Below are 57,671 nucleotides of genomic sequence, written 5' to 3'. Positions count from 1 at the left end.
AGATCCTGGGTGGTGCAGAGCCGTTTTTCTGGTGAGGGATGGATGAGTCGATCGATCAAATCAGCAAAGGAGTTTGAGATGTGCGGTGCAGCCGATCGCCAATGGAGTTGCCCTGTTTTTAGATCTGCCGACAAAGATTCAGGGGGTTTCCCAGTCAGCAGATAAACAAAAGTACGTCCCAACGCAAAAAAATCCGATTGAGGCACAGATCTTCCCTGAAGCTGCTCTGGAGCGGTGTAGCCATCGGAGTAGACGATCGTCACGCCGCGTCTATCAACAACCGTTGCAGTGACTTTTCTAGCAGTCCCGAAATCAATTAATACCAGGTTTCCATTGGGTTGATAAATAATATTAGAAGGCTTGATATCTCGGTGAAAAAGATTGTGTTGATGAATGTAATCTAGCGTTAGGGCTAATTGTTTTAGCCACTGTAAGGCGAAGTCTTGACTCATCGATTGAAATTCATTTTCCTGCATCCATTGCTCTAGATTTTGCCCTTTAATGTATTCCATGATCAGGCAATAAAGCTTTTTTCCATGACTGAGTGAAAGGGTGAAGTAGGAATCAGGATCAGTTTTAGGAATTCCAGGATGGGACAAATTCGTGAGAATGCTGGCTTCTTGAATAAAGAGATCAACTAATTTAGGGGCAGTGACATGGAGAGATTTTAAGACTTTGATTTGACCTCGATCGCAGACTTCAAACACCTCACTAGGATACGCTTTGTCGAGCGGTCGGAGGGGACGAATTAACTGATAGCGACCTTGAATTTGCAATGATGTTCCACAGGCTTGACAGACTTGTAGTCCGTCGGGATTTTGTCGATCAAGACAATCGGGGTTAATACAATAACTCATGATCAAAGCATCACTGGAGAACATTAAAATTCATCATGAAATGAATGCGATTGCCATCCGATATCGCTTTATTCAGCACAGAAAACTCAAAGGAACAGGTTCCTTGCGAAAAGGGAATGTAGTTGATGCGGGTATCTAGATAAACATTATCCGTGAGGCTGCTTTCAAGGGGGCGAATGCCCTGCTCTGTCACGGCTTCACCTACACAGGAGTAAGTTTTGTAGTGAACTACTGCGCTAGCGTTGGGGCTGACAACGCTGAGATAAAAGCCGCCGATTCCTTTTGTTGTTTTGGGGGCACGGTACACATTGCCAGGGCGAACTCCCGGTCTAGGAAAGCTGCAATCTTTGGATGCTACATGGCACGATCCAGGTTTGGGGCGCTCTAGCCAGCACAAGCCGATGATATCTTTTTGACCTGCCATACAGGCTGCTTTTTGAGTGAGTGCAAGGTAACTGGGAATGGCGATCGCGGCTAAAATTCCCATTACCAGCAAAATGGTTAAAAGCTCGGTCAGCGTATAGCCTGAACTGGTTCGATCGAAAGGGATGCGATCGACAATGGGACGTGTTATCTTAAACCAATTTTCATTGCGATGAAGGGTTGGAAGCATGATCACAACGGGGGCGAGTTGGGCGTAGAAAACGCTGCTTCAACGGTTTTCGGAAATGATTTTCGGAACGATGTAGGGCGAGAAGGCTAAAAAATACCTCACTTCTTTCTAATGGATTTCACGTCAACTGATCGAATTTTATGCAACAGGCACCCAAGACGTTTTAACCATTTTCTGGAATGTTTCCAGCCGTTTCTAAGTGATACCGGGTGACGTATTTTTGGATGACAGGTTGAAGGGTGAATAAGACCTCCTCGTCTTCGTCGATTTTGGTGTTTTCAATCAGCGATCGTCCTTTCAACGACTCCAACACTTGAATGACTTCTGACTGAGATAAGCGTGAGTCCAGCCGATCAGTGAGCTGCGAGATAGAAACGGGCTGATCTGCGATCGCCAAACAACCCATCACGGCTTTCTCTTGGGCAGACAGCCGCTGAAATTGCTGGTCTAAAGTGTCTCTTAACTTATCGACGACGATCGTCAGACCCTTGAGAAATGCTGCTACGTTCCCATCAAAGACTTCTTTAATCGTGGTAGAAATTAGCCGCAGCGCTAACGGATCGCCCTGATAAATCGCGATCAGCGTTGCCCATTTTTCCTGTCCAGATAAGTGCTCTGCTTGAAAAATTTGTCGTGCGTCAGGTTCCGCCAACCCCGTCAGGGGCAACATCCGCACGGGTGAGCGATTTCCGGCTAATCTGGCAATTTCTCCCATTTCGCGACTGGTGAGCAGCAGACAGCTTTGGTGACGTTCTGTGCCCACTCGTCGAAACAGTTCGCTGTATTCTTCATAGCCCTCCAGATACTGACCCGTCAACGATTCCCCTTTGAGAATGGCTTCCCCGTTGTCTAACACCAGCAAACAGCGATGCTGACGCAATTGTTCTATGAGTTGAGACAGCGTTTGGTGAATGGGAAATGCTGCTGTGGGAGGCTGATATGTGAGGAATTGCAGCAGATTTTGCAGCAGGTCTGGCAGAGGAGGAGCCTGACGCAACGATCGCCAAATCACCACTTCAAACTGATCTTGAATCTGCTCAATCAACCGCACCACTAACGCTGTTTTGCCAATGCTCCCCCGCCCCAACACGGTCACCAAGCGGCAGCGATCGCCGACGATCCAGTGTTCTAGGGTTGCCAGTTCTGACTCACGCCCAAAAAACAATCTCACATCGGGCGCTTCTTCCCAATCAACCACTGGTAGAGAAGAAGCCGTTGATAAAGGAAGAAATGATGGATCAGCGATCGTCTGCCAATCCCTTACGCCCACGATTTGACACAACTCAATAAACGCATCCCGGTCAATGGGTTCCCCTCGCAAAAAACGCTTCAGCGTCGCTAGAGAAGTGTGTGCCTGGGCATACCAGGCTGTTGACTGACGATTCCAGCCTAACCGCCGTCGTGCCCGATCGATCTGTTCTAACCCATTTCTAGAAGCTCTCAGCGTTTCTGCCATGCTTCCTCACCTTTTGCTTGGGTATCAGACAGATATCACATTTTGGCTCACCTTAGCTCAGTCAAAAATGCCCTGGGTCAGCTTGTGAGCCAACCGCTTGAGCCAGAGACTGAACCGCCAAACCCTTACAGGGCAAATACTTTAGAGATGTGAGCGGGACACGCAGACAGATTCAAACCTTCAGCGAACCCTCACCAATCGCACACAAATTGCCTTGTAAACCATTCAATTCATTGGAGACTTTTATGGCTCGCCACACTCGCATTTCTGCTCTATTTGCGGGATGCATTCTTCTAACAGGTGTTGTAGCCCCAGCGATCGCTCAATCCCAAACTCCCACGGCTCCCCCCCCAGAACAAGTCAGTCCCTCACGACTTTAACAACCAGAGACTCCGACGACTCCCGCTCTAGTTAGGCTCAAGTTTTGAGCCATCTCGCACGTTCACTAATCTTGTAGGAGACAATTATGAACCCTAAAGCTGTATTGGCTTCTGTGCTATTCTCACTGTCAACTCTACTGATAGCAGTAGCACCTGCATTTAGTGCAGAAAAAGTGATTCGTCAGAACAGACATTTTATTCATACGATAGGACCGGTAACCCAAAGTTTATATGGGCGGAGGGCTTTTACCAAGAGAGTGGCAGCATGGATTCGCAGAAATCCGGGAGGTGTTCCTGGTAGTCTTTGTGATGATCTTGTACCAGTTGATCCCACTGGCTTAATTAAAGTAGGTTGCAAAGCCTTTGTCGCACGTAAAGACACCATTTTACGTGCTGCGGACTCAAACCAATGCGTAAAAGTTCGTTTTCCTCACGGGGCTACTCCTCTAGTGTCTGCTGTAACTGTTGATAACTTCCGGTACTGCAAATAATGACCCCACGTGAGTTCTGGTCGAGTCAATCTCTCCGGCTTGAGCAATGGCTTGTTCAGAACTCACGTTACTTAGTTACCAGAGTTGAGCAAGGGGCAGAATTCACTCTACCTCTTGCAGAGTGAGCTAATTTACCAGTTCTGAAACCCACATTCCGCCCTTTAAGTGCCACACTTAAATATTTAGCGCTGAAAGCCATATCTGGCAGTGGATACAAGGTTTTTGGTGCAAATGACCTATTTGAGCGCAATTGAAAATCACCCTGGCTTAGTGAGATAATCATCCAGCCAGAGCTTCTGTGAGCCCCATTGCCTCACTTAAATTATTCAATGTGCCAGTTGAAAGTGCGGAATGTCGGCCAGAACCGTGACATGCGAAAGTTTCCCTTCGTCTTTGTGCGCGTCCCAGCCCGGACAGGCACCTGATGCAACAGCGATTCTCCTTAATGGGTTAGTTTCTACTTGCTGACTGATGATTCGATCGCCCATTCGGTGCTGATCCACGGTTGGCAAGCTTGCAGCCCTAAAGTCGGATCTTTGTGATAATCGTCTCCGGTTTCCCAAACAATTACCGAGCGATCGGAGGCGATTAAATATAGATATTCGGCGGTGGGGTCATAGTTCACACCTACTTTGAGATTAGAGAAATCATCTTCACAAATCTCATAGCCAAATCGAACTACAATCTGTGCCAGCAAGCATTCTGGTGTGTCGCTGGCTTCTCCAGAGAGATCGCGCTCCTGCCAAAACTTATCGAGAAACCGCTCTAAAGTCGGTAGCACCTTATTGGGCGTGCCTCCTCGACTGGCATAAACGATCGCGGGGTTGCCCTCAACAATGATGTGACAAGGTGTAGCCATCTTAAAGGGATGAGGGATGAGTGAGCAAGGATGAACCCATCATTTCATATTTTTTGTGATTTCGACTCTTGTCTGCGATCGTGGTTTCTGAATCTGGGTTTTAGAAACCGATGCTGATCTGAAGGGTTAGAAAATAAGCCACGACATGACATAGGGGCAAAGCCTTCGGCGAACGCTTTCTTGGAATTTCCGAAAGCTGAACTACCGAGGGCTTTGCCCCTACGATCGCCGGATTAAAAACCGACCTGACAAACCTAATTAAAGGTCGTTTTCGCCCAATTCACGGGTCATGTAGTCAAAGGGCTGGTCAATAAACGAGGCTCCTTCAATGCCAGTTGCCGCAACCTGCTCTCTGACAATTTCTTTCATGATTTGAATGCCGCGCACGGTTGGGCCACTGGGAACCCCCAACGAGTTGTAGGTTTCTCGCAGACCTTCTAGCACTCGCTCATCTAGCACGTCGGTGTCTCCAGCGACCAGTGCATAGCTGGCATAGCGCAGATAATAGTCCATATCTCGCAGACACGCGGCATAGCGACGAGTGGTGTAAGCGTTGCCGCCGGGGCGAATCAGTTCGGGGAGTTCATCAAACAACCGTAAGCCTGCTTGCTTGACGATCGCCGCCGCATTGGAGTTGATTACTCCGGCCGCTTGCACACGCGCCATCCCGGTTGCAAAATAGGATTTTAAATCATCAACCGCATTGCGATCAAGATATCGCCCGGTGATGTCGTAGTTTCTAATCAGGCTTGTCACTGCATCGCGCATGAAATTCTTCTCCCAATTAATCCCGATAAACAGATCTGGTGTTTGTGGTTTTCTGATTAGAGCCTCGACCCACAGCAACTAGCCGAGCGCTCCATCAAATTCATCAAAATGATTTAGCGTAAGTCTACCACGCAGGGTTGAGCCGATTGAAATGCTGACAACGCTGATCCCCCTAGACGTTGTGAAACGTTACATTTTTACGTCCCAAGACGCAATCATAGTCGTTAACCTAAATTTAATTCTTGCTAACGACTAAGGATTTTGTAGTCTAAGATACAAAACTCCTGTATCGCTCTCCCTACGATGATTCACAGAACTCAGGGTCTAGCTCTAGAAAGATGCGCGATCGCCGCTTTTTCTTTAAAGACCTCATAAATCTTTCCGATTAAGGTGAAACATCTTAACTGAGCCGTATTCGTTCAACATCTTCTCAAACCCTTCTGAGAAGACTTTATTAGCCCCGATTCAAGGAGTAGTTCATGGCTGAGACTGCACAAGAAATTCTAAAGATGATTGAGGATCAGAATATTGAACTGATCGACCTCAAGTTTGTAGATCTTTATGGAATTTGGCAACACTGTACGTTCCACAAAAGTTTGATTGAGGAAGAATCTTTTCTCAACTCTGGGGGTGTAGCGTTTGACGGGTCTAGCATTCGCGGCTGGAAAGCCATCAACAGTTCTGATATGGCGATGGTGCCTGACCCCACCACTGCTTGGATCGATCCCTTCATGGAAGTGCCAACCCTGAGCATGGTTTGCACGATCGTCGATCCTCGCACCGGGCAAATGTATGAGCGTGACCCCCGATCGATCGCGCAGAAAGCCGTTGACTATTTGATCTCTACAGGAATCGGCGATAAAGTCTTCTGCGGCCCTGAACCCGAATTTTTTATCTTTGACGATGTTCGCTATGGGCAAGAGGGTCACACGGGCTACTATGCCGTTGATTCGAGCGAAGGTTCTTGGAATTCAGGCAGTTCTGAACCGGGCGGCAACCTTGGCTTTAAAATTGGCAAGAAACGGGGCTATTTTCCGGCGGCTCCCTCCGATACGCTGCAAGACATTCGGACAGAAATGCTGCTGACGATGGCGAAGTGTGGCGTGCCGATCGAGAAGCATCACCACGAAGTTGCTGCTGGTGGACAGTGTGAGCTAGGCATCCGCTTTTCTGACCTGGTACACGCGGCTGACTATGTGCAGACCTATAAGTATGTGGTCAAAAACGTTGCTCGTAAATATGGCAAGACGGCAACCTTCATGCCCAAGCCGATCCACGATGACAATGGCTCTGGAATGCACAGCCACATGTCAATCTGGAAAGATGGACAGCCGTTGTTTGCAGGCGACAAATATGCAGGCTTGAGCCAAATGGCGCTGCATTTCATCGGCGGCTTGATCCGCCACGCGCCTTCACTTCTAGCGTTCACTAACCCAACCGTAAACTCCTATAAGCGGTTGGTTCCTGGCTTTGAAGCTCCGGTCAACTTGGCATACTCGGCGGGGAATCGATCGGCATCAATTCGGATTCCGCTATCGGGCAGCAATCCTAAAGCCAAGCGATTAGAGTTCCGGTGCCCTGACGCATCGAGTAACCCTTACCTCACTTTTTCGGCGATGCTCTGTGCGGGGCTAGACGGCATCAAAAACCAGATTGATCCGGGCGAACCTTTGGATGTAGACATCTACGAAATGAGTAAAGAGGAATTGGCAAAAGTGCCCAAAGCACCCGCAAACCTCGGCGAAGCGCTGGCCAATCTGGAGAGAGATCACGAATTTCTCACGGCGGGCGGTGTCTTCCCAGAAGACTTCATCTATAACTGGATCGCGATGAAGATGGAGGGTGAAGTGAAGCCGATTAGCAAGTTGCCAACTCCCTACGAGTTTGAGTTGTATTACGACTGCTAGACCTAGATACTGTTGTCTCAGTGGAACAAATCCCTCAGTGAAGATTTTCATTGGGGGATTTGCTTTGGGAGGACACGATCGGTACTCTCTTTATTGAGCTATGCCCATTTCAAAAACAATTGCGATCGATCTAATACCAATTTCGGAAGCAATGGCGACTGATCGTTCGATCCGACGGGGCACGGCATGCCATGCCCCTACCGTATTCCGTGCTCTCGTGTGGATCTGTCGCGTTCACAAATCAAATTGGTATTACAGAATCAGGTTAGAAATATCGACTTATTTTGCTGTTAACGGGGTAAATTGTCCTCCCAATCCTTCAACGATCGTTTTTGTATTCGCAACGAGCATTTTCTGGTAAGTGTCCCCTTCGCTTCCGGCTTCTCCTAATCCATCTGCATAGAGTTCTCGATCGGAAACTTTCACGTTTGCTTCTTTGGCAACCGCTTCGATCAACTTAGGATTAAGGGTGAGTTCAGCAAAGATCGTTGGAACCTTATCATCTTCGATCGTTTTGACTAATTCCTTGACTCGATTTGCAGTCGGCTTTTCTTCAGTGCTGATGCCTTCTAATGCACCTTCAACCGGAAGCCCATAGGCTTTAGAGTAGTAGCCTAAAGCATCGTGCGTCGTCACCAACTTACGAGACGCTTCAGGAATGGTGGCAATTTGTGACTTAATCCAGCCATCAATTTGCGTCAGTTCTGTCGTCATCGCTTGAGCATTTTTGGCATAAAGGGCTGCATTCGCAGGCGCAACTTTCGCTAAATTACTTTGAACTGCGGCAACCATTTGAATTCCGTTTTGAGCGTTGTGCCAAACGTGCGGATCAGGAACCGTTTGACCGTCTTCATCAAACTGCTGCGGAGTCGGAACCGCAACTTCTGCGATCGCAACCTTTGGCGTAGAATTAGCGGTCGATTGGATCAGCTTCATTAAACTTGGCTCGAAGTCATAACCCGAATAGAGAACCAGATTGGCATCTTCGATCGCTTTGCGATCTTCGGGTGCTGGCTGATAAACGTGGGGATCGGCAGCAGGCTTAATCAAGCAAGTGAGATCAACTGTATTGGCAGCAATTTGTTTGGTCAGATCGCACAACACGGTGCTAGTTGCTACTACTTTAATGCCTGTGTTTGAAGCGCTTGGTGTATTTGTGGCTGCCGTTCCTGTTGCAGAATCGGTGGGACTGGTTTGACTGGTCTGCGTAGAAGAACTACAGGCTGTCAAGATACTGACTGTCAGTGCTATTGTGGCGGCTCCCCAAGTTTGACGCAATGCGTTGTCCATGATTTTTTAACACCTGAAATGAGGAAATTGTCTTATAATGAGAATCATTTTCATTCAGGTTTTTATGTTAGAGGTTCAGCAACTGGCTGTCAACTATCGCGGAGTGTGTGGACTCGATCGCATTAGCTTTCGCATTGAGCCGGGTCAACTCGTTGGAATTGTGGGCCCGAATGGGGCAGGCAAAAGCACGATGCTGAAGGCGATGCTGGGTTTGATTCCGGCGGTGGGTGGGAAGGTAAGCTACTGCACTTGTCCCTTACACCAACAACTCGAACGAGTGGCGTATGTGCCGCAGCGATCGCAGATTGACTGGGATTACCCGATCACGGTTTGGAATGTGGTGATGATGGCACGAACTCGGCAGCTAGGCTGGTTTCGCCGTCCTGGTCGGGCGGCTCAGGAGATCGTCAAAGCGGCATTGGAACGAGTAGAAATGTTGCCCTTAAAGGGTCGTCGCATTGGAGAATTATCGGGTGGACAGCAGCAGCGAGTCTTTCTAGCTCGTGCCTTGGCTCAACAAGCGGATCTGTTTTTATTTGACGAGCCATTTACGGGAGTCGATAAGAAGACTGAGGCAATGATGTTAGAGGTATTTGCAGAACTGCGATCGCACGGCAAGATCTTGCTCGTTAGCAGTCATGATTGGGGACAAATGCTGAATCAACTCGATCGACTTTTGCTGTTAAATCAGCGCCTGATCGCCGATGGCTCACCGCAATTTGTGATGACCCCAGAGCATTTGCATCAAGCTTACGGGGTGCCGATGCAGGCTCCATTTCACGCGGAAGAACCAACATTTTTCTGTTAATTAATATGTTGAACTTACTGATTGAGCCATTGAATTATGAATTTATGCGAAATGCGATCGCCATTGGCATTCTCACCGGAATTCTTTGTCCCGTTGTCGGAAGTTATCTGATTGTTCAACGAATGGCGCTTTTAGGAGATGTCATTGCTCATTGCGTGTTGCCAGGACTCTCGATCTCATTCTTTCTAGGAGTTGATATTCTGATTGGTGCCTTTGCTTCCGGCATCACAGGTGCATTGATCATTGCTTGGATTCGCTCTCAGTCTCGCGTTAAAGTGGATGCAGCAATGGCGTTAACGTTTTCTAGCTTTTTTGCGCTGGGCGTTGTGTTAATTACTGTACTGCGAAATAAGATTGATCTCGATAGCTTTCTCTTTGGCGATATCTTAGGTGTAACAACGACTGATATTTATCGAACGCTAATCATTGCGCTTCTAATTTTGTGTGCGATTAGAATATTTTACAAAGAACTATTGTTCTATACGTTTGATCAAATGGGTGCAAAAGCGCTTGGTTTACCCGTCGATACGATTTACTTCGGTTTTATGGCAGTGATCACCTTGACGATTATTGCGAGTATGCAAGCCGTGGGTGTCATTCTGGTAATTTCGCTGCTGGTCGGTCCTGCTTTGACTGCTTACCTGCTCGTCAAAGAACTGCATCACATGATGTTGCTCGGTGCAGTGATTGGCGCGATCGCCAGCATCATCGGAGTCTACATCAGTTATTACAACAATCTGCCTTCTGGTCCCGCGATCGTGCTTGTTTCCTCAACGCTATTTTTGGTGGCGTTTCTCTTCAGTCCCACTCAAGGCGTTTTGACTCGACCTAACCCAAACGGAAGTATAGAAAGGGTTCTGCGCCACCTGGGTCTAGCAAGACCAACAAAAATGTAGCGAATGCAGGTGGGCAAGTCTCCGAAGGGGCCGAAGTGACTTTATTCAGAACGTTCCTCTTGTCACCCCTAATTGATTTTGCAGGTTTAACGATCGCCAGAGTTGCGAACCGTTAATTTCTCCCTTAAGAAGTTTTTGATAGCATTCGATCGTGTGTTTAATGTGTTCGGGAGCTTCGTTGACAAATTCAATCCGAAAGTGATTCACTCCTAATTTTACCAGCGATTGAAAATATTCTGCCCCCGTTTGCGCTTTGCCGTTAAACACAGTGTTGCGGCACCCAGCATCGGCGGTGAGAATGTGTTCTGTCCCGACCCGATCGCGTAGTTTTACGTCATGCTTTTCGCAGGGTCGCCCGCAGTTGGTATAGTCAGTTCCGTCTGACATAAAGGCGCAAAACACGCAGTGCTCCATATGAAACATTGGCATGTGTTGATGAATGGTCACCTCAAACCAGTCGGGAGAAGCGCTCGTTAATAGGTCTTGCAGTTGCGAGATGTTTAAATCATAAGAAGCGGTGACTCGCTCTAAGACAAACGTTTGCATTAAATAGTCCGCAGTCAAGGCATTAGCGACGTTGAGCGAAAAGTCTCCGATGCAGCGAGTTTGCTCAAAAAACTGCAACTGATCATAGTTTCGCACTAGATAGCCATCTGCCTGAGCATCGCGCACTTGCTGCAAGATCCAATTTTCTCCAGGTTTGATAATTCGAGGCGGCGCAACCCAAACTTCCTTGCCGTGCTGCCTCACAAGTTGCACCGCTTGTTTATAAGTGCGCGGATCTTCAAACTCACAGTAGAGCGTCTGAATGTCTGTTTCTAACGCGGCTCGAAGTTGACCCAAACTGCGAACTAAGACTAGAAGCCTGGGAGATGCCACCGTGCGATCGAGAACAACAGGAAGCAACTCTGAAAGCATCGCGTTTGAGTCAAACTGCCAGCGTTTAGGCTGTGCCCGGAGGGTTTCTAGCTGGGCAACAATTTCTCGACGAATGCGATTTAGTTCACTCACGGGCAGCATTACAGAGCTGTTGAGATGATTGGTCAAGCAATCGAGACAAAAGGGCGTGTTGCCGAGTCGCCCTAACTGTTCTTGCAGACGATCGCTCGTTAAAGGTTTGCTGTGTGCCTCGACCAACAACATCTCAGACTCGACTTGCACGACATGACCGACGCGATCGCGGGCAATCACCCCCAGAGTTTGTCCGATGTCTCCATAAATTTCAAGGTCAATCGGACGCTGAAAATGAGGCGTATCTCCTGCATAAGTTTGTCTAACTTGATGATCGAGTTCCGGGTCGCTGGTTTTCCAGACGCGATCGCCGAGATGAATTCTTTTGAAGTTCAGCGCACCGCGTCCAAATGCGAGAATTGCGTCCTGTCCTTGACGATCGATCGTGTAAATCCGTCCGCCTTCTTCTGAGGCTTCGGGGTGCCCACTGTCGAAAACTACACCGTCTCCCGGCTTAAGGGGTGCTTGCAGTCGTAGCGTAATCTGTTCATTGCAAATTTGGGTGACTTCGCCCAGGTAAACGCCGCGCTTTTTCCCAAATCGAGCGTGAACTAATGCTTGATTATTAATGCCCTCAAACCATCCGGTATAGAGTCCTCGTGAGAACGCCATCTCAAGGTTATAGCGGTCTTCTGATCCTTGATCGGTTGACTCTAGATCTGACATTGCCCGATCTAGTGCTTGTCGATAGACTCGCGTCACACTTGCCACATATTCAGGGGATTTCAATCGCCCCTCAATTTTGAGACAACTGACTCCTGTTTTAACTAACTCTGGCAGCACGTCTAGCCCCGCCAAATCTTGTGGACTCAAGAGATATTTGCGATTATCTTGATTGCCCAAATCAATCACCTGACCATCTGAAATCAATTCATAGGGCATCCGACAGGCTTGAGCGCATTCGCCGCGATTGGCAGACCGTCCGCCTAGTGACTCACTGGTTAAACATTGCCCCGAATAAGCAACACACAGCGCCCCATGCACAAACACTTCTAACGGCAGCGAGACGTTTTTTTCGGCAATCTGCTGCTGAATTTTGTTGATTTCTTTGATCGAACACTCACGAGCCAGCACTACTAGCTGACAGCCGATCGTTTGGGCAAACTCTACTCCGGCGGCGCTGGTGATCGTCATCTGCGTCGAAGCGTGAATCGGGAAATCAGGTGACAAGTGACGAATTAGCCGACAAATGCCAATGTCTTGCACGATCGCCGCATCAACTCCAGCCGAGATGATGGTGCGGAGATACTGTTCGGCTTCCGCTAACTCTGCTGGAAAAATCAAGGTGTTGAGGGTGACATAACCCTTCACGCCGCGACGATGCAAAAACTCCATTAGCTGAGGCAGATCGGCTTCGGTGAAGTTTTGCGCCCGCATTCGAGCGTTAAACCGATCTAAGCCAAAATAAATCGCGTCTGCACCATTTTCGACGGCAGCTTTGGCGCAATCCCAATGTCCCGCAGGAGCAAGCAGTTCGGGACATCGCAGAAGATTAGCGGGAGACGTTTCGTTTTCAGCAGCGTGCATGAGCGTTGAGAAAATGACTGTTTCTATGATAGTTGGGTGAGCGGGTTGGCGACGAAGACACGCTGGGAAACTTGGGGCGCTCTCATCAAGAATGGAAGCCTTCTGCTCATTGATCGGTTCTAGAATGAGAGGCAGAATGCTCAGCCCGACATAGTTCAGCCCGATATAGTAGTTAGACTGCTTAAGTTTCGGTAGAGACAGTAGCCAGAAAGCTATCTTTTCGAGCAATCTATCAAAAAATTAGTTATGTGACCTCTTATGACTGAACCCAGAAGAAGAGCTATTACGGCATTGGATAACGATATAGGTCAAGAACGATACAAACTGTATAAATCTTCATTCTCTTGGATTAAAAAATCCATAGATGATGGCTATTACTTGGAAGCAATTAGTATCGTAGAAAGTCTAATTACTGATCGTTTGGAGAGCTACTTATCTCTTCTATTCGATAAAGATTTTAGCTTCAAGACTCTTGGAGAACTAATTCAGGCAATCAGATCGGATAAGTTGAACAAAACGGATGAACTCTTACGCTGTCTTGTCCTTAACGATCTTGATCATTGGAGAAAGGCTAGGAATAAAGCTGCACATGAGATGGTGAAAATTGAGGACGGCAAGAGAGTTAGTTGGGAGGAAAGAGTAAAAATCAACAAGACGGTAGCAGAAGCAGGTTTAGAGTTGGTTCGGAAAATCGACAACCAGATTCGGAAACTACGTTCATAAACCACGCAGCCCAACAACGCTGCAATGTTAGCTCGTCAGATCCGAAAGCCAAAGCTAAATCTTAGAGGATGTTTGAAAAGTACAAAAAGCTGCTTCGCTTCGGTTCTGTCCCGCCCTAAAATAAATTTCGAGCTGATAGTCAAAACCCGTTAAAACGGGTTGAAAGCCAATCAGAAGCAGAATCTTGGTTCGTTGAAACGGACTTTCCTTTGTTAGCCCGAAATTTATTTCAGGGTGGGTGTTGCGTTCAACGACTACTTTTCAAACATCCTCTCAAATGCGATCGCCCCACTATCGAACCCGTCCGACGACAAATTTGAGATAGCGTCTTCATCCACTTATTCTGCAACCTCCTTTAATCTAGGGCGGTGGAAGCCGACCCAGAAGTTCTTCCTCCGCTCGAATTGACAGGATTATCGGACGATTCATCAAGAGAGCTTCAACCGTTGCTCGTCCTGTAGGAGTCAATCCGACAACACGAACGTTATCCCATTGAAAATGCTCTTTCCAGATTTGTTGACGTGGGTTAAAAAGATGAGCGGGTTCTCCTGTCACCGGATCTTTAGCCATCTGCCGAGCAGATTTGTGCAGTGAACAAGAGACGCAGGCAAGCGCCAAATTATCTGCTGTCGTTTTGCCATCTGCCACAACAGGTACGATGTGGTCAATGTGAAAGGTTGCCTCTTGCCCTGCTTGAGATAACCTGCAATACTCGCAGCGATTACTTGCTTCTTGGACGACAGATCGACGCAAAGCAGTTGGAATCGTAGACATCTATGCCTGTTTTGTCACCCGCTGCGATCGCAGGTGAATCAGCGATAAGAATTCTGCTAACTCGACCAATCCTTCTGCTTCTTGACGTTCTGCTTGAGTCAGTTCTTCACCTGTGTCTTGGCGATCGAGCAAACGTTGAAGCCGTTCTTGGACAGCATTTGGAAGTCGAAAACGAGTCAGTTCAGCGGGGATCTCAATTACTTCAGACATCTCCATGTTGCTCCAAGTAATCAGGTCTATGAAAGGTAGTGTAGCCCATGTTGCACCACTCATCGAACTCGCCCAACCACAAATTTGAGATAGCGTCCTTCTGGAAACTGCGCCGGGACGGGATGGTCGATCGTCCCTTGATTGGCTGAAGCATAAACAAAACTCAATCAGGTAAACTAGAGGTAGCGATAGTCCTACTAAATAATCAGTTCTATGATTGCTGAGACTCCCTCTCGCTACGTTACTCGCAACTCTGAGATTTTGAGCGGAGAGCCAATTATTATCGGCACTCGTACATCAGTCCGCGCCATTGTGGGTTTGTGGCGGTTAGGCGTGATGCCAGAAGAAATTCTCAACCATTTGCCGCATCTCACTCTGGCACAAGTGTTTGATGCCCTGAGTTTCTATCTCGATCATCAAACAGAGATTAATGAGTATATTGAGCGAAACCAAGTGCCTGATGAGTTGGTACATCCATCTGTAAAGGCGGCATTGGGCACATCGTGACAATTTTTGCAGCACTTTACACCGATGAGGATATGTCGGCATTGGTTGCTGTACTGTTGCGATCGCGTGGTCTTGATGTCACAACTGTTCCTGAACAGGCAACCCTCGGCAGAACCGATCGTGAACAGCTTAAATTCGCAACTTCTCTGGGCAGATGTATTTTGACCCATAACCGAGTCGATTTTGAGCGGTTGCATCTCGAATACGTGGAGGACAAACAACACTCTGGGATTATTATTGTGCCTCAGAAAAATGCTTACGAAGTCGCAGGGCGGATTGGCATTCTAGTGAGTGCGCTGACGGCTGATGAGATTATGAATCAATTGCTATATGCCTAAATTTTTTGCACGAGACTGTCTACGATCTACTGTCACCAACAGCGTCTGCGATCGCCCCACTATCGAACCCGTCCAACCACAAACTTGAGATAGCGTCCTTCTGGAAATTGCGCCGGGACGGGATGGTCGATCGCGTGTCCTGCTTCATGAATGATTTGAACGCGTCGCCCTGCTGAGGCACCTGCGGTCGCCAACATATCCTTAAACGCTTCAGGACTCACCTGACTTGTGCAGCTTGCCGACACCAGCAACCCATTGGGAGCGAGACATCGCAGCGCTAAAGCATTGAGTTTGGTGTAGCCGCGCAAAGCAGCATAGCGGTTTTGCTTGCTCTTGGCAAAACTGGGCGGGTCGAGAATAATTAGGTCAAAATTGCGTTTTTCTTGAGCGTAACCATCCAACAACTCAAAGCAGTCTTGAGTGATGAATTGATGTCGGGTAGCATCGAGATGATTGAGGGCAATATTCTGGTCTGCCGACTCTGCCAACCCTTTGCCGATGTCTACACTCGTGACATGGCGGGCGTTGCCGCGCAGCGCATAGAGTGAAAAAGCGCCCGTGTAGGAGAAACAATTCAGCACGTCTCGATCGCGACTCAGCCCTTCGACAAACCGCCGATTTTCGCGATGGTCGAGAAACAATCCGGTCTTTTGTCCGGTGTGCAAATTTACTTGAAACTTTAAGCCATGTTCCTCCACGATTAATGCTTGAGGAGCGGGTTTGCCCCATAACAGTTGAGTTTTGCTATCACCGTCTGCCCGATCGCCGTGCTGAGTTCGTAGGGAGATGCCTTCAAGTGGTTTAATTGCGATCAGCGACTTGACGAGCCAATCTAACAGTTCTTCTGCCCCCGGCATATAGGTTTGCACGACCGCAAAATCTCCATATAAATCGACAGTTAACCCTGGCAGTCCATCTCCCTCGCCAAACAACCAGCGATAGGCGGTGCAGCCTTGATCTCTGAGCGCCGATCGCAACTCCCAGGCGGCTTGAATCTGCTGTCGAAACCAGGGAGGTGTGGGGAGATCACGATCGGAGAAAATGCGGACTGCGATCGCGCCATTAGCATCCCACAATCCATAGCCTGTCCAGCCGCCACAGCGAACTTTTACCCAACTTCCTGACGATAAATGCACCGCTTCAGAAATGTGATTTCGATAGACCCAGGGATGCCCTTTGACCAAGTGGTCTTTGAGAGTGGTGGGTAGATAGATTTCGCGGAGCTTTGCCATTGAGATGGAGATGCGTTGGGCAACTACTGTGACAGATTTTGCCAGTCGCCGCAATCGTATTCGACGATCGTGCTAATTTTTGAAAACTATTGATAAGTTTTAATTTTTTCTTTATGATTCGGGTATGCAATTTTGATAATCTCAGGATCAAGTATTCGAGCCGATGTCAAACACACTATCTGAAACGAAAATGTGTCGAAAAGCTATGCAGCGAGATTATTCAGAGATCCGGCAAGAAGATTGGGTGCAGGATTTGCTTGACAAACTGACTCTAGAAGAGCAATTGGTCGTTTTAGATGCGTTCAAAAGTCTCAAAAGATTCAAGTTCAGAAAACATCTTTAAATCTGGTTCAGTTGATTGTCTTTCCTGAACTTACTTCTGTGTAGTTAAGACTGATTCAACTTTCGTCAGCACTTCTTCAAAATCGATCGGCTTCCGAATCAGTCCATTGACTTTCACCGTCTCAAGCGCCGATGGCTGAAGAGAATCGTGACCCGTCACTAAAACAATCGGGAGCGACGAAAGTTTTTGATTTTGGCGAATCTGTTGCGCCACTTCAAAACCGTTCATCTCTGGCATCATGACATCTAACAAAACGAGATCAGGAGGAGACGCGCTAATCTTAGCGATCGCGGCACGTCCGCTATCGGCGATTTCAACCTGATAGCCTTCACCCTCTAAAAGCACTTGCAGCAAGTAAGAGTTATCGATCACATCATCGACGACCAAAACGCAGGGATTCCTACGCTGAGAAGACCAGTAATTCATCGGAGTTCTCTGCTCTAGAACTAGATTTCCACTTAGATTGTCTTATCTGGAATGGCAAGATCCCCTCTTCCTGGAGAAAGACTTGTGCGTTTTTGCTCCATAAAAATGTCCAGTAGATTTAATTCAAAAAATTATACTTCAAGATGTCAAAATCTACACTAAGATATACATCGCTAACAACTATTTTCGCTATCAAAGAGAGAATGATCGAGCCGTCGTTCAGCGATTAGAATAGTCAACTCATTGATCTGTCTTCAAACTTCGCTATCCTTGATTTAGAAACGCTATCGGCAAAGTCTCTTCATGTTAAACCGCTTAAAGATTGGCACCAAAATTGGCTCAGGCTTTGCCCTCGGTTTAGCAATCTTTTCTGTCGTGGGGTTTATTGCTTATCGGGGCACTCACCAGCTTGTTGAAAGTGCCCGTCAAGAAACGCACACCTATCAGGTGCTAAATGAGCTAGGAGAAATTTTCTCCCTTGCAAAAGACGCTGAAACTGGGCAACGCGGCTATATTCTCACGGGTGAACCTCGCTATCTTGAGCCTTATCAAGCAGCAATCAGTAAGCTAGACCAGAAGATTAGCGGTGTTCGACAGTTAACCGCAGACAACCCCAGCCAGCAGCGCAATGTTGAAGTGCTGGAGCCATTGGTTAGAGGTAGACTTGCGGTGTTGAAAGAAGGAATTGACCTGCGTCGCACCAAAGGGCTTGACGCATCGCTTGTCATAGTTCGTAGCGATCGTGGCAAACGATTGATGGATGAGATTCGTCGCACGATCGGGCAAATGGAAGCCAAAGAGCGAGACTTACTTCGGCAACGCACCGGGGCTGCTGAGACTGCTGCCCGTGACACGATCGCAAGCATCACTTATGGCGTTCCACTCGCGCTAGCTCTGCTCACATTGTTAGGAGTTTTGCTCAATCGGCACATCTCTAAACCGCTCGATGACGTTTCTAAAGTGGCAGAAAAAGTTGGGGATGGTGATTTGGCGGTAAGTCTGCCCGTCACCGATCGTCAAGATGAAGTTGGGGTTTTATCGCGCACGATCAACCACATGATCACTCGTTTGCGCGAAAGCACTCAAAAAAATGAGGAGCAAACCTGGCTCAAAACAAGTTTGGCGGACGTGAGTCAAATGCTGCAAGGGCGGCGCAATCTGGCGACGATCTCAAACGCACTGTTGTCAAATTTAGCCGCGATCGTCGATGCCCAGCAAGCCGCATTCTATGAACTCGATATCCGCAATGGTCAACCTCGATTAATCCATTTGGGGAGTTATGCGGGTGATGAGTCACGATCGCGAGTCAACTCGATCGCGTTGGGCGAAGGGTTAGTCGGACAGTGTGCCCTCGAAAAGCGCGCCATTGTGTTAAACAATGTTCCTAGTGATTATTTTCACATTCATTCAGCGTTAGGCAGTGTCTCTCCACGCAGTTTAATTGTGTTGCCTGTGACGTTTGAAAAACAGGTGGTTGCAGTGATTGAGCTTGCCTCGTTGCAGCGTTTTACCGATGCTCATCTAGCCTTTCTAGAGGAAGTGAGTGAAACGATCGGGGTAGCACTTAACACGATCGCGGCTGATATGCGAACTCAACAACTTCTAGAAGAGACTCAAACACTTGCTGAAGAACTGCAAGCCCAACAAGCAGAACTACAAGACAGCAATCAGCAGTTAGAAGGACAAGCGAGAGTTCTTCAGGCATCAGAAATGCGGTTGCAGCAACAGCAGGAAGAATTGCAGCAGTCAAACGAAGAATTGCAGCAGTTAAACGAAGAGTTAGAAGAAAAAGCAGAGTTACTCGAAGTTCAAAAGCAAGAAGTTGAACACAAAAATCAAGAGATTGAGGAGGCGAGACAAGCGCTAGAAGAGAAAGCCGCACAGTTATCGCTGTCGTCAAGATATAAGTCAGAGTTTTTGGCAAATATGTCTCACGAGTTGCGAACTCCATTAAATAGTTTGCTGATTTTGGCACAATTACTGAAAGAAAACTCTGAGGGCAATCTGAGCGCAAAGCAGGTGGAATATAGCTGCACTATTCACTCTGCTGGAAGAGATCTGCTGGAATTAATCAACGATATTTTAGACCTCGCAAAAATCGAATCGGGCACGTTGTCGATCGACCCTGAGCGGCTCTCATTTGCCAACCTAAAAAGCTTTTTAGAGGGCACGTTTCAGCAGGTTGCCCAAGCTAAAGGACTCAGCTTTACGATCGAACTCGATGCTCACCTGCCTCAGATCATTTCGACCGATGCCAAGCGTCTGCAACAAATCCTCAAAAATCTGCTGTCTAATGCCTTCAAATTTACTGAACGAGGCGGCATTGTCCTTCGCATTCACCTAACAGAGGTGACGTTGCTCAACACGCTAACCGAAAATCCGACGATCGCCTTCTCGGTCACAGATACAGGGATTGGCATTCCGATCGAGCAACAACAGATCATTTTTGAAGCGTTTCAGCAAGCCGATGGCACAACGAGTCGCAAATATGGCGGTACAGGGCTAGGGCTGTCTATCAGCCGCGAATTGGCTTATCTTTTGGGCGGTGTGATCAAGGTGGTGAGTTGTCCCGGAGAGGGCAGCACGTTCTCATTGTATTTGCCCCAAACTTATCAGAAACCAGACACAGATATTAGTAACCCTGAAGAGGTTTTGCCGTCGGTGCGCCCCGTCAGCCCATCGGTGGTGCCTGCGATAGAGCCAGTGGCTGCTACGCTATCTATGAACGAAGTTGCGGACGATCGAGACATCATTCAACCGGGCGATCGCGCCAGCCTGCGGGATGAAAATCGCGTTCTGCTGATTATTGAAGATGATATTAACTTCGCTCGCATCTTGCTCGATTTATCAAGGCAGCAGGGCTTCAAGGTTTTGGTGGCGCTACGCGGCGGGCCGGGGTTAAATCTGGCGCGGCGGTTTGTTCCTGATGCAATTTTGCTCGACATTCATCTGCCCGATATGGATGGCTGGACGGTGCTCGATCGTATTAAACATGATCCCGATATTCGTCACATTCCAATTCATATTATTTCGAGTGACGATCGCTTGCAGCGGGGTTTTCAGCTAGGCGCGATCGATTATTTGCAAAAGCCAATTTCTTCAGAGTCGTTAACAGAAGCGCTATCAGAAATTAAGAGTTTCGTCGATCGTCCGATTAAACGCCTTTTAGTAATCGAAGATGATGCGGTGCAAGCTCAAAGCATTATCGAACTGATTGGGAATGGTGACGTTGAGAGTACGGCAGTTGGCTCAGGGGAAGACGCGCTAGAAGCCCTGCGATCGACGCACTTTGACTGCATTATTTTAGACCTGGGCTTGCCTGATATGAACGGCTTTGAGCTAATGGAACAGATTCGGCAGCAGTCGGGCCGATCGAAACCTCCGATCGTGGTTTACACGGGCAAAGAGTTAACTCGCCAAGAAGAAACTCAACTGAAGCGATTAGCCGAAACAATCATTGTCAAAGACGTGCGATCGCCAGAGCGATTACTCGACGAAACGGCGTTATTTCTGCATCGAGTGCAAGCCAATTTGCCTCAGCCCAAGCGTCAAATTTTAGAAGATTTACGGCAAACAGATTCAGTTTTGACGGGCAAAAAAGTTCTGATTGTCGATGATGATGTGCGGAACATTTTTGCGATTACCAGCCTGTTAGAGCGTTATCAAATGCAAGTCGTGTTTGCTGAAAACGGCAGAGACGGCATCACCACGTTAGAAGAAAATCTCGATGTCAACATTGTGTTGATGGATGTGATGATGCCAGAAATGGATGGTCATGAGGCAACTCGCGCGATTCGATCGCAAAATCGTTTTCGATCTTTACCAATCATTTCGCTGACGGCAAAAGCGATGCAGGGCGATCGCGAAAAGTGCATCGAGGCGGGCGCTTCTGACTACATCACAAAGCCAGTTGACACCGATCAATTGCTTTCGCTGCTGAGAGTTTGGCTATATCGGTAAGTGCCGATGTTGTCTTGAGTGCCTAATAACTTAACGGCAGTTCGACAGAAGTAGTTCGCTTCGAACAGCTTTGCTGAGCCGAAGGCAGTGTGAATTTGGGAGAGCTCCCTGAATTCCCCATTCTGGGGGATTTAGGGGGTAGAAGCCACCGACAACGAAGCGAAAAAACTCGTCGAACTAACATTAACTCAATCTTAGCGACCCGACCCACGGAGGGTCACGCTTGCAATCACAGCGCGATGATCGGGTCACTGCGGCGCAGGGTTAGGTGTTGACTTTGGACTTGCCCGCTGCAAGTGCCTGCACATCGTGAGTGGTAAGGGAATCGCCACCAATTCCCCAGTCGCCGCTCTTAACCTCTTCGATCACTACCCACGTCACTGGGCGCAGGTTCTCGCCTTCGATCGACACCATTGTGTCAGTGAGCTTGCGGATCATCTCCTGTTTTTGCGCTGACGTGAAAACGCCTTCGATCAGTTTCACATTTACTAAGGGCATAGGTTTTCTCCAGTCTGTAAGTTTGAGTTGTTGGGAAGAACAGTATATAAAACGACCGTTCGTTCTTTTACTTACCTCGATTATGACGACCGTTCGTGCTACTGTCAAGATATAAATGTTACTTTATGTTATGTTATGAGCGTTGATTCGTTATCTATGATCAGTTCCGAAAGCGACGAACCCCGCCGATCGAAGGGACAGTCCAGCCGCACCACCATTCTGCTCACTGCGGCGAAGCTGGCAACCACGAAGGGACTGACTGGCTTGTCGCTTGGAGACCTAGCCACTGAAATTGGGATGAGCAAAAGTGGACTCTACGCGCACTTCAAATCCAAAGAAGAATTGGAGTTAGCGACGATCGAAACAGCAGCCGTGATTTTTGATAGTGAAGTGCTTCAGCCTGCAATGAAGGCGCAAGCAGGAACTGAGCGGCTCAAGACATTGGCTAGTTCATTTCTTTCACATCTCGAACGCAGAGTTTTTCCGGGTGGATGTTTTTTTGCCTCAGTCGCTGCGGAGCTTGACACACGTCCTGGTCCAGCGCGTGATCGAGTCGTTGAGATATTGGGCAATTGGCTGGCATTATTGAGGCAGTGCATCCTTGAGGCGCAAGACTTGGGAGAGATAGATCCCAATACGGAAGTTGATCAGGCGGTTTTTGAAATCGAGTCCATGCTTTTGGCTGGGAATTTTCTTTTTGTGATGATGAACGACCCGATTCATCTGACCCAAGCGCGCAGGGGAGTGGAAAATGTATTAGCCCGACTCACGGTGAGGATGGAGCCGAAGCAGAAACGATCGGCGCACGGGATGCCATGATTTTGCGTAAGGGTACTGCTGTGCCATGCTCGTACAGAAAAAGTAGGGGCACGACTGTCGTGTCTCCTCCCACGATCGTTCAATCTGTCGCAATCGTTTTTGAGAGGGTATCGCAAAATCTAGCTTTGATGACTCCTTTTTGAGAAAGGTTGCTCTACGATAAAGTCTTCTACAAACACGGTTGAAGGGAGCTTATCGAATGTCTACTGAGATTATTCAACTATTGTTGATTGGGTTAGCGGCTGGCATTGCTGGCGGCATGTTTGGCATCGGAGGCGGTGCGATTATGGTTCCGGCAATGGTGCTGTTAATGGGAATGGATCAAAAGTTTGCAACCGGAACGTCGATCGCGGCTCAAATTCTCCCGATCGGAGTTCTAGGCGCGATCGTCTATCAGCGCAATGGCAATCTCAACGTTCGAGATGCTGTTTTGATCGCAGCAGGCTTATTAGTCGGCAATCTTTTTGGAGCGCTATTCGCTAATCAACCGCTCATTAGTAGTGAATTGATGAAAAAACTCTACGGCATTTTTCTGTTTGGAATTGGTGCCCGTTATTTATTCTTTCGCTAACGCTTCCATTTGTCTTTGATATTCTTTTTCGGTCACTAACGCTTCAGTGGTTTCGACTCGATCGAGAAACACCATGCCATTGAAATGATCGAATTCGTGCTGAAAAATTCGGGCGATGAAATTGGTCATTTCCATTTTTTGTAGCGTGCCATTGCGATCGGTATATTCAATCTCGACTGCCTGATATCTTGGCACCTTCCCCCGAATCCCCGGAATGCTCAAACACCCTTCCCATCCGATGACTGTTTCGGTTGAGTGCGACAAAATACGTGGATTCAAAATCGCAGTCGGCTGCATCTCTGGCGCAGTTGGGTAACGAGGATTAGGACGAGATGCCACAATCATCAACTGAGACGATCGCGCGACTTGTGGGGCGGCAATACCTACTCCGTTTGCCTGTTTAACCGTCAACAACAAATCGTCAATCAGCGTCTGAATTGTTTGATCTTGAACGTTCAAAATCGGTTGTGCAGTCTGACGCAAAATGGGATGTCCCAATTCAATAATTTCTAGTGGTTCACTCATAACAACCTCTGCTAACCTGGAGCCTTCTCAAAAACATAAACCCAACCGCCACCATCTTTAGTGGGAGCGATCGTGAGATAGCGCGAGTAAGAATTTTTGGTGATTTGATAAACAGTGCCGCCCCCATAACTGCCCGATGCTGTCACCGTAAATCCAATATTAGCTAATTGCGACTGCAACTGTGCATCTAACTGCGCCAATGGAACTGTGGTGCCTGCTCCGATCGCGGTGGCTTTTCCTTGATCAAACTCGATGCCTGATGCTGAAACAAAGATCGGGTCGTTCAGTTCTTGTTCAGGATTATTCGTCACAAAGTTGACCTGATCTGCAAGCTCTGTGAAGAGTTGAGTTAGCTCTAGCTTTTCTGGTGGCTCAGTTTGAATCTTGGTGTCTTTGGGAAGCGAATTAATATCGATCGCATTATCCAGCAGAAAGAAGACCGTTCCCTTACCAGCGCGGGTCATTAGGTGCAGATATTTTGTGACTCCGCCCTTGGTAACTGAAATAGCCTTAACGTCGCCAAGATTAGTCGGAGATCCAATTTCAAACTGTTTTTTAGGGAGTTCACTCCTAAAGAAAGCCTCTACGGTTGTTAACGGATCACCCGTCTGAAAACTCAACGGACTTAGCGCTGCTGGCAGTGACTCAAAAGAACCCGGCTTGGCATTGGCATAGCGAGGAAAATCGGCAAACGGATTGTTAGCTGCTGGGGCTGACTTGGAGGCTGCGGCGGTTTCGGGTGCAGATTCGACGGGTTTTGGCTTGATCAGTGACGGAATCGTGATCGCATTGGGGCGGGCGGCTGGCATCACACGCTTGGGCGACGGCGCGATCGTGGCTTTAGCCAACGGTTGAGCCTTTGACTTTGACTGGCTGGTGGGCGGTAGCTGGGTGACTTTGACCGTCTTTTCTGGCGTGGGTTTTGACGGCTGATTTTCACCCGGAAGAGGCACAAACAGCAATAGCGCATGAAGCCCCACTGAAGCCAATAACATCGGCCGAACAATTGTCTTCACCGGAGTAGGCAAATTGTTCCAGAAAGGAAACTGGGGAATCGACGGAAGTTTTCCGAATTCGCGCTGCATGGCGGTTGTTGAAAATAGGGGGCTGAAATCGTTGAAATCTAAAATTACTTTGGTAAAGCGATCGCTCTGAACAAAACAGTTTTTTATCAGTTTAGACAACAAATCGCGGTAGATTCAAGCTATTGAAAGCCTTAAATAAATTAACCCTATAAAGAATTAGGGATTACACATTTGATAAACGATTTAAGAGCGATAAACTGATATCTAAATCAAGAATCTATCACTCATCCCAAGTTCTTTGAATCGCTCTAAGTCTCTAAACTTCAAAAGTTTTCAGAATTTTATATTAGATAATCGCTCCTCAGAGGGATTGTATCTAAGAATGTCACCTGTAAGCATAAATATTAGCTGTTTTAAGCCGAAATACTGAGATAAACTTAGCTCAAAGTTCATCTTAAACTGAACTTTACCCAAAATTAACTATTATTTATTCATCCGTTTGTTTGTGCTTAACCACTTAAATTGTAGGGTTGTCAGAGATTGTTTGATTGATCACTCAATTTCTAATCAGTCTTTGCTTGAGGAACGCACAATGGCTTTTTCAACAGTTGCTTTTCGTCGAACATTGACAACCTCGGTTGTCACCGCAGCGATCGCCTTTGCACCGATTCTCACAGCGATCGCTCAAGCAGTCACGCTCAACGGGGCAGGAGCGACATTTCCGGCTCCGCTTTATGAACGCTACATCGCTGAGTTTCAGAAAAAAAATCCTGACATCAAAGTCAACTATCAGGCGATCGGCAGTGGTGGCGGCATCAAACAAGTCATCGCCGGAGTGGTCGATTTTGGCGGCAGTGACGCTGCTATGACGGATGACGATATCAAAAAAGTCGGAAAAGGGGTGATTTTGGTGCCCACCGCAGGCGGCGCAGTTGCCGTAGTTTATAACCTGCCAGGTGTTTCTAACCTCAAACTTTCTCGCACGTCTCTACCCGAAATTTTTGCAGGGCGCATTACTCGCTGGAACGATCCTAAAATCGTGAAAGACAATCCAGGTGTCAATCTGCCCAACACAGAAATCAAGAGTGTTGTCCGCGCCGATGGCAGTGGCACCACGTTTATTTTTGTCAACCACTTGAGTGCAGTTAGCCCCTATTTCAAGGGCAGAGTGGGTGTCGGCACGGCTCCTAAATGGACGACTAACCCCATTAAGGGCAAGGGAAATCCTGGCGTTGCGGCTCAGGTGTCTCGCACCGCTAACAGCATTGGCTATGTTGAATATGCTTACGCCAAGCAAAACAATCTGTCGATCGCTCAGGTGCAAAACCAGAAGGGCGAGTTTATGATGCCGTCGGTTCAGTCGGCAAACGAAGCCCTTTCGACCGTTACGTTTCCCGATAACTTCCGCGTGTTTGAAGGCGATCCCAAATCTGGCTACCCGATCACGGGGCTGACTTGGATGATGGTTTACAAGCAATATGATCCGGATAAAGCGGCGGCAATGAAGAAGTGGATAGAGTGGGTATTGACTGATGGTCAAGCGCTCAACAATGGGCTTGACTATACGCGCATTCCGTCTGACACGGCAACCCGCGCTCTACAAGCGGTCAAGAGTGAAGTCAAGCCTTAGTCGTTAAGTCAATCGTTCGTAGGAACGTTCCCTGAGAATGCTTCTACGAACGATTAGTCTATGGTCAACCATGATTGATTGACCCGATCGCGACTCTCTAATGTTTGTGTTCTCAATGTTTTTAGTGTGAGGAGTTGAAATGTCTCAAATTATCTGGAGATCTCTATTAGTAGCCCCAATGGGTGTGACGGCATTGCTCGCTACTTCTGCCTCCGCGCAGACCGATGTTAAACCAGTTTTAGCCCAGGAGCCAGTATCAATCGCAGCGCCGCGCTCAAATAATCCTGCTCAATCAGTTTTAGCCCAAGAGCCAGTATCGATCGAGGCTCCGCAATCCATTGAGACTCTGCGTTCGATCGACACTTTCCCCGAAAACTCTTCTACAGTGATGGGTCAAGTGACATCAGTGTCGCAACTCTCAGATGTCAGACCCACTGATTGGGCATTTCAGGCACTGCAATCGCTGGTAGAACGGTATGGTTGCATTGTCGGTTATCCCGACAAAACCTTTCGCGGCAATCGCGCACTGACTCGCTTTGAGTTTGCGGCGGGCTTAAATGCGTGTCTCGATCGCGTCAACGAATTAATTGCGGCGGCAACGGCTGATTTGGTCAAAAAAGAAGATCTGGTAACTCTGCAAAGGCTGCAAGAAGAATTTGCGGCTGAGTTGGCAACGCTTCGGGGTCAGGTAGACGCACTCGAAGCTCGCACAACCACGCTAGAAAAGCAGCAATTCTCGACGACAACTAAGCTGACTGGAGAGGTGATCTTTGCAGTCAATGGCGCGATCGGCGGCGATCGGGCGCTCAACTCTGACCAGCAGCGTCAAGTCGATAACGAACGAACGGATGCTCAGAGAGAAGCACGACGCAACACGTTTTTGCCAAACGGTCGAGGTGTGCGCGAAAACACAACGTTTAGCGATCGGGTTCGACTCAACCTCGATACGAGTTTCTCAGGGAAAGATCGTTTGAGAACTCGACTGCAAGCCAGAAACATTGTCCAGTTTAACGTCGCAACAACGGGCACCAACATGACCCGTTTAGGATTTGATGGCGATCAAGGCAATGCTGTTGAACTTTCGCGTCTAGAATATCGCTTCCCGCTCGGCGATCTGACGACGGTGTTTATCGGCACGGGCACCAATGATGGGCTTGAATATAACGACAGCATTCCAACGCTAAGTCCTACAGAGTCTAGCGCCAACGGTTCGATTTCACGCTTTGGTCGATTTAACCCCATCTACCGCGCAGGCACAGGCACCGGATTGATCCTAAATCATAAATTTGGTTCCGAATTCACCTTCGGCAGCAAATTTAACCTTTCTTTGGGCTACCTAGTGCCAACAGGAGTCGCGAGCAACCCGATTAACGGCAACGGCTTGTTTAACGGCAACTATGCCGCGCTGGGACAACTGGTGTTTCAACCAAGCCCCGCATTGAGTCTTGGTTTCACTTATGTGAATGCTTTTTACCGTAATGGCTCTGGAGTCTCAGGCGGCACTGGAAGCGCATTTGCTGACAGCCCGTTTAACAACGCTACCACCATCACGCCGACGACCACCAATGCCTTTGGGCTAGAGGGGAGTTTCCGGCTCAGCCCCGGCATGATTCTTTCGGCATGGGGTGGCTACACTCGCGCAGAAGCACGGAAGACAGGGGGCGGCACGCCTGCTGACCCGATCATCAACAGGGGCGATAAAGCCGATATCTGGAACTGGGCAGTGACGCTAGCGTTTCCTGACTTCTTGAAAGAAGGCAACCTGTTAGGTCTTGTCGTCGGTCAGCCTCCTAGAGCAGGGGGCAGTGACTATGGAGTCAGAAACCCGTTGGTTAATCAAGCGCGTCGTCGCGACCTCGATACGTCTCTCCATCTTGAGGGATTTTATCGCTATCGTATCAATGACAACATCTCGATCACACCGGGTTTGATCGTGATCTTTAACCCAGAACACAACAACAGCAACGACACCACGTATATCGGCACCATTCGGACGACTTTTGCGTTCTAAATAATCCGGGGCGCGGCCGGCCGTGCCCCTACCCCGTTCACACATGAAATTGGTATGACTGCATCTCCTGAACCTGCCAAGAAATCCATCAGTCGAGACATGCTTCAAGGGGTCAATCTCACGGGTCAAGAGGGCAATCATTCTCTAGTTGACCAGGGGTTTACCTGGCTTGTTCAGGGAGTCTCTGTGTCAGTCGTGGTCATTCTAGGCTGGATGAGTTGGGTGATTTTTGGGCAAGCCCGACCCGCGATCGAGCAGTTTGGTTTAGGCTTTCTCTGGACTCAAAACTGGGACGTTAATGAACTCGTATTTGGAGCGCTGCCTTACATTTATGGCACGTTGGTGAGTTCTGCGATCGCGCTGTTCATTGCCCTGCCGATTGGGTTGGCGGTGGCGATCGTCACGAGTGAAAGTTTTTTGCCGCCCTGGTTACGATCGCCGATCGCGTTTATTGTCGAACTGATTGCCGCGATTCCGAGTGTGATTGTGGGCTTGTGGGGAATTTTTGTGCTGATTCCATTCCTACAGCCGATTCAACAATGGCTATTTCAGCACTTTAGCTGGATTCCTATTTTTAATTCTGAGCCTGCGGGCCCAAGTATGTTAATTGCAGGCATTATTTTAGCCATTATGATCTTGCCAACGATCGCAGCCATTAGCCGCGATGTGTTAATTGCCATTCCCAAAGAGCTTCGCAGCGCCTCGGCTTCTCTGGGTGCAACGCCATGGGAGACGACGTTTAGAGTGCTGTTGCCGTCTGCTATTTCTGGCATCCTAGGTGCGGCAATGTTGGGGTTAGGCAGAGCGTTGGGTGAAACGATGGCAGTCACAATGGTGATTGGCAACTCCGATCAGATTAGCCTTTCATTATTAGATCCCGGCAATACCATTCCGGCTCTGTTAGCCAATCAGTTTGCTGAAGCGAGTGATGGGCTGCACATTGGCGCATTGATGTACCTAGCATTAATTCTGTTTGCCTTAACCCTCATCGTCAATATGATCGCGATCGTCATGGTCAAGTTTCTGAGCGCGAACGGTCAATCATGAAGCAGACTTCAATCACTCCAGAACTTTGTCGCCCGTTGTCTCCGGCACGAACGGTATTTAATTATGGAATGACGACGATCGCATTCCTACTTTCAGGACTTGCGCTGTTACCACTCCTCGCAATCTTGCTAGAGATTTTGCGTCAGGGCGTTCCAGGCTTAAAGTGGGAAGTGTTGACTAATTTACCTGCTCCAGTGGGCATGGAAGGCGTACCCAATGGGTTTGCTAACGCGATCGTCGGCACGTTAATTATGGTCGGAATTGCCTCTCTGATTAGCATTCCGGTGGGGATATTAACAGCTATTTATCTAGCGGAATTTAGTCAAGGAAAAGCGATCGCTCAATTGATTCGCTTTGTGGTGACTGTGTTAAGTGGTGTGCCCTCGATCGTGGTGGGAGTGTTTGCTTATGCGGTGGTAGTGTTGACGGTTAAAGGATTTTCAGCATTAGCAGGGGGATTTGCCCTGTCGATTATCATGCTGCCGATCGTCATTTTAGCTACCGAAGAAGCTTTAAAGTTAGTGCCCACCTCGTTAAGGCTTGCGTCTTCTGCTTTGGGGGCAAGTCGATTTCAAACTGTGTTCCGAGTTACGATCGCGACTGCGTTACCTGGAATTACTACAGGCGTTTTACTGGCGGTGGCTCGTGCGTCAGGAGAAACGGCTCCGCTGCTATTCACGGCGCTGTTTAGCCAAAATTGGTTTGAGGGTTTGACGAGTCCAACTGCTTCTCTATCCGTGATGATTTATAACTATGCCAGTTCTGCTTATGCCGAGCAAAACAAACTGGCGTGGAGCGCTTCTGTGATTCTCGTTGGCATTGTTTTATTCGTTAATATTGCATCGCGTATTGTTACTTCTAATCGTTTCAAGAATCGTTAGATTATGCAGTTTAGTTTTCATGATTCAGCAATCAACGCTTCATCAACCAGCGATCTAATTCCAGCGCTGCGGGTCAAAGATTTGGCGTTTTATTATGGTAGCCAGAAGGCGATCGAGTCCGTCTCAATGGATATCTATCAAGGGCAAGTCACCGCCATTATCGGGCCGTCTGGCTGTGGAAAATCTACTTTTCTCAAAGCCCTCAATCGGATTAGTGAGCTTGAAGGAGTGGTGCGTGTCGAAGGTCAAGTCGAGTTTTTTGGTCAAGACATTTACAGCCGTCAGGTCAATCTCAATCGATTACGTCGCCAGATTGGGATGGTATTTCAAAAGCCAAATCCTTTTCCGAGCAGCATTTATGACAATGTGGCCTATGGCGTGAGAGTGTTTAGCCGCCCTAATCGAGTCAGCCTAGACGAAACTGTTGAATCTGCCTTGCGTAGTGCGGCACTGTGGAATGAGGTCAAAGACAATCTCAGTAAGTCGGCATTGGGACTATCGGGGGGACAACAGCAGCGTCTGTGCATTGCTCGTGCGCTGGCAGTCAAGCCCAAAATTTTGCTGATGGATGAGCCTTGTTCGGCGCTTGACCCGATCGCCACAATGAAAATTGAAGAACTAATCGATAGTTTGCGGCATGAACTGACGATCGCGATCGTGACTCACAATATGCAGCAAGCGTCTCGCGTCTCTCAATACACGGCTTTTTTTAGCACCGATGAAAGTCGGATTGGTCAACTCGTTGAGTTTGGCGCTACGACTCAGATTTTTATGGCAGCGTCTCAATCTCGCACAAGAGATTATGTGCAAGGTCGGTTTGGTTAAAGCAGTCTCTAGCTAAAGTCTGATCACTTACGATCGCAGTTCTGTCTTAAGGAGCTACTTAACTGATCAGAAGTTTCCTAGTCTAAAGGTGAAATTCACACAGGTATAGGAAAAGTCTTATATGACTACCAATGTTTCACCCGACACCACCCAACCGGGCAAAAATCCGTCAATTTGGATTGGTATTCTCTTAATTGTGATCGGATTGGCTGGAATCTTGGTGCCAAGAGTTTCGACGATCGTCACTGAAACCTGGATTGCGCTGATCCTGCTCTCGGCAGGTTTTGCCAAGGTGGGATATGCCTTTCAAACTCGTCAAGAAGGCGGCTTTATTTGGAAGCTATTGTTAAGCCTCCTCTATATCGGAACGGGGATTATGTTGTTCGTTTCTCCCCTAACTGGCATTTTGACATTGACCATCTTGTTGGGTAGCTTCTTGCTCAGTGAAGGCGTGTTTGAGCTAATTTTGGCGTTCCGGCTCCGTCCGCAACCCAACTGGACTTGGGTATTGGGTAATGGCATTGTTACGCTACTGTTAGGCGGCATGATTTGGTTTCAGTTCCCGTTTGATGCACCCTGGCTGTTAGGTACGTTGGTCGGAGCAAGCATTCTGTTTACGGGCATTTCACGGGTGGGTTTAGCATTGAATCCTCATGTTGATGAAAGCCAACCGACGGTGACTTCGGCTTAGAGGACGTTTGAAAAGTATAGAAAATCTCTTTGCTGCGTTGCTGTCCCGCCCCGGATTGGAGGTTGCTTCGCAAGTGCCTTCGGCAACGGGGCTAACGGTGCGAAGTCCGTTGAACCGGACTGAAACGACCATTTCTCTCCCAGTCCTCTTCAGAGGACTTCGCACCGTTAGCCCGAACTTTCAGTTCAGGGCGGGCTAGGCGCTCAACGGAGACTTTTCAAACATCCTCTTAGATACTCGCGAAATCTGAACTAAATCGCTCGATCGCTGTCAGGAGAATCTCAGCGATCGGGCTTTCTGTTGTATCTACTTCTAGAATAGGATCAGCCATTTATCTAACGTGAGTTAGATAGAAGTGGTTCACTCCGATGATGAATTCGGGAAGCCCCCTAAATCCCCCAAAATTGGGGAGCTTTGAACCAGAAATTTTGGCTTGAAGTCCCCCAAATTGGGGGATTTAGGGGGCAGAAGCCGCTGAGAACGAAGCGAAAAAACTCGTCGAACTCACGTTTATCTAAGGTAGAAAATGCTATTGGAACTCAGTCGAATTCAAATTCCACCAGGGCAACGAGTGGTGCTGCAAGACATTACGTGGCAGGAATTTGAAAGAGTTCTAGAGGAGCTAGGCGAACATCGTGCCGCTCGGATCGCTTATGAGAATGGACTGCTAGAAATCATGGCTCCTCTGCCCGAACATGAAGATAATAAAGAAATTATCGGGGATTTGATCAAAGACCTTTTAGAAGAATTAGACATTGAGTTTCGGAGTTTGGGTTCTACCACCTATAAAAGTGAAGGGATGCTGAAAGGAATTGAGCCTGACCAGTGCTTTTATATTCAGAATGAGCCAGCCATTCGAGGTAAGAAGCGACTGGATCTCTCGATCGACCCTCCCCCCGATTTAGCCCTCGAAATTGATGTGACTTCTCGAACTCACCGCAGCATTTACGCAGCATTGAAGGTGCCTGAGCTATGGCGGTTTGAGAATGGAAATCTGCAAATCAACATTTTGCGGCAAGATCGCTATGAAGAGTCACCAGAAAGCTCAATCTTTCCAAATTTGCCGTTGAGCGAGGCGATCCCACGATATTTGAGGGAGAGCAAAATTGTTGGCAGAAACAAAGCGCTAAAAGCATTTCGTCAGTGGGTTAAAGAGCAGATAGACCTGCTTAGGAGCGTGGATTAAATAACCTGTCAATCTTGTAATCAAATCTCTTGATTTGTCATGGCTGAGATCTTCGCCCCCTAAATCCCCCATTCTGGGGGACTTTGAGCCAAGATTCCCGGTTTCAAAGTCCCCCAGAATGGGGGATTTAGGGGGCACCAGCCGACTCAAACGGAGCCATCAACGAACTGATATACACTCTAGTTGAGTACGAGAAGTTGCACCTTAATAAATCCACGCTCCTTAACGTTAGATCTTGAGCCTATAGCCATCGAATTAAACACAACGCGAAGACTAGAAGAGTTTGAGACGAAGGTTATAATTATTTTTAATCCTAAAATATTCTGGGTTGAACTTGTGGATTTAAGCCCCATCCTGCAATTCTTCACTGCGAACAAAGACCTTATTGGCTTTGTGTTTGGCTCAGGAATATTATTGGCGATCGGCAAGTTTGCTTGGTGGTTTCGTCAACAACAGCGTAAACAGCTTGTTTCGTTGGATCAGTTCCCGTTTGAGGTTTTCAAGCCGAATGAAGTCGCCCTACAGAGATTAATGGTTGAAGGGCGCACGGATGAACTCGCTGATCATAATATTCCTTACCAACAACGCGTTGCAGGGCGAAATATTGGGGAAGACCTTCGGAAACTGCTAGACGATCGCGGCTGGGTTTTGATTTTGGGGCGGAGCGGACTTGGCAAAACACGGGAAGCCGCAGAGGTTGTAGAACGGATGAGTCGGCAAGGATGGACGGTTTTGAGGCTGAGGTCTGAGGGGTGGTTAGATGCACCTAATGAACTACCCGAAAGCAAATTAGGGACTAATCGGCAAATTTTGTTTTTCTTAGACGATTTGCACTCGCAGATGGAGCAAGGGCGCGATCGCAAATCGCCTAAAGTTGACGACCCGATGCAACCTGCCATTGTTCCTTTACAAGAGCGGCTTCTGCGAACCCTAGAGGCTTATGAGCGGTTTGTCGGAGCCGATCGCCTTCGCGTATTAGCGATCGCCAGGAATGAACCAGATTCTCTGACTCCTGACAAACCTGACAAACCTGACAAACCTGACAAACCTGACAAACTTAGTGAATTTGATAAATTAGCGTGGTCTAAGTATCCGCAGCTATGGCAGCGATTTGAGGCTTATGAAATGGATGAGGTTGAAGATGAGACGATCATTCAACTGTTTGAGCAAATCACTCCTAATATTGAGGGCATTCAATCAACGCCAGAAAATTTTCCAGCATTGGCGCGGAAGAACGATCGCACCTTCAAAAATGTCGTGCTGAATTTGCAGAGGATGAAAGATCAGAGCTTGCCGCTAACCCCGCAAAACTATCAGGGCACCGTGAGAGGGTCTTGGGAGAAGCAATATCAAGAAGTGGTCAAACAGCATGTGGGAGCGGTGCCTATCTATGATGCGGTAGATTTGCTGCGGAGCCTGAATGTGGAGCTAAAAGAATTTGTGATTGTGTCTACAGCGCATCTAATGCTGGGAGGAACGGTTTGGCAACAGTGGCAGTGGAAACGGCGGATTCATGAAGCGTTGCCTTATCTGATTAGGAAAGGCATTTTAGAACCTCGCGATGGGCAAATCGAAGGGAAAGGCTATTCGGTTGAGGTGGGTGAGTGGATTCCGCGATTAACTCGGCTTCTATTGCAACTCAGTCAGCGGCAGCCTGGAAAAATGATGTTTTCGTTGCAGGGTTTTGCTTTTGCACTCTATGGGCTAGAGCGATATCAACAGAGTCTTAGCTGCCTAAATAGAGTGCTAGAGATTGCTCACCCGTTAGAGCAACTGACGCTAAAGTCTGACGCTGATCTCGAAGAGGCTCAATGGGTGTGGGTGAAGGATTTTCTCTTCACAACCTTCTATGTTCAGGGGAATGTATTGTCTTTCTTAAACCGCTACCGCGAATCGGCTGCGAGTTATGACAAAGCCATCGAGTTCAAATCTGACTCCCATGAAGCCTGGACTAACCGGGGCATAAGTCTTGACAACTTACAGAGATATGACGAGGCAATCGCGAGTTATGACAAAGCCATCGAGTTCAAATCTGACTCCCATGAAGCCTGGTATGGACGGGGCAGTAGTCTTGCCAACTTACAGAAATATGACGAGGCAATCGCGAGTTATGACAAAGCCATCCAAACCAGACAAACATGCAGCCTGGTTCAATCGAGGTTTAATTCTGCAAAGATTAGGGCGTTACGATGACGCTATTATTAGCTACGATCGAGTCCTCAAGATTGAACCAGAGAATGCCTTTGCTCTCTACAACAAAGCCAAATGTTATGCACTACAAAACAATGTTGCACTCGCGATCGAATCTTTAGCCCAAGCAATTGCACTCGATCCTAGAGTACGAGAAAACGCAAAATCAGATGCAGATTTTGACACTATTCGAGGAAACGCTCTTTTCCAAGCGTTGTTAGAAAGCCCAACTTAAGAAGGTTTTTTGGCGTTGCTGAGTTGGGAATGTGAATCGATGAATTTGCCCTCACACAAACAAAATCAATCTCTTAAACAATTCAGATTCCAGAGGGATTTTGAGATGAGCCGATCGCGGTTTCACCCGGTCAAGAGAACATACTGACCCATTGAGAGAACAAGTTGCCTCATCGAGAGAACGTATTAACCTGTCAAGAGAACGCATTAAGTCGTTGAGAGACTGAATCAAATCATTGAGAGGACTTATTAGCCTGTCAAGAGAACGTATCAACCCATCGCGAGAGCGTATTGACCCGTCATGCTGAAGTAATGGTATCTGTGCCTCTTCGTCGCCTAGTTTTGACTTCTTTGTGAAGACTCATTAAAGTCAACTGGGGGCAACTCAGAGCCAGATTCAGCAACGCTGGTTTTTTGCCTTAACCTAACGTGAGTTCGACCACGAGGCTTTTCGTTTCGTTTTGAGCGGCTTCAGCCCCCTAAATCCCCCATTCTGGGGGATTTAGGGGGCTTCCCGGATTCACAATCGTGGCCAATCACTTCTGTCAAACTGACGTTAACCTAAGATTAATCATTTGACCCATCGCCTGTATGGATAGCTTTATTTTCATTCTCAAGGTTTTGCTACTCTCGATCGCCCTCTCTCTCCTCATCAAATACGCTGCCCCGCTGGTGACGATCGCGCCCACAACTCCGATCGTCCTCAGCGCGATTCTCTTGCCTAGCCTCACCATTCTGTTAATTTTCATCAGTCGTGTTGCTCTCCAAAAAACCTCAAACGATGTCTAGCTATCAATTTCCAGAAACGTTTGAGTGGGGTGCTGCAACTGCCGCCTATCAAATCGAGGGAGCCGTCAAAGAAGACGGACGCAAACCTAGCGTGTGGGACACCTTTAGCGCCAAACGAGGACGCACCCTCAACAGAGACACGGGCGCGATCGCCTGTGACCACTACCATCGCTACGAGCAAGACATCCAACTGATGGCAGCGTTGGGCATTAAACACTATCGCTTTAGCATCTCCTGGTGTCGCATCATTCCCGATGGTCGCGGTGCGGTAAACGAGGCGGGCATTGACTTCTACAGCAGATTGGTGGATTGTCTCCGATCCTATGACATCACACCCCACGCCACCTTATTTCATTGGGATAGCCCTCAAGCGCTAGAAGACCGATATGGCTCGTGGCAAAGTCGAGAAATGGCGCAGGATTTTGCCGATTATGTGACGGCAGTGGTGAGCCGATTGGGTGATCGCATCACAAACTGGATGACGCTGAACGAAATCTCTTGCTTTACGCACATGAGCTATGACGTAAACCAAACGCCAAAACACGCCCCCGGAACGCGGGTAAAGTCTAAAAAACAAGTTTGGCAAACCTCCCATCATGCGTTATTGGCTCATGGATTGGGCTGTCAGGCAATTCGGGCTGTGTCTCCGGTTCCCTGTTTGATTTCGCTGGTGGATAACCCCGGCATCACCGTTCCTCTAACCGAGTCGGCGGATGACATCGAGGCGGCTAAAAATGCCTTTCCCTATCACTGCGGCAATGGTGGAATCATTTATCCTGCCATTACGGGTGAATATAGTTCGCAATTGCTAGACCAGTTGGGCAACGATGCCCCTGATATTCAAGTTGGGGATTTAGATACCATTCATCAGCCGATCGATTCTTTAGGGTTAAACATTTACACGGGTGCTTACATCCGGGCTGCAAATAATTCTCAAGGCTGTGAGTGGATTGATTTTCCAAAAGGCTATCCAGCGATGCACATGCCGTGGTTGCAGATTGTGCCAGAAAGTCTTTATTGGGGAATTCGTCATGTTAGTGAGACGTTAGATCGCCCTGATCTCCCGGTTTACATCACCGAAAACGGCTGTGCTGCTCAGGACGAAGTGACTCGATCGGGAGAAGTGATCGACAGCGATCGCATTCTTTATCTTCGTCAATATCTCAAAACCGTTCATCGTGCAGTTGACGAAGGCTATCCGGTTCGCGGTTATTTTGTCTGGAGTTTAATGGATAATTTTGAGTGGTCGTGGGGGTTCGATCGGCGATTTGGCATCATCTACATCGATTACCGCACCCAAAAGCGCATTCCCAAAGCCAGCTACCACTGGTACGCTGAGTGCATCCGCCAAAATCGAGTCGTTTAGTTCAAATCCAGTTCTCATGGTTGCTCCTAAAAAACTTCCCTGGGTGTCTCTCGCCCTGCTGCTAGCAGCCCACATCACGTTTGGCAATCTCCTGGCATCAACCACTCACTCTTGGGCAGCATTTGCCTTTGCGATCGCGTGGGCGTTGGTGCTGGCCCTAATGTTTATCAACCTACTGACGGGCCTGAGCCACTTGGTTTCGCGATGGTTTACTTCTGATACGGTGGCGTTTTGTGCGCTCATTGTTGCAGCCGCCTTCGCGTCGATCGTGCTCAACTGGCTCAAGCTCTTCATGCCGATTATCCTGATTCTTTCTGCCGAAGCGTTAGCCCGAATTGACCTCCTCACCGCAGAATTCAACAACGTCCAGACTTGCACTCTGCTCACCGTGACCTCATGGATTGGCTTAGGGCTGGGATGGACGCTGGGGCAATTTACCTAGCGATCGAAAACGATCCGCGCATCTAAGTTCCCCTTGTCTCTCAGATAGCGTTCCATCGTCTCAGCCTGCTGGCGCTGGGCAAACGGGCCCACTGCCAAATGCGGGCCTAACGGACGATCTCGCAGTTGAATCGAGTTTTGTTGAACCCCTAATCGAATCGTCCGATCGCGCAAGTCATTCAAGTCCGATCGACCTTCTGGGACAACCACATAATAGCCTCTAGCGCTGTTTCCGCCGGGTAGCGATCCCATATTAGAGGTGCTGATCTCGCTCGCAATTCCCTGCGCCGCTAAAGCTTCGGTCTGCTGACGCGCATTTGCCTCAGTGCTAAAAACACCCGCCTGAATCACCTGCCGCCCCCCATATTGTTGAATAAATGCCTGTGGCTCTACTCGTCTGACTTGCTGCAACAACAGAGCGCTGTCACCATTCACAAACACTCGATATTGCGGACGATTGCTCGGAGCGGCGATCGGAACTGGCTGCTGATTGATCGGTGCCTGAAAAACCCGATCGCTGGGAAGCGGCGTACCCTCAACTGGCAGAGTCGGCAATGTCTGCGGAGGCACAGGAGTCGCAGGCGGTGCAGGCGGTAAGGGAAAACCAGGAGACTGAGCCGCCGCGATCGGGGCGATCAACCCAGATAAGCATCCTCCCAATACGATAAATGAGACCGAGCGTTGGATTCTTTTCCATCGATTTTGGCGAGAAACACTGGGCGAAACGCAAGTCATGTAGATTAACCCCTCGGCTGCAAAATTTTCCGGTCATATTAACACAAACCCACGATCGCAGAAGCAGAAAGGATAGAGGCTGAGGTGTTAGCCTATAAGAGAATTTAATTTTCCATATTTCATTCCATGAACAAAGTTGTGGTAGGACTCTCCGGCGGAGTCGATAGCTCAGTTGCCGCAGCCGCTCTCCATCATCAAGGCTATGATGTCGTTGGCGTAACCCTTTGGTTGATGAAGGGCAAGGGTCAGTGCTGCTCAGAAGGCATGGTAGACGCTGCCAAACTTTGCGACTTTTTAGGCATTCCCCACCACATCGTGGATAGTCGCGATCGCTTTCAAGAAAACATTGTCGATTATCTGGTGTCTGGCTACAGCGATGGCATTACGCCGCTCCCGTGTTCTCAGTGCAACAAGGCGGTCAAATTTACGCCAATGCTGAACTATGCGCGTGAGCAATTGGGCATCGATACGATCGCCACAGGTCACTATGCCCGAACTCGTTACGACGAGCAGACAGGACGCTATCAATTACTTCGCGCCGTCGATCGCAGCAAAGACCAGTCCTATTTCCTCTACGACTTGGAGCAAGATATTCTCTCTCAAGTCATCTTTCCGTTGGGCGAACAGCCCAAAACTGAGACGCGACGCATTGCGGCTGAGTTTGGCTTGCACACTGCCGACAAGCCCGAAAGCCAAGATCTTTGTCTGGTTGAGGCAAACGGCTCGATGCGGGCGTTTCTCGACCAATACATCACGCCCCAAACGGGCGACATTGTGGATCGATCGGGAACCGTTTTGGGTCAACATGAAGGCGTTCATCACTACACGATCGGACAACGCAAAGGACTCGGCATCGCCCACAGCGAACCGCTTTATGTCCTCGAACTCGACCCCGGACGAAATCGGGTCGTTGTGGGCGATCGCTCTGAAGCTCAAGATCCAGGTTGCACGGTACAGCGCGTCAACTGGGTTTCGATTGCGGCACCCACGACCCCAATTCATGCCGAAGTTCAGATTCGATATCGGTCTTCTGCGGTGCCTGCGACGGTGATTCCGATCGAAGATTCTCGTGTGCGAATTGTGTTTGATGACCCCCAGTTCAGCATCACGCCCGGTCAAGCCGCCGTTTGGTATGACGGAGAGGTGTTGCTCGGCGGCGGCATCATTGAGCGGCAACCTTAAAAAGTATCAACCGGAGGGATAGCAGCATGGCCCAGACTGAAGCGTTTGTTGGGTCAACAATCCCAGCAATTCCGTTGCGTCTGTGGAGCGTTGATGAATATCACTGCATGATTGAGGCGGGAATTCTCACCACAGACGATAAGGTTGAATTGCTAGAAGGAAAAATTATTCAGATGAGTCCTCAAAATCCTCCTCACGCTTCGACGACTCAATGGGCAGGAAATTATCTGACGCGTTTGTTGGGCGATCGCGCCTTTATTCGCAATCCATTACCCATCACGATTCGTCCCAATTCTGAACCCGAACCGGATATTGCAGTTGTGCAGGTCGATCGTCGGGCTTATTTCAACCATCATCCTGCACCGGATGAAGTTTTCTTGTTAATCGAAATTGCTGATTCAACGCTAAGGTTCAGTGCTCTTCGCTGCGGTGCTTGTCCGCCCTGAACTAGAAGTTCGGGCTAATAGCGAAAGTCCGTTGAAACGGACTGAGGTCTAGCCTTTCTCTTCCAGTCCTGTTCAGAGGACTTTCGCTGTTAGCCTGGAAATTGATTTCCGGGCGAGTGAGGCTATGAACAAAGCTCGTCAAAAATTACAGGTTATTTAATTCCCGATCCTTAATCGCACTACTCAAGTGAGCAGTTGCGCTCTAAAGCTTGTCTCAACAAATCTTTGTAGAGGCGATTGTTGATTACATACGACCCAAATCGCTCTAAGTGCGGGTTCGTCATTTGAGCATCAAACAGCACAAACTTTCGGTTTCGCAGCCGCTCGACGAGTTTGACCATTGCCACCTTCGAGCCGTCTGGAATCTTAAAAAACATTGACTCCCCAATGAAAGCGCCGCGAATCACAATGCCTAGAATGCCGCCTGCAAGTTGGTCGCCTTGCCAGGTTTCAAAACTGTGTGCCCACCCTGCGTGATGCAGTGCCCAATAGACTTGTTTAAGCTCCTCAGAAATCCAGGTGGTTTCGCGATCGGCGCATCCCTCCACCACCGCTTTAAAGTCTCGACTCACCGCAGTCGTAAAGCGGTCTTGGTTTAAAACTCGTTGCAGCGATCGTGGATAGCGAAACCGCCCATCCAGCGGAATTAACGTCCGTTCTCGACTCGAATACCAGTCCAAATCGTGCCCCGACTCATCTGCCATTAAAAAATAACCCTGGGCATATCCTTCAATAATGGATGGCACATCGATTTGCATAAAGGGTTATTTTCGATGAGTTGCGAGAGTGACCAATGACAAAGCGATGAGTGTATAGTTTGGATAGTTTCGTTGATCGTTGCAGGTGTCATAGCAAATGGTTGAACCCATCCCACCGATCACGCTACCCGCAGCCACTAATCCAGTGCAAGAAGGAGAGTGGCTACAGCGAAACTTACACAAATGGCTAGATCAAGAATTTTTGCCAGAAGCGATTAATCACACGATCGCGCAAAGGGCTGCTCAAATTTACGTGCGGCAGCGCATGGAAGACGAGAATGATTTAGGCTCATTGGTGCTTGCGATCATTTCAGAAATGCAAGCCTTTGATTTTTCTCAAAGTTTTTATAGCGAGTTCGCGGTCGCCAATGCAGTCAGTGACATTCTGCTAGATAGTTTAGGCATCGATCGCTGTTGTGGGCAATAAAAACCAATAAAAAAGCTTTGAGCGTTGAATTTTGAGTATTGAGTCAATCAGCATTTCTAACTCAAAACTCAAAATTCGTAACTCAAAACTTTTCTACCAGCTTGACTTAACCACACCTGGCAAAAGCCCTTGGTGGGCCATTTCACGAAAGACGTGGCGAGACAGACCAAAGTCGCTATATACGCCTCTAGCACGACCCGTGACCCAGCAAATCTTCCGCACCCGCACACGAGCACTGTTGCGAGGCAATTGCTGAATTTGACGATGGATTGCCAGCTTTTGCTGTTGAGTCGTCGCTTTTGCGAACTGCTCTTTCAGCTCTGCTCTCTGTTCAGCATATTTGTCCACCGTTTCTTGGCGTTTTTTAGCCCGCTCAATCATGCTCTTCTTAGCCATGAAGATTTTGACCCTTTTAAAGACAGTGCCTCTCATTCTACCGAATTGATCGAGCGAGTGGCAAAATAGATTTGAGATTCCTGCTGCGATCGCGCCAAGGATCGCGGATTAAATAATATTGGTTACTGGCAAAGCTAATGGGCACGGCCGTGCCATGCCCTTACAAAACTGGGCTAGTTGCTTCTAGCGTCGGTTTTTCAGACAAGTTTGCCGAGGGGCAGAGATCAGCAAGCTCACAGCGATCGCACTGCGGATTTCTGGCCATGCAAGTTGCGCGACCGTGATAGATCAGCCGAATTGACCAATTTTCCCACTCAGGTTGAGCAATTAGTTTCATCAAATCTCGCTCAATTTTAACGGGATCGGTGTTTTTAGTGAGTCCGAGGCGATAAGTCAGTCGCTTGACATGAGTATCGACCGTGACCCCCAAATTTACGCCATAGGCGTGAGCAGACACCACATTAGCCGTTTTGCGAGCCACACCCGGAAGCTTGAGCAAGTCTTCCATCATTCTGGGCACTTGACCGCCAAACTCAGTCATGATCATCTGACACGCGGCTTGGATATTCTTCGCCTTGTTGCGATAAAAACCCGTAGAGCGCACTAGATTTTCAAGCTCTGCCACGTCTGCCCCTGCCAACGCTGCCGCATCTGGAAATCTCCGAAATAGCTCTGGCGTGACTAAATTGACTCTCGCATCAGTGCATTGAGCCGACAGAATCGTCGCCACCATCAGTTGAACGGGCGTTTCATAATCCAACGTGCAAGGAGCTTCGGGGTAGAGACGCTTGAGGCGAATCAGAATCTCCAATGCACGCTGTTTTTTTGCAGAAATCTTGCGCGTAATACTCACTACTGCGGAATCAGATTAACGGTGTCTCGAATGATCAGAAAAACGCCCAAACTCAGCAACAGCACCAATCCAGTTTGCATTACGCCATCTTGAATGCGAGTCGGAACAGGCTTTCCGCGCAGGCCTTCGATGAGCAAAAAGGCAAGCTGACCGCCGTCGAGAGCGGGTAAAGGCAGGATGTTAATGACTGCCAAATTAATGCTGATTAGAGCGGCAAAATTAAACAAGCTAGCAGAATCGGCTTGAGCGATTTTGGCACCCGTCGCGACGATCGCCACCGGGCCCGCTACCTGTTCTGCGGTCTTGCTAAAGTTGCTAACCAACTGTCCAAACCCTTGCACCGTCAGCACCACGATGCGCTGAAACTCTTCGGCAGCGATGCCAAAAATGCTCAAAAGATTGCTCGGACGCTGATAGACCGTTTGACCATTCGGTCGAAGCTGCACACCAATCCGACCTTTTCCTTTGTCATCGGCTTTAGGCGTAACGGTCAGCGAAACAGGCTCTCCCTGACGCTGAATTTGTAGCTGAATGGGCTTGCCAGGATTTGATTCGATCGCTTGACGCAAACTATCAGTCGCCTTCGCTGAAGCTTCTAGCGTCTGACCATTCACCGCAACAATCAAATCACCGTCTTTCACCCCCGCTTGGGCTGCGACGGCATCTTTAGACACCACTTGCGGCACAATTACGCCCGCTTGATAGTTAAAACTAGTGGGCAAGCCGACAATCGCCAGTTGAGTTACCAGCACAAGATAAGCAAACAAGAGATTTGAGATTACACCCGCACTGATCACGATCGCCCGATCTAACACCGGACGATTTCGCAGCAAATTTGGGTCGTTGGGCGGAATTTTGCTATCAGGATCGTCATCAGGAAAGCCCACAAACCCGCCCAAGGGCAAGGCACGAAGCGCATATTCGGTTTGCGATCCCTGATATTTCCACAAAATGGGGCCAAATCCGATCGAGAAGCGATTTGCATAGATTCCCTGAAGTCGCGCAGCCAGGAAGTGACCCAGTTCGTGTACGAAGATCAGGACTGCGAGAAGGGCAACAACAGCCAAAACTGACATAGGCTAAGACCTGTAAGCTCCGATGAAGACATCTCTCTATTCTAGAGTGCAAGCTGGGTCGTCACAAAACTTCACTCCAGAATTGATCCCAAAGAAGGAGAAAGAAATCACAAGGTTTGGCGCTTCAAATAAGGCTGCAACACGTCGGGTAGTCGAACTGTCCCGTCGGGCTGCTGATAGTTTTCTAAAACGGCTGCCATTGTCCGACCCACCGCTAACCCTGAACCATTCAGCGTGTGGACAAACTGCGTTCCTTTTTGTCCGGCTTCTTTAAAACGAATATTGCCGCGTCGGGCTTGAAAATCGAAAAAGTTTGAGCAACTTGAAATCTCGCGATAAGTGCCAGTCGAAGGTAGCCAAACTTCTAAGTCGTAGCATTTTGCAGCGCCAAAACCTAGATCTCCGGTACAAAGCTCGATCGTCCGATAAGGCAACTTCAACGCCTCAAGAATCGCCTCCGCATTCTGCACTAACGCTTGATGCTCCTGCCCAGACGTGCTGGGATGAACGATTTTAACCAATTCCACTTTATTAAATTGGTGCAGTCGAATCAGCCCACGGGTATCTCTGCCATAGCTGCCAGCCTCACGTCGAAAGCAGGGCGTATAGGCACAGTGATGAATTGGTAAACTGTCCGCCGCCAAAACATCATCTCGATAAAGATTTGTGACGGGCACTTCAGCCGTAGGTGCTAACCACAGATCGTCGTCGCTGCACTTAAAGCTCTCTTCCGCAAATTTGGGTAACTGTCCTGTAGCGATCAGGGATTGAGTATTGATTAAAAACGGCGGCAAAACTTCGAGGTAGCCTGCTGCGATTTGACGATCGAGCATAAACTGAATCAACGCCCGCTCTAGCGCCGCACCTGCTCCAAACAATGCCACAAATCGAGTTTGAGCGACTTTTGTTGCCCGTTCGGTGTTCAGAATGCCGAGCTTTTCGCCAATCTCATAGTGGGGTAGAAAATTTCCACCTTGCGGCTTAAACTCATCGCCCCACCGCCGAACTTCTACATTTTCGGTTTCATCTTTGCCGATCGGAGTCGTGTCACCGGGCAGATTGGGCAACGTTAACAACAGCGTCTCAATCTGCGCCTTCAGGTCTTTTTCTTGCGGCTCCGATTCGCCCAACTCAGCTTTGATCTGGTTGCCTTCATCCCGCAGGGCTTGAATCTCTTCACCTTTTGGATCGCTGCCCGATTTGATCTTTTGTCCGACTAGTTTACCGATTTCGTTGCTGCGTGCCTGAAGCGTCGATCGCGTTTTCTCTAGTTCTCGCTGCTGCTGGTCAAACTGCACGATCGGCTGAATATCATAACCGCCGCCACGCTGGTTAAGTTTCTCTTGAACGAATGCTGGATTTTCGCGAATTAGCTTCAGGTCAAGCACAGATCTTTCTCAATTGAGGTTGGTTTTGCCCATAAATTAGGATACCTTGCAGACGAGACGATGAAATCAGCCATCGCGCTTCACTCGCTTAAAATAGAAGACACCACGCTAACTGTGAGGGCTGTCATGCTACAGCACAACCCGTTACAACTACCATCGGCTGAAGATCTGCCCGAAACTGACCATACCCCTGTGGATAGTGAACTTCAAATTTTAGTCCCTAGCCTTTTAGCAGCAATTTTGACCTGGTATTGGCAAAAACGAACCGATTGGTTTTGGGGAATTAATTTAGGAATTTATTACATACCCAAAGCGCCCGCGATCGTGCCAGATGGTTTTTTGAGCTTGGGAGTCGATCGGGTCAAAAGCCCTAAAGGTCGCTTGAGTTACGTGGTTTGGGAAGAAAACAATGTTGTTCCCCTACTGGTTCTAGAGTTTGTTTCTAAGACCTATGGAAATGAATATGACACGAAAAAAGTAGACTATGCCCGAATGGGTGTGTTGTATTACGTAGTTTATAACCCTGAATATAGTCAACGCGATCGCTATGAACCCCTAGAAGTTTATCGTTTGATTGACAAAGACTATGTACTGCAACCAGGTGATCCTGTTTGGATTCCTGAAATGGGACTAGCGATCGGCAGAGAACAAGGCAGTTATCGGGGCTGGGCAAGAGAGTGGCTCTATTGGTATGACCCTCAAGGAAACCGCCTCCCCAGCCCCGAAGAAGTTGCCCAGCGTCTTGCCGCCAAATTAAAAGAAATGGGAATCGATCCAGACTTGCTCTGACAAACGTCTAAGGAACGTGGATTTATTAAGGTGTAACTTCTCGCCCTCTCCCTAATAAGCTACGGTGTACACAAATTGTCGTTGCGTTTGGGTCGGCTTCAGCCCCCTAAATCCCCCATTCTGGGGGACTTTGAGCCAAGACTCCAGTTTCAAAGTCCCCCACTCGTGGGGGATTTAGGGGGCAAAAGTCTCGGCAATGACAAATCAGAGGACTTTTACAGGTTATTTAATCCACGATCCTAAGGAACCGAAATTGGGATCAGCGCGTTCTCTGGTAAATATTGCCGATAGCGCCCGCCGTCTGACAACACGGCAACCATTCGGAGCGCATAGTCAGGGTGTACCTGCAAATCTGCCCAAGGAATACTAATTTCTAGACATTTATCGAGTCCGATTTGGGCACGAGTGGCGCGAGATGACCAGCGAAAATTATCGGCTGCTTCCTGAAGCCAAACGGTTTGAGTCAAAAGGTTAACTCCCAAATGGTGATGGAATTGATAGTTTAAGGGGGCTTCATCGGGCAGATCCACCAGCGGAATCGGGCTGTTTCGCATCGTTTGATTGGCGTAAAACCAGAACAAATTCAATTCAGGTGGGCAGTCGATGCCAGGTCGCACCCCTGCGCGAAAATCGAGGCGGAGATAGAAATTAATGTGGTCTAAGCCATACCAAAGTCGTTGAATCTCGCTGCTTTGGTGCATTGTGCCCCGTGCGCCCCCGACTTCGATCCGCCCTGCTTTATCCCAGTCTTGTTCGTCGCCGCGCCCGTCTACGATCGGATGAATAAATCCCTGAGGTGCATGGTCGCCCTGTTGAGCATGAATCTCGATCGGACGGCGCACATTCTCTGGAATCGGTTCGTCAAGCGCTTGATAAAGAGCGGCTAAGTGTTCGCGAAAAAGCTGATCAAACATGGCATCTTGGTTAGACGAATGCCCTTCGCCAAACCACCAAAACCAGTCAGAGCCTTCTGCGGCATAAAGTGCTTCCCACGCCTGTGGGTTTGCGTCTTCAGTCGCTTCAGGATGGTTTGCTAACACTTGACGAGCGGTGGTCAGCAAATCCCAGGCGCGGTTTTTAGCTGGATCGCCGATCCACGTCGTGAAACTGCCATCGACCCAAGAGCCGCTATGCAACTGTTCAGATGGGATTGTCTCAGTCGGCGGAAATTGCTCTGTGAATTCAGAAACAGTGACTAATTTCAGATCGGGATGATTGCTGAGAGTTTGATAAAGCGTTTCTAAAAAGGGCTTGCCATCTTGCGGATAGAACTCCCAGCAGTTTTCACCATCGAGGGCGATCGTCACTAACCAGGGCTGTTCTAGCGTCGTGCCGTTTCCATTGCGCTGTTTGAGCGATCGCGCGATCGCTTCTAAATGTCCGACCAGATCAGACGAGGCTCGTTTTGGCTCCATCGCGCTGTAGGTGAAGCCAATCAAGTCGGACAAGCGGTGATCTCGGAACACGATCGCCAAATCTCCCGCCGGGGTCTGCAACCGATAGGGACGATACAGCATTTCAGGATCGTAAACATTGCCAGTTTCGTCGCGATTAAAGAAGTGCTTGAGTGACCATCCCAAAACGGCTTCATCTGAACAAAGCCACTTAAACCCTTCTTTGGCAACATAGGGCAGAATTTGCGGACTCACCGACTGCTCAGAAGGCCACAACCCGCGAGGCGCTTGTCCAAACCGCTCTTCATACATCTGCCAGGCCCGACTTAAATGACGAGGAATGTCTTCTGCAAACTGGAATCGTTGCTCAGGCAGTGCCATTTGGGGCACGGCGACTCGACCCGCGTTGGTGTCTGCCAGCAGCGGCAAAATCGGGTGCGTGTAGGGCGATGTGATCACCTCAAGCTGTCCCGTCTCCTGCATTTGGCGATGCTGCGGCACAATGCGACTGAGAATCTCTCGATGTTTGGCGATAATTTGCTGGCGATCGCTCAAGCTAAATCCTTTGCCTTTTTCTAACCATCCCCCGATCTGCGGATCGTCCCAAAATAGCGGATCAATCCACGCCAGGTTGTGCCATGCCAGCAGATCGCTATAGTCGTGAGCGTTCCAGTTTTCTTTACACCACTCTCGACCTCGATCTTGACGTTGCCCATACAGTTCCGCGTAGCGAGGATGGGGATCAATTAGCGTGTGGTGATTGGCATCAAAGAAATGCTCGACAATAAATGCTTTTTGCTCAGAGTTGAGTTGCTCGATCGGAGTCAAGGTTAGTGCGAGATAAGGATCGATCGCTGTTCCTGCGACATAATCTTCGATTTGCAGAATCAGCGAGGGCACTAAGTTGACGGTTTGGTGCAGCTTAGGATATTTCTCTAGCAACAGCACCAGGTCTAAATAATCCTTCGTCCCGTGTAGGCGCACCCAAGGCAGACGATATTTCCCCTCCGAAGCGTAAGACCCTTCGCCGCCTCTACTTTTATAAAGTGGCTGGTGTTGGTGCCAGATGAAGGCGACATGCAGAGGATAAGACATAAGAATTGGGGCGTGAGTTTTGAGTGATGTGTTCTAAGGTAAATCAAAACTCACCCCTCAAAACTCAAATCCGTTACATAACTTGTTCGACTTCTTCAATTTCGGGAATGAATTCGCGCAGACGACGCTCGATCCCCATTCTTAAAGTCATTGCCGAACTGGGGCAAGAACCGCAAGCTCCTTGAAGTCTGAGCTTGACGATCGGGCCGTCTAACTCGACTAGCTCGACGTTGCCCCCATCTGCCATCAGATAAGGACGCAGTTCATCTAGCACGGTTTCAACGTTTTCTGTAGTCAGTGTCAGCGTTTGAGACATAGTTCACCTTTTGGACTGTAATTCTTGCCTGTTGATCTCGATCGTAGCCGCTTTTGGATTTTGAATTTCGATTGAGTCACCCATTCAAAATCCAACATCTGCTACACCAGCGCTGGTTCTAATAGTTTCACGTTTGAGAAACCAAACTCACTGGTCTGGGTCTGACCGTCTTGCTCAGTGCGAATAATTCGCTGGGTCAAGATGTAGTAGTTGCCCACTTTTTCGTAATGATCTTCAAAGTCGCTTTTGCCGCCTTTGACTTCGCCCGTTTGGGGATCGCTATAAACCGAGTCATAACGCTGAGAAAGATAACCTTCGCCCGTATTTTGACTGCTAAAGGTGTGAATTGTGACCACAATATCGCGAATGTGACGGTGAACGAGACTCACTTCATTGTTGTGAACTTTGTAGCGATCGCCCATCGCAGTTCCTTTAACCAAAATCTCAACGGCTCCCGTCTCGTCGGTTTCCCCTAACGTAAAGACATTCTTGCTGTGGGTTTCTTCAAAGGTGCGGCGAACTCGGTGAATCGAAGTCTCCCACAGTTGACCGTGAATCTCTTTTTTGGCTTCTTCATCGTCAATGTCAGAAACTTCAGCCTTCATACTCGCGTCGATGCGAGCTTTGGCTGTGTAAACGTCGTCGCCTTTTTTGTAGGTGACATCCATCGTATAGCCAGGGAAGTTTTTATCCCAGGTATAGCGGTTTTCATAAGCAGCACGAAATAGTTCGCGAGCTTCCATTGGTTCTGTCATGAAACGCTCCTTAATCTCCTTCTCTAGTTTAGAGACTTTGGGGATGATTGAGGAGGAATCAACTCTTAGCTAATCATCACAGGTTCTTGATAGAGCGGCACCGTAAAAGTGACAGTCGAACCCAACCCTTCACCCATGCTATAGAAGCGGACATCACCGCCCATCGCGTCTACCAGTTTTTGAGAGATGGCTAACCCTAGCCCAGTGCCCCCATATTGACGGGTCAGAGAGCCATCTACTTGGCTAAAAGATTGAAATAATTTATCTTGCTTCTCTAACGAAACCCCAATTCCGGTATCGGCAACCCGAACTTTTACCATGCCAGGCAGATCTTTACCTTGAACCACGACCCGCTTTTTAACTACTTCTACCGTAATCGTGATTCCGCCTTCATGGGTGAACTTAATAGCATTATTGACTAAGTTCAACATGACTTGCTTGAGCCGCTGGTAGTTGGCATAGAGCACGATTTCGTCGTAAGTTGGCGGCTTCTGAATTTCGAAGCTCAGATTTTTTTGGGGTAGTTGGGTGCTGGCAAATTTTTCGATATCTAATAATATTTCATCTAGACTGACTCGACTGCTTTCGATCTGCATTTTTCCGGCTTCAATCTTGGCGATGTCTAACACATCTTCAAGAATGGCTCCTAGATGCAAAGCTGAGTTGTGAGCTTCTTCAGTAAACTCTCGCTGTTCTTCTGGGTCGTCTGCCATGCCGTCAAGAATCAGCTTGAGAAAGCCAATCATGCCGTTGAGCGGAGTCCGCAACTCATGAGAAGTGTTGGCTAGAAATTCACTTTTGAGGCGAGACGCTTCTTCTGCCTGGTGACGAGCTTCTTCAAGTTCACGATGTTTTTGCAGCAGATTGCTGTTAACCCGCTGAAGCTCGATCGCTAGATTTTGACTCTCCGCAAATAGAGAGGCATGAGCGATCGCGGTGCCAACCTGATCGGCTAACTCTTGCATAAACTCGATTTCGGCTGGAGTCCACGATCGAGTCCGATCGCACTGATAGAGCACAATTACGCCGTTCGGCTGCTCTTGATAACAAGTCGCGACCATCAGCCGAGCTTGAGGCAAAGGAGATCTATCGGCTAAATCATTCGTAGTCGCACAGATGGTTTCAACACCCTCAACAGAAGGAGCCACCGCACTCACGGGTTTTAGCGTCGCCAAGACCTCACGTAAGGACAGATCATCGGCTAGAGAAAACTTCATTCCCAGAAGCGATTCTAGTGATTCTTGACGATATTCTGCGACGACTTCAATCTCAGAACTCAGCGCCTCAAACGGACAAATAACGCATCGACTCACGTCTAAAGCTTTGCCAAGCGCGTCAACGGTCTGCTGCCAAATGGTTGATAGATCCAGAGTGCGACGAATATTCCAGGCAATTTGCGTCAAAAGTTTTTGGTAACGATCGGAGCGCAACGGCAACGCGATCGGCGAGATTAAATCATCTGGGATCGGCTCATCCAGATTATGAGCTAACCGTTTTCCGGTCACGATGACCATTGAAGCGTTCCCTCCAGGCAGCAAAATCGGACTGATTAGCAACTCAAATAGTCCCGTCTCTTGGCGACAGTGACACAGACAGCGAAACTGTTCGGGAGTTTGGTGGTCTAGTACTCGCTTGATGCGCTCTAAATAAGGCGCGATCGCGACAGGTGCGAATTCTTCTAGATTCCCTGCTGATTGACCAGGCTGTCGCGTGTGACCTGCGTCTTGCCAATAAAAAGACAGCACATTCCCTGCTGCATCTTGAGTCATCACCAACTCGGCAACGCGCTCTAGATCAGTCGAAATCTCAGGGTTTAAGTGGGAGTTGTCCGATCGCAGGCTTGAAAAAGTCACAGAGAAAACCATCTAACTGAAAGCTGAAGGCAAAACATCAAAGCCAGAAAGTTTAGAATTAACGACGATGAGGAAATGCAGTGGATACATTCTCAGTGCCGACTCACGAATCCGGAAAGTCACCTAAAACTGTCTGATACAAACTTGATGATTCAACTGACGCTACCCTGCTTCCCTCAGTTTCGCACATTGTGATCAGCATCGAAAGTGACCCCTCAGCTAGTCATTCCACTCGCCTCTAGGTGGCACCGGGGGATTTCGTTGAAAACTCCGGGAAGTCTCTTCGTCTCGATGAGTCTCGCTGCGTAACCACTGCCGAATGGCCACTTCGACCACTTTGCTGGGGTCGTTGGTCAAATGCTTGAGCTGCTCAAGTAGCTCTGAGTCGATGTGAATCGATAGCTCTACTTTGTCAATGGATGGGTGAGAGTGCATTGCTGGGTCGTTCATCAGTAAAAACCGTAGATCCCGTCTTGTGTAGCCCAAACCTAAGTGCTAGTTTAACCGACTGATCGAATTTCTGGAAATTTGAGCAAAACTTTACGTCGTCAAGGTGGGTATTCGCGAGTCCAAACCAGTGTGCCAAACCAGTGTGAATGACGGGTCGCCCACGATCGCGAATCATGCAATAAACTGAGAAAGTATTAAACTATCTAAACATTCCTTATCTAAAGTGCAGTCTCTGGGATGGTCTAAAACCACCTTGTCCACTGTAATTATTCTTCATTTCACCCTTTTACCCTGGAGTCTATGACAGACGTTCCCGTCAGCCGCATCCGCAACTTTTCGATCATTGCCCACATCGATCACGGCAAATCAACGCTGGCAGACCGTCTTTTACAAGCAACGGGCACCGTCGATGCGCGGGAAATGAAAGAACAGTTCCTCGACAATATGGATCTAGAGCGTGAGCGCGGCATCACCATTAAACTGCAAGCTGCGCGAATGGACTACACCGCCAAAGATGGGCAAAACTATGTGCTGAATCTGATCGACACGCCGGGGCACGTAGACTTCTCGTATGAGGTGTCACGATCGCTGGCAGCCTGTGAAGGAGCGCTCCTCGTCGTCGATGCCTCCCAAGGGGTTGAAGCTCAAACTCTGGCAAACGTATATCTAGCGCTAGAGAACAATCTGGAGATTATTCCGGTGCTCAACAAGATTGACCTGCCGGGAGCAGAACCCGATCGCGTCAAACAAGAGATCGAAGAAATCGTGGGACTCGATTGCAGTGGGGCAATTTTGGCATCGGCAAAAGAAGGGCGTGGCGTTCCAGAAATTTTGGAGGAGATCGTGCGCCTCGTGCCGCCGCCTGCCGACACTGTTGATCAGCCTTTACGGGCATTGATTTTTGACAGCTACTATGACGCTTACCGAGGCGTGATTGTTTACTTTCGCTTGATGGACGGTCGATTAAAACAGGGCGACAAAGTGCGCTTAATGGCATCTGGCAAAGAATTCGTCATTGATGAGTTGGGCGTTCTATCTCCGACTCAGGTCAAGGTCAATGACCTTCATGCAGGTGAAGTGGGCTATTTAGCGGCTTCGATTAAAGCCGTCGAAGATGCTAGGGTCGGTGACACGATCACTCTGGCTAACAAACCTGCTTCTGAAGCGCTTCCTGGCTATGTAGAAGCCAAGCCAATGGTCTTTTGCGGAATGTTTCCGATCGATGCCGATCAGTTTCCCGAACTGCGCGAGGCGCTAGAAAGACTCAAACTCAACGATGCCGCTCTTAACTATGAGCCAGAAACCTCAAGCGCGATGGGCTTTGGCTTCCGATGCGGCTTTTTGGGCTTATTGCACATGGAGATTGTGCAAGAGCGGCTAGAGCGAGAATATAACCTGAACTTAATTATCACGGCTCCCTCAGTGGTTTATCAGGTGACGACGCTCAAAGGCGAGGTAATTTATATTGACAACCCCAGCAAGTTACCTGACCCGCAGCATCGCGAAAAAATCGAAGAACCCTATGTCCAGTTAGACATTATTACGCCAGAAACCTATGTCGGGGTGCTGATGGAGTTGTGTCAAACTCGGCGAGGCATCTTCAAAGATATGAAGTATATGACTCCGGGACGCACCACACTGATTTATGAAGTGCCCCTAGCAGAAGTAGTGACCGACTTTTTTGATCAAATGAAGTCGCGATCGCGTGGTTATGCCAGCATGGAATATCAGCTTATTGGCTATCGAGAAAACTTTTTGGTGAAGCTAGACATTATGATCAACGGCGATCCCGTCGATCCGCTAGCGACGATCGTGCATCGAGACAAAGCCTATGCCGTGGGGCGGGCGTTAACCGAGAAGCTCAAAGAATTGATTCCTCGTCACCAGTTTAAGATTCCGATTCAAGCTACGATCGGCAGCAAAGTCATTGCCAGCGAACACATTCCTGCTATCCGCAAAGATGTTCTCGCCAAATGTTATGGCGGCGACATTTCTCGGAAGAAGAAGCTGCTACAAAAGCAGGCAAAAGGGAAAAAACGTATGAAAGCGATCGGAACCGTAGACGTTCCTCAAGAAGCATTCATGGCGGTGTTGCGAATCACCCAAGAATAACCAAAGATTGTCACGTAGGGGCATGGCGCTGCCGTGCCCACTGATCCTAGTTGCCAATATGATTTAACTTGCGAAGCGTTATCAAGCATCAGCCAGGCATCACAAGGAACAAAGTTTTTTGTGAAACCAACGCAACAGGTTCCACATCCCGCAGAGTTCCAGCTTTAAGATTCAATGAAGTCCTCTGGTTGGGGTTACGTTTCAAACGAGCTTTTTGTTAAGGTTCTACTGAAATATGTCAATCCTTCCTCCGTCGGGTTGTAGGCGGATCTAAGTTGTCATGCCCAGCCTAAGTTTTGTGTATTGGCACGATCGCTTCTGGGTACACTTTTGGCATGGAATAGAACAATCATCTACCTCAGCCTTAATAAAGGGTGATCTCGACCTGTTTTGCCCGTTTGCACTTCAATAGCTTACTGAAACTATGCGAATTCTTGTCACTGGTGGTGCTGGCTTTATTGGTTCCCATCTCATCGATCGACTCATGTCTGAAGGGCATGAGGTAGTTTGCTTAGACAACTTTTATACCGGGCACAAGCGGAACCTTCTGCAATGGCTCGATCACCCCTATTTTGAGTTAATCCGCCACGATGTTACAGAGCCGATTCGGTTAGAAGTCGATCAAATTTATCATCTAGCTTGTCCTGCATCTCCGGTTCACTATCAGTTCAACCCAGTCAAAACGATTAAAACCAATGTGATTGGAACGCTGAATATGTTGGGCTTGGCAAAACGAGTCAACGCTCGATTTTTGCTGGCTTCGACCTCAGAAGTCTATGGCGACCCAGAAGTGCATCCGCAGTCAGAAGAATATCGGGGGAGCGTGAACCCGATCGGAATTCGTAGCTGCTATGACGAAGGCAAGCGAGTTGCAGAAACTTTGGCATTCGACTATCACCGTCAAAATGATGTAGACATTCGAGTTGCCAGAATCTTTAACACCTACGGGCCTCGGATGTTAGAAAACGACGGTCGCGTGGTCAGCAACCTCGTTGTCCAAGCGCTTCGCAACAAGCCATTGACGGTCTATGGTGACGGGTCGCAAACCCGCAGCTTCTGCTATGTCTCTGATCTCGTAGAGGGATTGATGCGCTTGATGAATGGCGACTTCATCGGCCCCGTAAACCTGGGCAACCCTGATGAATATACTATTCTGCAACTCGCTCAAACCATTCAAACGATGGTCAATCCTTCAGCAAATGTTAAATTTGAGCCGCTTCCTCAAGACGATCCCCGTCGTCGTAAGCCCGATATCACCCGCGCTAAGACTCATCTCGATTGGCAACCCACCATCCCGCTAAATGAAGGCTTAGAGCGCACGATCGCAGATTTTCAGGGTCGCATCGGTTCTCAAGTTCCGACCCAGCCTGAGTCTGTCGCTATCCACTAAATCTTGGGTTCTCTCAGTTGCCTCGCCCGTCGCTGAGGGAACGCTAAGATGCAGAGTTTGTCAAAGATTGTGTTCGTTGTTTTCTTGTCTTTTATATTCGAGGAGCTGCTATGCGCGTTTGTGTGATTGGTACGGGATACGTGGGTTTAGTGACTGGGGCTTGTCTAGCTCATATTGGACACCAGGTGATCTGTGTGGACAATAATGAAGCCAAGGTGAAGCTAATGCAGTCTGGACAGTCTCCGATTTTTGAACCGGGGCTTTCGGAGATTATGCAGGGGGCGATTCAATCTCAACGATTGGAGTTCACCACTGACTTGGCAGCCGGGGTCAAGCATGGACAAGTTCTCTTCATCGCCGTGGGAACGCCTGCCTTGCCGACCGGAGAAAGCGACACCCGCTATGTGGAAGCGGTTGCTCGTGGCATCGGCTCTCACTTGAATGGCGGCTATAAAGTAATTGTCAACAAATCGACGGTGCCGATCGGATCAGGTGACTGGGTGAGAATGCTTGTTCTTGATGGCGTTGCAGAGCGTGAAGGAGTCGCGGCTGAACCCGTGCTAGCGGGTATGAGCATTCCCGCGCTGCCTCGGTCAGTGAGAGAAGAGCACGATTTTGATGTCATTAGCAACCCAGAATTTTTGCGAGAGGGTTCGGCAGTTCATGACACGTTTAACCCCGATCGCATTGTCTTAGGCGGCAATAGCGCTCGTGCAACCGCGCTGATGCAAGAACTCTATGCCCCAATCATTGAGCGGCAATTTGCTGAAGATAAAACTCAGCCTCCCGTGTCAGTGGTGGCAACAGACCTGAGTTCGGCGGAGATGATTAAGTATGCCGCTAATGCATTTCTCGCGACTAAGATCAGCTTTATTAATGAAGTGGCAAATATTTGCGATCGCGTGGGTGCAGATGTGACTCAAGTGGCAAAGGGCATTGGGTTAGACTCTCGCATCGGCAGCAAGTTTCTGCAAGCGGGTCTGGGCTGGGGCGGGTCTTGCTTCCCGAAAGATGTGTCGGCACTGATTCACACGGCTGACGACTATGGGTTTGAAGCGCAACTTCTCAAAGCGGCGGTGAGTGTTAACCAGCGTCAAAAGCTGATTGTGGTTGAAAAGCTTCAGCAGGTTCTCAAAATCTTGAAGGGCAAAACGGTGGGTCTGTTGGGATTGACCTTTAAGCCTGATACGGATGATCTGCGAGATGCGCCTGCTCTATCTTTAATTGAGAATTTGACTCGCTTGGGTGCCAAGGTGAAAGCCTATGACCCGATCATTTCGCAGACTGGGATGCGTCACGGTTTGTCAGATGTGATTGTCGAAACCGATGCCGAACGACTCGCTGATCATTGTGATGCTCTAGTGTTAGTGACCGAGTGGCAGCAGTTCCAGACTCTCGATTACATCAAGATGGCACAGCTAATGCATGCTCCCATTTTGATTGACGGTCGGAACTTCTTGAATCAAGCCCTGATCGAAGAGGCTGGGTTCCGCTACGTGGGGATTGGTCGCTAAGACTGAGTGGTGACGCAAAGAAGCCTGTGGAGATGCCCGATCGAGCTTTCACAGGCTTTTTTGTGTTAACTTTGCTTCTCAAAAATCATTAAATGCTGTTGCGGTAGACTATTTCTCGTTTCGAGATAGGTCAGTCCGACGGATTGCATTTCTTTTTGCACTTGCTTTTGGGTCATTTTGTGAAGTCCCTTAATCAGAACTAAAGGATTTTCACCCCGATATTCGACCAAGACGACTCTGCCGCTAGGTTTTAAGGCTTTGACGATCGAGGTCATCACCTCTTTGGGATACTCAAATTCATGATAGGCATCGACCATCAGCGCTACGTCAACACTTTCAGCCGCTAGATTCACATCGGTGACACTGCCTAAAACAGGCTGCACATTCGAGAGGTGCTTTTTGGTTTTCAGCGTCTTTAAAATCTCAATCATTTCGGGTTGCACATCGACTGCCAGCACTTTGCCCTTAGACACACGAGGCGCAATCCGAAAGCTGAAGTAGCCCGTTCCAGCGCCGATGTCAGCCACGATATCGGTTGATTTGAGATCGAGTCCTGCAATCACTTTTTGCGGTTGCTCCTCGCCATCTCGCCGATCTCGCTCTAGCCATCCTGCCCCTTCATATCCCATGACCTGAG

Annotated in this window: 56 protein-coding genes (2 of these 56 cut by a window edge); 30 read left to right on the top strand and 26 right to left on the bottom strand. The window is 48.5% G+C overall.

Features of this window, described 5'->3' with window-relative positions; translation table 11 throughout:
* From C7B65_RS04505 to C7B65_RS04495, 3 genes are all read right to left on the bottom strand, one after another.
* Window positions 1–857: the 5' portion of a serine/threonine protein kinase gene (locus tag C7B65_RS04505; protein WP_073069853.1), read on the bottom strand. It extends 553 nt beyond the left edge of the window; the window shows 857 of its 1,410 coding nt (coding positions 1–857); it begins with the start codon at window positions 855–857; the stop codon falls past the left edge of the window.
* Between the two features lie 10 nt (window positions 858–867).
* A complete protein-coding gene (locus tag C7B65_RS04500) occupies window positions 868–1,470 on the bottom strand; it encodes a hypothetical protein (RefSeq protein ID WP_143162009.1) in 603 nt (200 codons plus the stop codon).
* Window positions 1,471–1,633: 163 nt separating this feature from the next.
* On the bottom strand, window positions 1,634–2,926 hold the full coding sequence (locus C7B65_RS04495) for an NB-ARC domain-containing protein (RefSeq protein WP_073069851.1): 1,293 nt from the start codon (window positions 2,924–2,926) through the stop codon (window positions 1,634–1,636).
* 245 nt (window positions 2,927–3,171) lie between these two features.
* On the opposite strand from C7B65_RS04495, the gene C7B65_RS29180 reads away from it, so the two are divergent.
* Both C7B65_RS29180 and C7B65_RS27315 read left to right on the top strand, forming a co-directional pair.
* Window positions 3,172–3,306, top strand: a complete 135-nt coding sequence (locus tag C7B65_RS29180; RefSeq protein WP_262983521.1) for a hypothetical protein — start codon at window positions 3,172–3,174, stop codon at window positions 3,304–3,306.
* A gap of 86 nt (window positions 3,307–3,392) precedes the next feature.
* Complete coding sequence (locus C7B65_RS27315; RefSeq protein WP_143162008.1) at window positions 3,393–3,797, top strand: hypothetical protein; 405 nt, start codon at window positions 3,393–3,395, stop codon at window positions 3,795–3,797.
* 457 nt (window positions 3,798–4,254) lie between these two features.
* Here C7B65_RS27315 and C7B65_RS04490 read toward each other — a convergent pair whose 3' ends face one another.
* Together C7B65_RS04490 and apcB are read right to left on the bottom strand one after the other, a co-directional pair.
* Entirely contained in the window at window positions 4,255–4,656 is a 402-nt protein-coding gene (locus C7B65_RS04490; protein WP_073069850.1) for a histidine kinase, read from the bottom strand.
* Between the two features lie 258 nt (window positions 4,657–4,914).
* On the bottom strand, window positions 4,915–5,424 hold the full coding sequence (gene apcB / locus C7B65_RS04485; protein ID WP_073069849.1) for an allophycocyanin subunit beta: 510 nt from the start codon (window positions 5,422–5,424) through the stop codon (window positions 4,915–4,917).
* Between the two features lie 479 nt (window positions 5,425–5,903).
* On the opposite strand from apcB, the gene glnA reads away from it, so the two are divergent.
* On the top strand, window positions 5,904–7,331 hold the full coding sequence (gene glnA / locus C7B65_RS04480) for a type I glutamate--ammonia ligase (protein ID WP_073069848.1): 1,428 nt from the start codon (window positions 5,904–5,906) through the stop codon (window positions 7,329–7,331).
* Window positions 7,332–7,610: 279 nt separating this feature from the next.
* Here glnA and C7B65_RS04475 read toward each other — a convergent pair whose 3' ends face one another.
* Window positions 7,611–8,621, bottom strand: a complete 1,011-nt coding sequence (locus C7B65_RS04475; RefSeq protein ID WP_073069847.1) for a metal ABC transporter solute-binding protein, Zn/Mn family — start codon at window positions 8,619–8,621, stop codon at window positions 7,611–7,613.
* A gap of 37 nt (window positions 8,622–8,658) precedes the next feature.
* Between C7B65_RS04475 and C7B65_RS04470 the strand changes: the two genes are divergently transcribed.
* Window positions 8,659–9,429, top strand: a complete 771-nt coding sequence (locus tag C7B65_RS04470; protein WP_244913162.1) for a metal ABC transporter ATP-binding protein — start codon at window positions 8,659–8,661, stop codon at window positions 9,427–9,429.
* Between the two features lie 5 nt (window positions 9,430–9,434).
* Window positions 9,435–10,325 carry a metal ABC transporter permease gene (locus C7B65_RS04465; protein WP_073069846.1) on the top strand — a complete coding sequence of 297 codons (891 nt, stop codon included), beginning with the start codon at window positions 9,435–9,437 and terminating at the stop codon, window positions 10,323–10,325.
* Window positions 10,326–10,370: 45 nt separating this feature from the next.
* On the opposite strand, the gene C7B65_RS04460 is transcribed toward C7B65_RS04465, so the two are convergent.
* Window positions 10,371–13,091, bottom strand: a complete 2,721-nt coding sequence (locus C7B65_RS04460; RefSeq protein ID WP_244913161.1) for a U32 family peptidase — start codon at window positions 13,089–13,091, stop codon at window positions 10,371–10,373.
* A 30-nt stretch (window positions 13,092–13,121) separates the two neighbouring features.
* Between C7B65_RS04460 and C7B65_RS04455 the strand changes: the two genes are divergently transcribed.
* Complete coding sequence (locus C7B65_RS04455; protein ID WP_073069844.1) at window positions 13,122–13,586, top strand: hypothetical protein; 465 nt, start codon at window positions 13,122–13,124, stop codon at window positions 13,584–13,586.
* Window positions 13,587–13,946: 360 nt separating this feature from the next.
* Here C7B65_RS04455 and C7B65_RS04450 read toward each other — a convergent pair whose 3' ends face one another.
* Both C7B65_RS04450 and C7B65_RS04445 read right to left on the bottom strand, forming a co-directional pair.
* Complete coding sequence (locus tag C7B65_RS04450; protein ID WP_073069843.1) at window positions 13,947–14,360, bottom strand: HNH endonuclease; 414 nt, start codon at window positions 14,358–14,360, stop codon at window positions 13,947–13,949.
* Window positions 14,361–14,570 (bottom strand): hypothetical protein, encoded by a 210-nt coding sequence (locus C7B65_RS04445; protein ID WP_073069979.1) that lies wholly within the window; start codon window positions 14,568–14,570, stop codon window positions 14,361–14,363. It lies immediately after the preceding gene.
* Between the two features lie 213 nt (window positions 14,571–14,783).
* Here C7B65_RS04445 and C7B65_RS04440 point away from each other — a divergent pair, with 213 nt between their 5' ends.
* Together C7B65_RS04440 and C7B65_RS04435 are read left to right on the top strand one after the other, a co-directional pair.
* Entirely contained in the window at window positions 14,784–15,077 is a 294-nt protein-coding gene (locus C7B65_RS04440) for a DUF433 domain-containing protein (protein WP_073069842.1), read from the top strand.
* Entirely contained in the window at window positions 15,074–15,415 is a 342-nt protein-coding gene (locus C7B65_RS04435; protein WP_073069841.1) for a DUF5615 family PIN-like protein, read from the top strand. The genes C7B65_RS04440 and C7B65_RS04435 overlap by 4 nt, the downstream gene beginning before the upstream one ends.
* Before the next feature lie 59 nt (window positions 15,416–15,474).
* On the opposite strand, the gene C7B65_RS04430 is transcribed toward C7B65_RS04435, so the two are convergent.
* Window positions 15,475–16,701: a class I SAM-dependent rRNA methyltransferase gene (locus C7B65_RS04430; RefSeq protein ID WP_244913160.1), complete on the bottom strand. Its 1,227-nt coding sequence runs from the start codon at window positions 16,699–16,701 to the stop codon at window positions 15,475–15,477.
* Between the two features lie 319 nt (window positions 16,702–17,020).
* Window positions 17,021–17,416 (bottom strand): response regulator, encoded by a 396-nt coding sequence (locus C7B65_RS04425; RefSeq protein WP_073069840.1) that lies wholly within the window; start codon window positions 17,414–17,416, stop codon window positions 17,021–17,023.
* 303 nt (window positions 17,417–17,719) lie between these two features.
* Between C7B65_RS04425 and C7B65_RS04420 the strand changes: the two genes are divergently transcribed.
* A complete protein-coding gene (locus C7B65_RS04420) occupies window positions 17,720–21,376 on the top strand; it encodes a response regulator (RefSeq protein ID WP_073069839.1) in 3,657 nt (1,218 codons plus the stop codon).
* A 264-nt stretch (window positions 21,377–21,640) separates the two neighbouring features.
* Here C7B65_RS04420 and C7B65_RS04415 read toward each other — a convergent pair whose 3' ends face one another.
* Window positions 21,641–21,874: a tautomerase family protein gene (locus tag C7B65_RS04415; protein WP_073069838.1), complete on the bottom strand. Its 234-nt coding sequence runs from the start codon at window positions 21,872–21,874 to the stop codon at window positions 21,641–21,643.
* A 156-nt stretch (window positions 21,875–22,030) separates the two neighbouring features.
* Here C7B65_RS04415 and C7B65_RS04410 point away from each other — a divergent pair, with 156 nt between their 5' ends.
* Window positions 22,031–22,693 (top strand): TetR/AcrR family transcriptional regulator, encoded by a 663-nt coding sequence (locus C7B65_RS04410; RefSeq protein WP_073069977.1) that lies wholly within the window; start codon window positions 22,031–22,033, stop codon window positions 22,691–22,693.
* Between the two features lie 199 nt (window positions 22,694–22,892).
* Window positions 22,893–23,264, top strand: a complete 372-nt coding sequence (locus tag C7B65_RS04405; protein WP_073069837.1) for a sulfite exporter TauE/SafE family protein — start codon at window positions 22,893–22,895, stop codon at window positions 23,262–23,264.
* Here the strand turns inward: C7B65_RS04405 and def are convergent.
* On the bottom strand, window positions 23,250–23,789 hold the full coding sequence (def, locus tag C7B65_RS04400) for a peptide deformylase (protein ID WP_073069836.1): 540 nt from the start codon (window positions 23,787–23,789) through the stop codon (window positions 23,250–23,252). The genes C7B65_RS04405 and def overlap by 15 nt on opposite strands.
* 11 nt (window positions 23,790–23,800) lie before the next feature.
* The gene (locus C7B65_RS04395; RefSeq protein ID WP_143162007.1) at window positions 23,801–24,874 is read right to left on the bottom strand and encodes a superantigen-like protein SSL4; all 1,074 of its coding nucleotides are present in this window, start codon (window positions 24,872–24,874) and stop codon (window positions 23,801–23,803) included.
* 532 nt (window positions 24,875–25,406) lie between these two features.
* Here C7B65_RS04395 and pstS point away from each other — a divergent pair.
* The 12 genes from pstS (at window position 25,407) to C7B65_RS04340 (ending at window position 38,106) form a co-directional block, all read left to right on the top strand.
* Window positions 25,407–26,444, top strand: coding sequence for a phosphate ABC transporter substrate-binding protein PstS (gene pstS / locus C7B65_RS04390; RefSeq protein ID WP_073069976.1), 1,038 nt, complete (start codon window positions 25,407–25,409; stop codon window positions 26,442–26,444).
* 139 nt (window positions 26,445–26,583) lie between these two features.
* Window positions 26,584–28,455, top strand: coding sequence for an iron uptake porin (locus tag C7B65_RS04385; protein ID WP_073069834.1), 1,872 nt, complete (start codon window positions 26,584–26,586; stop codon window positions 28,453–28,455).
* 54 nt (window positions 28,456–28,509) lie between these two features.
* Window positions 28,510–29,502 carry a phosphate ABC transporter permease subunit PstC gene (gene pstC, locus C7B65_RS04380; protein ID WP_073069833.1) on the top strand — a complete coding sequence of 331 codons (993 nt, stop codon included), beginning with the start codon at window positions 28,510–28,512 and terminating at the stop codon, window positions 29,500–29,502.
* On the top strand, window positions 29,499–30,383 hold the full coding sequence (pstA, locus tag C7B65_RS04375; RefSeq protein WP_073069832.1) for a phosphate ABC transporter permease PstA: 885 nt from the start codon (window positions 29,499–29,501) through the stop codon (window positions 30,381–30,383). The genes pstC and pstA overlap by 4 nt, the downstream gene beginning before the upstream one ends.
* 3 nt (window positions 30,384–30,386) lie before the next feature.
* Complete coding sequence (gene pstB / locus C7B65_RS04370) at window positions 30,387–31,208, top strand: phosphate ABC transporter ATP-binding protein PstB (RefSeq protein WP_073069831.1); 822 nt, start codon at window positions 30,387–30,389, stop codon at window positions 31,206–31,208.
* A gap of 121 nt (window positions 31,209–31,329) precedes the next feature.
* On the top strand, window positions 31,330–31,899 hold the full coding sequence (locus C7B65_RS04365) for an HdeD family acid-resistance protein (protein WP_073069830.1): 570 nt from the start codon (window positions 31,330–31,332) through the stop codon (window positions 31,897–31,899).
* Between the two features lie 526 nt (window positions 31,900–32,425).
* Complete coding sequence (locus C7B65_RS04360; protein WP_073069829.1) at window positions 32,426–33,085, top strand: Uma2 family endonuclease; 660 nt, start codon at window positions 32,426–32,428, stop codon at window positions 33,083–33,085.
* A gap of 336 nt (window positions 33,086–33,421) precedes the next feature.
* Complete coding sequence (locus C7B65_RS29455; RefSeq protein ID WP_143162006.1) at window positions 33,422–35,278, top strand: tetratricopeptide repeat protein; 1,857 nt, start codon at window positions 33,422–33,424, stop codon at window positions 35,276–35,278.
* Window positions 35,175–35,510, top strand: coding sequence for a TPR end-of-group domain-containing protein (locus C7B65_RS29545; protein WP_143162005.1), 336 nt, complete (start codon window positions 35,175–35,177; stop codon window positions 35,508–35,510). Before C7B65_RS29455 ends, C7B65_RS29545 begins: the two co-directional genes overlap by 104 nt.
* Window positions 35,511–36,100: 590 nt before the next feature.
* Window positions 36,101–36,298 (top strand): hypothetical protein, encoded by a 198-nt coding sequence (locus C7B65_RS04350; protein WP_073069828.1) that lies wholly within the window; start codon window positions 36,101–36,103, stop codon window positions 36,296–36,298.
* Entirely contained in the window at window positions 36,291–37,664 is a 1,374-nt protein-coding gene (locus C7B65_RS04345; protein WP_073069827.1) for a GH1 family beta-glucosidase, read from the top strand. The genes C7B65_RS04350 and C7B65_RS04345 overlap by 8 nt, the downstream gene beginning before the upstream one ends.
* Before the next feature lie 16 nt (window positions 37,665–37,680).
* Window positions 37,681–38,106, top strand: coding sequence for a hypothetical protein (locus tag C7B65_RS04340; protein ID WP_073069826.1), 426 nt, complete (start codon window positions 37,681–37,683; stop codon window positions 38,104–38,106).
* Here the strand turns inward: C7B65_RS04340 and C7B65_RS04335 are convergent.
* Entirely contained in the window at window positions 38,103–38,840 is a 738-nt protein-coding gene (locus C7B65_RS04335) for an SPOR domain-containing protein (RefSeq protein ID WP_073069825.1), read from the bottom strand. The genes C7B65_RS04340 and C7B65_RS04335 overlap by 4 nt on opposite strands.
* A 126-nt stretch (window positions 38,841–38,966) precedes the next feature.
* Here C7B65_RS04335 and mnmA point away from each other — a divergent pair, with 126 nt between their 5' ends.
* Both mnmA and C7B65_RS04325 read left to right on the top strand, forming a co-directional pair.
* Complete coding sequence (gene mnmA / locus C7B65_RS04330) at window positions 38,967–40,022, top strand: tRNA 2-thiouridine(34) synthase MnmA (protein ID WP_073069824.1); 1,056 nt, start codon at window positions 38,967–38,969, stop codon at window positions 40,020–40,022.
* A 26-nt stretch (window positions 40,023–40,048) separates the two neighbouring features.
* Window positions 40,049–40,468, top strand: a complete 420-nt coding sequence (locus C7B65_RS04325; RefSeq protein WP_073069823.1) for a Uma2 family endonuclease — start codon at window positions 40,049–40,051, stop codon at window positions 40,466–40,468.
* Window positions 40,469–40,647: 179 nt separating this feature from the next.
* On the opposite strand, the gene aat is transcribed toward C7B65_RS04325, so the two are convergent.
* Window positions 40,648–41,226 carry a leucyl/phenylalanyl-tRNA--protein transferase gene (gene aat / locus C7B65_RS04320; RefSeq protein WP_073069822.1) on the bottom strand — a complete coding sequence of 193 codons (579 nt, stop codon included), beginning with the start codon at window positions 41,224–41,226 and terminating at the stop codon, window positions 40,648–40,650.
* Between the two features lie 97 nt (window positions 41,227–41,323).
* Between aat and C7B65_RS04315 the strand changes: the two genes are divergently transcribed.
* On the top strand, window positions 41,324–41,653 hold the full coding sequence (locus C7B65_RS04315) for a hypothetical protein (protein ID WP_073069821.1): 330 nt from the start codon (window positions 41,324–41,326) through the stop codon (window positions 41,651–41,653).
* Between the two features lie 93 nt (window positions 41,654–41,746).
* Here the strand turns inward: C7B65_RS04315 and rpsN are convergent, their stop codons facing one another.
* The 4 genes from rpsN to serS all read right to left on the bottom strand — a co-directional run bounded on the left by rpsN (window position 41,747) and on the right by serS (window position 45,366).
* Window positions 41,747–42,049, bottom strand: a complete 303-nt coding sequence (gene rpsN, locus C7B65_RS04310) for a 30S ribosomal protein S14 (protein ID WP_073069820.1) — start codon at window positions 42,047–42,049, stop codon at window positions 41,747–41,749.
* 160 nt (window positions 42,050–42,209) lie between these two features.
* A complete protein-coding gene (gene nth, locus C7B65_RS04305) occupies window positions 42,210–42,902 on the bottom strand; it encodes an endonuclease III (protein ID WP_073069819.1) in 693 nt (230 codons plus the stop codon).
* Window positions 42,902–43,978, bottom strand: coding sequence for an RIP metalloprotease RseP (rseP, locus tag C7B65_RS04300; protein WP_073069818.1), 1,077 nt, complete (start codon window positions 43,976–43,978; stop codon window positions 42,902–42,904). Before rseP ends, nth begins: the two co-directional genes overlap by 1 nt.
* Window positions 43,979–44,085: 107 nt before the next feature.
* Window positions 44,086–45,366, bottom strand: a complete 1,281-nt coding sequence (serS, locus tag C7B65_RS04295; protein ID WP_073069817.1) for a serine--tRNA ligase — start codon at window positions 45,364–45,366, stop codon at window positions 44,086–44,088.
* A 60-nt stretch (window positions 45,367–45,426) separates the two neighbouring features.
* On the opposite strand from serS, the gene C7B65_RS04290 reads away from it, so the two are divergent.
* On the top strand, window positions 45,427–46,155 hold the full coding sequence (locus C7B65_RS04290; RefSeq protein WP_317615799.1) for a Uma2 family endonuclease: 729 nt from the start codon (window positions 45,427–45,429) through the stop codon (window positions 46,153–46,155).
* A 239-nt stretch (window positions 46,156–46,394) separates the two neighbouring features.
* On the opposite strand, the gene C7B65_RS04285 is transcribed toward C7B65_RS04290, so the two are convergent.
* The 5 genes from C7B65_RS04285 to C7B65_RS04265 form a co-directional block, all read right to left on the bottom strand.
* Window positions 46,395–48,644 (bottom strand): glycoside hydrolase family 57 protein, encoded by a 2,250-nt coding sequence (locus C7B65_RS04285; RefSeq protein ID WP_106253933.1) that lies wholly within the window; start codon window positions 48,642–48,644, stop codon window positions 46,395–46,397.
* Window positions 48,645–48,717: 73 nt separating this feature from the next.
* Entirely contained in the window at window positions 48,718–48,960 is a 243-nt protein-coding gene (locus C7B65_RS04280) for a NifU family protein (RefSeq protein ID WP_106253932.1), read from the bottom strand.
* 101 nt (window positions 48,961–49,061) lie between these two features.
* Entirely contained in the window at window positions 49,062–49,715 is a 654-nt protein-coding gene (locus tag C7B65_RS04275; protein ID WP_106253931.1) for a DUF3386 domain-containing protein, read from the bottom strand.
* Window positions 49,716–49,780: 65 nt separating this feature from the next.
* Window positions 49,781–51,568, bottom strand: coding sequence for a GAF domain-containing sensor histidine kinase (locus tag C7B65_RS04270; RefSeq protein ID WP_244913159.1), 1,788 nt, complete (start codon window positions 51,566–51,568; stop codon window positions 49,781–49,783).
* A gap of 219 nt (window positions 51,569–51,787) precedes the next feature.
* Window positions 51,788–52,018, bottom strand: a complete 231-nt coding sequence (locus C7B65_RS04265; protein ID WP_106253929.1) for a type II toxin-antitoxin system CcdA family antitoxin — start codon at window positions 52,016–52,018, stop codon at window positions 51,788–51,790.
* A gap of 300 nt (window positions 52,019–52,318) precedes the next feature.
* Between C7B65_RS04265 and lepA the strand changes: the two genes are divergently transcribed.
* The 3 genes from lepA to C7B65_RS04250 all read left to right on the top strand — a co-directional run bounded on the left by lepA (window position 52,319) and on the right by C7B65_RS04250 (window position 57,034).
* Complete coding sequence (lepA, locus tag C7B65_RS04260) at window positions 52,319–54,130, top strand: translation elongation factor 4 (protein WP_106253928.1); 1,812 nt, start codon at window positions 52,319–52,321, stop codon at window positions 54,128–54,130.
* A 424-nt stretch (window positions 54,131–54,554) separates the two neighbouring features.
* Window positions 54,555–55,520 (top strand): UDP-glucuronic acid decarboxylase family protein, encoded by a 966-nt coding sequence (locus C7B65_RS04255; RefSeq protein WP_106253927.1) that lies wholly within the window; start codon window positions 54,555–54,557, stop codon window positions 55,518–55,520.
* Between the two features lie 110 nt (window positions 55,521–55,630).
* Window positions 55,631–57,034 (top strand): UDP-glucose dehydrogenase family protein, encoded by a 1,404-nt coding sequence (locus C7B65_RS04250; RefSeq protein WP_106253926.1) that lies wholly within the window; start codon window positions 55,631–55,633, stop codon window positions 57,032–57,034.
* 65 nt (window positions 57,035–57,099) lie between these two features.
* Here C7B65_RS04250 and C7B65_RS04245 read toward each other — a convergent pair whose 3' ends face one another.
* Window positions 57,100–57,671 carry the 3' portion of a class I SAM-dependent methyltransferase gene (locus C7B65_RS04245; protein WP_244913158.1) on the bottom strand. Its footprint extends 154 nt past the window's final position, so only the last 572 of its 726 coding nucleotides appear in the window; its start codon lies off the right edge, out of view; its stop codon occupies window positions 57,100–57,102.

The sequence above is a fragment of the Phormidesmis priestleyi ULC007 genome (assembly GCF_003003695.1).
In the GTDB taxonomy this organism is placed as follows: domain Bacteria; phylum Cyanobacteriota; class Cyanobacteriia; order Leptolyngbyales; family Leptolyngbyaceae; genus Phormidesmis_A; species Phormidesmis_A priestleyi_A.
This window is presented reverse-complemented; position numbering and strand designations above follow the sequence as displayed.

Bases quoted from the DNA above. Each gene is read 5' to 3' on its own strand.
- C7B65_RS04500 (WP_143162009.1), bottom strand. From the start codon at position 1,470: ATGCTTCCAACCCTTCATCGCAATGAAAATTGGTTTAAGATAACACGT.
- C7B65_RS04495 (WP_073069851.1), bottom strand. From the start codon at position 2,926: ATGGCAGAAACGCTGAGAGCTTCTAGAAATGGGTTAGAACAGATCGAT.
- C7B65_RS29180 (WP_262983521.1), top strand. From the start codon at position 3,172: ATGGCTCGCCACACTCGCATTTCTGCTCTATTTGCGGGATGCATTCTT.
- C7B65_RS27315 (WP_143162008.1), top strand. From the start codon at position 3,393: ATGAACCCTAAAGCTGTATTGGCTTCTGTGCTATTCTCACTGTCAACT.
- C7B65_RS04490 (WP_073069850.1), bottom strand. From the start codon at position 4,656: ATGGCTACACCTTGTCACATCATTGTTGAGGGCAACCCCGCGATCGTT.
- apcB (WP_073069849.1), bottom strand. From the start codon at position 5,424: ATGCGCGATGCAGTGACAAGCCTGATTAGAAACTACGACATCACCGGG.
- glnA (WP_073069848.1), top strand. From the start codon at position 5,904: ATGGCTGAGACTGCACAAGAAATTCTAAAGATGATTGAGGATCAGAAT.
- C7B65_RS04475 (WP_073069847.1), bottom strand. From the start codon at position 8,621: ATGGACAACGCATTGCGTCAAACTTGGGGAGCCGCCACAATAGCACTG.
- C7B65_RS04470 (WP_244913162.1), top strand. From the start codon at position 8,659: ATGAGAATCATTTTCATTCAGGTTTTTATGTTAGAGGTTCAGCAACTG.
- C7B65_RS04465 (WP_073069846.1), top strand. From the start codon at position 9,435: ATGTTGAACTTACTGATTGAGCCATTGAATTATGAATTTATGCGAAAT.
- C7B65_RS04455 (WP_073069844.1), top strand. From the start codon at position 13,122: ATGACTGAACCCAGAAGAAGAGCTATTACGGCATTGGATAACGATATA.
- C7B65_RS04450 (WP_073069843.1), bottom strand. From the start codon at position 14,360: ATGTCTACGATTCCAACTGCTTTGCGTCGATCTGTCGTCCAAGAAGCA.
- C7B65_RS04445 (WP_073069979.1), bottom strand. From the start codon at position 14,570: ATGTCTGAAGTAATTGAGATCCCCGCTGAACTGACTCGTTTTCGACTT.
- C7B65_RS04440 (WP_073069842.1), top strand. From the start codon at position 14,784: ATGATTGCTGAGACTCCCTCTCGCTACGTTACTCGCAACTCTGAGATT.
- C7B65_RS04425 (WP_073069840.1), bottom strand. From the start codon at position 17,416: ATGAATTACTGGTCTTCTCAGCGTAGGAATCCCTGCGTTTTGGTCGTC.
- C7B65_RS04420 (WP_073069839.1), top strand. From the start codon at position 17,720: ATGTTAAACCGCTTAAAGATTGGCACCAAAATTGGCTCAGGCTTTGCC.
- C7B65_RS04415 (WP_073069838.1), bottom strand. From the start codon at position 21,874: ATGCCCTTAGTAAATGTGAAACTGATCGAAGGCGTTTTCACGTCAGCG.
- C7B65_RS04410 (WP_073069977.1), top strand. From the start codon at position 22,031: ATGATCAGTTCCGAAAGCGACGAACCCCGCCGATCGAAGGGACAGTCC.
- C7B65_RS04405 (WP_073069837.1), top strand. From the start codon at position 22,893: ATGTCTACTGAGATTATTCAACTATTGTTGATTGGGTTAGCGGCTGGC.
- def (WP_073069836.1), bottom strand. From the start codon at position 23,789: ATGAGTGAACCACTAGAAATTATTGAATTGGGACATCCCATTTTGCGT.
- C7B65_RS04395 (WP_143162007.1), bottom strand. From the start codon at position 24,874: ATGCAGCGCGAATTCGGAAAACTTCCGTCGATTCCCCAGTTTCCTTTC.
- pstS (WP_073069976.1), top strand. From the start codon at position 25,407: ATGGCTTTTTCAACAGTTGCTTTTCGTCGAACATTGACAACCTCGGTT.
- C7B65_RS04385 (WP_073069834.1), top strand. From the start codon at position 26,584: ATGTCTCAAATTATCTGGAGATCTCTATTAGTAGCCCCAATGGGTGTG.
- pstC (WP_073069833.1), top strand. From the start codon at position 28,510: ATGACTGCATCTCCTGAACCTGCCAAGAAATCCATCAGTCGAGACATG.
- pstA (WP_073069832.1), top strand. From the start codon at position 29,499: ATGAAGCAGACTTCAATCACTCCAGAACTTTGTCGCCCGTTGTCTCCG.
- pstB (WP_073069831.1), top strand. From the start codon at position 30,387: ATGCAGTTTAGTTTTCATGATTCAGCAATCAACGCTTCATCAACCAGC.
- C7B65_RS04365 (WP_073069830.1), top strand. From the start codon at position 31,330: ATGACTACCAATGTTTCACCCGACACCACCCAACCGGGCAAAAATCCG.
- C7B65_RS04360 (WP_073069829.1), top strand. From the start codon at position 32,426: ATGCTATTGGAACTCAGTCGAATTCAAATTCCACCAGGGCAACGAGTG.
- C7B65_RS29545 (WP_143162005.1), top strand. From the start codon at position 35,175: ATGACGAGGCAATCGCGAGTTATGACAAAGCCATCCAAACCAGACAAA.
- C7B65_RS04350 (WP_073069828.1), top strand. From the start codon at position 36,101: ATGGATAGCTTTATTTTCATTCTCAAGGTTTTGCTACTCTCGATCGCC.
- C7B65_RS04345 (WP_073069827.1), top strand. From the start codon at position 36,291: ATGTCTAGCTATCAATTTCCAGAAACGTTTGAGTGGGGTGCTGCAACT.
- C7B65_RS04340 (WP_073069826.1), top strand. From the start codon at position 37,681: ATGGTTGCTCCTAAAAAACTTCCCTGGGTGTCTCTCGCCCTGCTGCTA.
- C7B65_RS04335 (WP_073069825.1), bottom strand. From the start codon at position 38,840: ATGACTTGCGTTTCGCCCAGTGTTTCTCGCCAAAATCGATGGAAAAGA.
- mnmA (WP_073069824.1), top strand. From the start codon at position 38,967: ATGAACAAAGTTGTGGTAGGACTCTCCGGCGGAGTCGATAGCTCAGTT.
- C7B65_RS04325 (WP_073069823.1), top strand. From the start codon at position 40,049: ATGGCCCAGACTGAAGCGTTTGTTGGGTCAACAATCCCAGCAATTCCG.
- aat (WP_073069822.1), bottom strand. From the start codon at position 41,226: ATGCAAATCGATGTGCCATCCATTATTGAAGGATATGCCCAGGGTTAT.
- C7B65_RS04315 (WP_073069821.1), top strand. From the start codon at position 41,324: ATGGTTGAACCCATCCCACCGATCACGCTACCCGCAGCCACTAATCCA.
- rpsN (WP_073069820.1), bottom strand. From the start codon at position 42,049: ATGGCTAAGAAGAGCATGATTGAGCGGGCTAAAAAACGCCAAGAAACG.
- rseP (WP_073069818.1), bottom strand. From the start codon at position 43,978: ATGTCAGTTTTGGCTGTTGTTGCCCTTCTCGCAGTCCTGATCTTCGTA.
- C7B65_RS04290 (WP_317615799.1), top strand. From the start codon at position 45,427: ATGAAATCAGCCATCGCGCTTCACTCGCTTAAAATAGAAGACACCACG.
- C7B65_RS04285 (WP_106253933.1), bottom strand. From the start codon at position 48,644: ATGTCTTATCCTCTGCATGTCGCCTTCATCTGGCACCAACACCAGCCA.
- C7B65_RS04280 (WP_106253932.1), bottom strand. From the start codon at position 48,960: ATGTCTCAAACGCTGACACTGACTACAGAAAACGTTGAAACCGTGCTA.
- C7B65_RS04275 (WP_106253931.1), bottom strand. From the start codon at position 49,715: ATGACAGAACCAATGGAAGCTCGCGAACTATTTCGTGCTGCTTATGAA.
- C7B65_RS04265 (WP_106253929.1), bottom strand. From the start codon at position 52,018: ATGAACGACCCAGCAATGCACTCTCACCCATCCATTGACAAAGTAGAG.
- lepA (WP_106253928.1), top strand. From the start codon at position 52,319: ATGACAGACGTTCCCGTCAGCCGCATCCGCAACTTTTCGATCATTGCC.
- C7B65_RS04255 (WP_106253927.1), top strand. From the start codon at position 54,555: ATGCGAATTCTTGTCACTGGTGGTGCTGGCTTTATTGGTTCCCATCTC.
- C7B65_RS04250 (WP_106253926.1), top strand. From the start codon at position 55,631: ATGCGCGTTTGTGTGATTGGTACGGGATACGTGGGTTTAGTGACTGGG.